45 protein-coding genes and 1 pseudogene (2 of these 46 cut by a window edge) are annotated in these 57,671 nt (G+C 69.5%); 22 read left to right on the top strand and 24 right to left on the bottom strand.

Going from position 1 to position 57,671, the window contains the following annotated elements; all coding sequences use genetic code 11:
* A protein-coding gene (locus tag WME76_RS39470) for a DUF1552 domain-containing protein (RefSeq protein ID WP_437957313.1) crosses the window boundary here: on the top strand, positions 1-641 show its 3' portion. The gene continues 742 nt to the left of window position 1, outside the view; 641 of the gene's 1,383 nt are visible here — the last part of the coding sequence; its start codon lies off the left edge, out of view; its stop codon occupies positions 639-641.
* A gap of 80 nt (positions 642-721) precedes the next feature.
* On the opposite strand, the gene WME76_RS39465 is transcribed toward WME76_RS39470, so the two are convergent.
* Positions 722-2,179 carry a B12-binding domain-containing radical SAM protein gene (locus WME76_RS39465; protein ID WP_437957312.1) on the bottom strand — a complete coding sequence of 486 codons (1,458 nt, stop codon included), beginning with the start codon at positions 2,177-2,179 and terminating at the stop codon, positions 722-724.
* A gap of 267 nt (positions 2,180-2,446) precedes the next feature.
* Here WME76_RS39465 and WME76_RS39460 point away from each other — a divergent pair, with 267 nt between their 5' ends.
* Both WME76_RS39460 and WME76_RS39455 read left to right on the top strand, forming a co-directional pair.
* Positions 2,447-2,854 (top strand): RidA family protein, encoded by a 408-nt coding sequence (locus tag WME76_RS39460; RefSeq protein ID WP_437962208.1) that lies wholly within the window; start codon positions 2,447-2,449, stop codon positions 2,852-2,854.
* A 252-nt stretch (positions 2,855-3,106) separates the two neighbouring features.
* Complete coding sequence (locus WME76_RS39455; protein WP_437957311.1) at positions 3,107-6,994, top strand: protein kinase domain-containing protein; 3,888 nt, start codon at positions 3,107-3,109, stop codon at positions 6,992-6,994.
* A 135-nt stretch (positions 6,995-7,129) separates the two neighbouring features.
* On the opposite strand, the gene WME76_RS39450 is transcribed toward WME76_RS39455, so the two are convergent.
* The gene (locus WME76_RS39450) at positions 7,130-7,999 is read right to left on the bottom strand and encodes an NmrA family NAD(P)-binding protein (RefSeq protein WP_437957310.1); all 870 of its coding nucleotides are present in this window, start codon (positions 7,997-7,999) and stop codon (positions 7,130-7,132) included.
* A 134-nt stretch (positions 8,000-8,133) separates the two neighbouring features.
* Here WME76_RS39450 and WME76_RS39445 point away from each other — a divergent pair, with 134 nt between their 5' ends.
* The gene (locus tag WME76_RS39445) at positions 8,134-8,862 is read left to right on the top strand and encodes a TetR/AcrR family transcriptional regulator (RefSeq protein ID WP_437957309.1); all 729 of its coding nucleotides are present in this window, start codon (positions 8,134-8,136) and stop codon (positions 8,860-8,862) included.
* A 142-nt stretch (positions 8,863-9,004) separates the two neighbouring features.
* On the opposite strand, the gene WME76_RS39440 is transcribed toward WME76_RS39445, so the two are convergent.
* Complete coding sequence (locus WME76_RS39440) at positions 9,005-9,478, bottom strand: cupin domain-containing protein (protein ID WP_437957308.1); 474 nt, start codon at positions 9,476-9,478, stop codon at positions 9,005-9,007.
* Positions 9,479-9,765: 287 nt separating this feature from the next.
* Here WME76_RS39440 and WME76_RS39435 point away from each other — a divergent pair, with 287 nt between their 5' ends.
* Positions 9,766-10,125 carry a VOC family protein gene (locus tag WME76_RS39435; protein ID WP_437962207.1) on the top strand — a complete coding sequence of 120 codons (360 nt, stop codon included), beginning with the start codon at positions 9,766-9,768 and terminating at the stop codon, positions 10,123-10,125.
* A gap of 85 nt (positions 10,126-10,210) precedes the next feature.
* Positions 10,211-10,429 (top strand): hypothetical protein, encoded by a 219-nt coding sequence (locus WME76_RS39430; protein WP_437957307.1) that lies wholly within the window; start codon positions 10,211-10,213, stop codon positions 10,427-10,429.
* Positions 10,430-10,476: 47 nt separating this feature from the next.
* Here WME76_RS39430 and WME76_RS39425 read toward each other — a convergent pair whose 3' ends face one another.
* From WME76_RS39425 to WME76_RS39395, 7 genes are all read right to left on the bottom strand, one after another.
* On the bottom strand, positions 10,477-10,734 hold the full coding sequence (locus WME76_RS39425) for an SRPBCC domain-containing protein (RefSeq protein ID WP_437957306.1): 258 nt from the start codon (positions 10,732-10,734) through the stop codon (positions 10,477-10,479).
* A gap of 22 nt (positions 10,735-10,756) precedes the next feature.
* The gene (locus WME76_RS39420; RefSeq protein ID WP_437957305.1) at positions 10,757-11,140 is read right to left on the bottom strand and encodes a PIN domain-containing protein; all 384 of its coding nucleotides are present in this window, start codon (positions 11,138-11,140) and stop codon (positions 10,757-10,759) included.
* Positions 11,141-11,151: 11 nt separating this feature from the next.
* Positions 11,152-11,388, bottom strand: a complete 237-nt coding sequence (locus WME76_RS39415) for an antitoxin (protein WP_437957304.1) — start codon at positions 11,386-11,388, stop codon at positions 11,152-11,154.
* A 208-nt stretch (positions 11,389-11,596) separates the two neighbouring features.
* Complete coding sequence (locus WME76_RS39410) at positions 11,597-12,151, bottom strand: GNAT family N-acetyltransferase (RefSeq protein ID WP_437957303.1); 555 nt, start codon at positions 12,149-12,151, stop codon at positions 11,597-11,599.
* Positions 12,152-12,427: 276 nt separating this feature from the next.
* Positions 12,428-12,835 carry a hypothetical protein gene (locus WME76_RS39405; protein WP_437957302.1) on the bottom strand — a complete coding sequence of 136 codons (408 nt, stop codon included), beginning with the start codon at positions 12,833-12,835 and terminating at the stop codon, positions 12,428-12,430.
* A gap of 109 nt (positions 12,836-12,944) precedes the next feature.
* Positions 12,945-13,325 carry a PIN domain-containing protein gene (locus WME76_RS39400; protein ID WP_437957301.1) on the bottom strand — a complete coding sequence of 127 codons (381 nt, stop codon included), beginning with the start codon at positions 13,323-13,325 and terminating at the stop codon, positions 12,945-12,947.
* Positions 13,312-13,572, bottom strand: a complete 261-nt coding sequence (locus WME76_RS39395; RefSeq protein WP_437957300.1) for an AbrB/MazE/SpoVT family DNA-binding domain-containing protein — start codon at positions 13,570-13,572, stop codon at positions 13,312-13,314. Before WME76_RS39395 ends, WME76_RS39400 begins: the two co-directional genes overlap by 14 nt.
* A 290-nt stretch (positions 13,573-13,862) precedes the next feature.
* Here WME76_RS39395 and WME76_RS39390 point away from each other — a divergent pair, with 290 nt between their 5' ends.
* Positions 13,863-16,952 carry a PEP/pyruvate-binding domain-containing protein gene (locus tag WME76_RS39390; RefSeq protein WP_437957299.1) on the top strand — a complete coding sequence of 1,030 codons (3,090 nt, stop codon included), beginning with the start codon at positions 13,863-13,865 and terminating at the stop codon, positions 16,950-16,952.
* 199 nt (positions 16,953-17,151) lie between these two features.
* Here the strand turns inward: WME76_RS39390 and WME76_RS39385 are convergent, their stop codons facing one another.
* The gene (locus WME76_RS39385) at positions 17,152-18,786 is read right to left on the bottom strand and encodes a glycoside hydrolase family 30 protein (protein ID WP_437957298.1); all 1,635 of its coding nucleotides are present in this window, start codon (positions 18,784-18,786) and stop codon (positions 17,152-17,154) included.
* Positions 18,787-18,988: 202 nt separating this feature from the next.
* Entirely contained in the window at positions 18,989-19,201 is a 213-nt protein-coding gene (locus WME76_RS39380; RefSeq protein ID WP_437957297.1) for a hypothetical protein, read from the bottom strand.
* 86 nt (positions 19,202-19,287) lie between these two features.
* Here WME76_RS39380 and WME76_RS39375 point away from each other — a divergent pair, with 86 nt between their 5' ends.
* The 3 genes from WME76_RS39375 (at position 19,288) to WME76_RS39365 (ending at position 28,899) form a co-directional block, all read left to right on the top strand.
* Positions 19,288-20,451: a pyridoxal phosphate-dependent aminotransferase gene (locus tag WME76_RS39375; protein WP_437957296.1), complete on the top strand. Its 1,164-nt coding sequence runs from the start codon at positions 19,288-19,290 to the stop codon at positions 20,449-20,451.
* 351 nt (positions 20,452-20,802) lie between these two features.
* On the top strand, positions 20,803-26,499 hold the full coding sequence (locus WME76_RS39370; RefSeq protein ID WP_437957295.1) for an AAA family ATPase: 5,697 nt from the start codon (positions 20,803-20,805) through the stop codon (positions 26,497-26,499).
* A 345-nt stretch (positions 26,500-26,844) separates the two neighbouring features.
* A complete protein-coding gene (locus tag WME76_RS39365) occupies positions 26,845-28,899 on the top strand; it encodes a sodium-translocating pyrophosphatase (protein WP_437957294.1) in 2,055 nt (684 codons plus the stop codon).
* Between the two features lie 122 nt (positions 28,900-29,021).
* On the opposite strand, the gene WME76_RS39360 is transcribed toward WME76_RS39365, so the two are convergent.
* Positions 29,022-30,251, bottom strand: a complete 1,230-nt coding sequence (locus tag WME76_RS39360) for a glycoside hydrolase family 5 protein (RefSeq protein ID WP_437957293.1) — start codon at positions 30,249-30,251, stop codon at positions 29,022-29,024.
* A 243-nt stretch (positions 30,252-30,494) separates the two neighbouring features.
* Here WME76_RS39360 and WME76_RS39355 point away from each other — a divergent pair, with 243 nt between their 5' ends.
* From WME76_RS39355 to WME76_RS39335, 5 genes are all read left to right on the top strand, one after another.
* Positions 30,495-31,379, top strand: a complete 885-nt coding sequence (locus tag WME76_RS39355) for an NAD(P)-dependent oxidoreductase (protein WP_437957292.1) — start codon at positions 30,495-30,497, stop codon at positions 31,377-31,379.
* A 713-nt stretch (positions 31,380-32,092) separates the two neighbouring features.
* Complete coding sequence (locus WME76_RS39350; RefSeq protein ID WP_437957291.1) at positions 32,093-33,028, top strand: trypsin-like serine peptidase; 936 nt, start codon at positions 32,093-32,095, stop codon at positions 33,026-33,028.
* Positions 33,029-33,217: 189 nt separating this feature from the next.
* A complete protein-coding gene (locus tag WME76_RS39345; protein ID WP_437957290.1) occupies positions 33,218-33,742 on the top strand; it encodes a hypothetical protein in 525 nt (174 codons plus the stop codon).
* Positions 33,739-34,605: a tetratricopeptide repeat protein gene (locus tag WME76_RS39340; protein WP_437957289.1), complete on the top strand. Its 867-nt coding sequence runs from the start codon at positions 33,739-33,741 to the stop codon at positions 34,603-34,605. The genes WME76_RS39345 and WME76_RS39340 overlap by 4 nt, the downstream gene beginning before the upstream one ends.
* Positions 34,602-35,876, top strand: coding sequence for an AAA family ATPase (locus WME76_RS39335; RefSeq protein ID WP_437957288.1), 1,275 nt, complete (start codon positions 34,602-34,604; stop codon positions 35,874-35,876). Before WME76_RS39340 ends, WME76_RS39335 begins: the two co-directional genes overlap by 4 nt.
* Before the next feature lie 76 nt (positions 35,877-35,952).
* Here the strand turns inward: WME76_RS39335 and WME76_RS39330 are convergent, their stop codons facing one another.
* Both WME76_RS39330 and WME76_RS39325 read right to left on the bottom strand, forming a co-directional pair.
* A complete protein-coding gene (locus tag WME76_RS39330; RefSeq protein ID WP_437957287.1) occupies positions 35,953-37,527 on the bottom strand; it encodes a hypothetical protein in 1,575 nt (524 codons plus the stop codon).
* An 11-nt stretch (positions 37,528-37,538) separates the two neighbouring features.
* A complete protein-coding gene (locus tag WME76_RS39325) occupies positions 37,539-39,224 on the bottom strand; it encodes a hypothetical protein (RefSeq protein WP_437957286.1) in 1,686 nt (561 codons plus the stop codon).
* A gap of 526 nt (positions 39,225-39,750) precedes the next feature.
* On the opposite strand from WME76_RS39325, the gene WME76_RS39320 reads away from it, so the two are divergent.
* The gene (locus tag WME76_RS39320) at positions 39,751-40,284 is read left to right on the top strand and encodes a hypothetical protein (RefSeq protein ID WP_437957285.1); all 534 of its coding nucleotides are present in this window, start codon (positions 39,751-39,753) and stop codon (positions 40,282-40,284) included.
* A 79-nt stretch (positions 40,285-40,363) separates the two neighbouring features.
* On the opposite strand, the gene WME76_RS39315 is transcribed toward WME76_RS39320, so the two are convergent.
* Entirely contained in the window at positions 40,364-41,329 is a 966-nt protein-coding gene (locus tag WME76_RS39315) for an NADP-dependent oxidoreductase (RefSeq protein ID WP_437957284.1), read from the bottom strand.
* 145 nt (positions 41,330-41,474) lie between these two features.
* Positions 41,475-41,792: a hypothetical protein gene (locus WME76_RS39310; protein ID WP_437957283.1), complete on the bottom strand. Its 318-nt coding sequence runs from the start codon at positions 41,790-41,792 to the stop codon at positions 41,475-41,477.
* A gap of 201 nt (positions 41,793-41,993) precedes the next feature.
* On the opposite strand from WME76_RS39310, the gene WME76_RS39305 reads away from it, so the two are divergent.
* Positions 41,994-43,154, top strand: a complete 1,161-nt coding sequence (locus WME76_RS39305; protein WP_437957282.1) for a Kelch repeat-containing protein — start codon at positions 41,994-41,996, stop codon at positions 43,152-43,154.
* A gap of 119 nt (positions 43,155-43,273) precedes the next feature.
* On the opposite strand, the gene WME76_RS39300 is transcribed toward WME76_RS39305, so the two are convergent.
* A complete protein-coding gene (locus WME76_RS39300; protein WP_437957281.1) occupies positions 43,274-44,419 on the bottom strand; it encodes a hypothetical protein in 1,146 nt (381 codons plus the stop codon).
* A 2,495-nt stretch (positions 44,420-46,914) separates the two neighbouring features.
* On the opposite strand from WME76_RS39300, the gene WME76_RS39295 reads away from it, so the two are divergent.
* Positions 46,915-47,859 (top strand): hypothetical protein, encoded by a 945-nt coding sequence (locus tag WME76_RS39295; protein WP_437957280.1) that lies wholly within the window; start codon positions 46,915-46,917, stop codon positions 47,857-47,859.
* Positions 47,860-47,874: 15 nt separating this feature from the next.
* On the opposite strand, the gene WME76_RS39290 is transcribed toward WME76_RS39295, so the two are convergent.
* Positions 47,875-48,888: a hypothetical protein gene (locus WME76_RS39290; protein ID WP_437957279.1), complete on the bottom strand. Its 1,014-nt coding sequence runs from the start codon at positions 48,886-48,888 to the stop codon at positions 47,875-47,877.
* 757 nt (positions 48,889-49,645) lie between these two features.
* Between WME76_RS39290 and WME76_RS39285 the strand changes: the two are divergent.
* Positions 49,646-49,876, top strand: a pseudogene (locus WME76_RS39285) (helix-turn-helix domain-containing protein); the annotation flags it as partial.
* 38 nt (positions 49,877-49,914) lie between these two features.
* Here the strand turns inward: WME76_RS39285 and WME76_RS39280 are convergent.
* The 3 genes from WME76_RS39280 to WME76_RS39270 form a co-directional block, all read right to left on the bottom strand.
* A complete protein-coding gene (locus WME76_RS39280) occupies positions 49,915-50,637 on the bottom strand; it encodes a hypothetical protein (RefSeq protein ID WP_437957278.1) in 723 nt (240 codons plus the stop codon).
* Positions 50,634-50,999, bottom strand: coding sequence for a hypothetical protein (locus tag WME76_RS39275; protein WP_437957277.1), 366 nt, complete (start codon positions 50,997-50,999; stop codon positions 50,634-50,636). The genes WME76_RS39280 and WME76_RS39275 overlap by 4 nt, the downstream gene beginning before the upstream one ends.
* Before the next feature lie 1,102 nt (positions 51,000-52,101).
* A complete protein-coding gene (locus tag WME76_RS39270; RefSeq protein ID WP_437957276.1) occupies positions 52,102-53,211 on the bottom strand; it encodes a heavy metal translocating P-type ATPase in 1,110 nt (369 codons plus the stop codon).
* A gap of 40 nt (positions 53,212-53,251) precedes the next feature.
* Here WME76_RS39270 and WME76_RS39265 point away from each other — a divergent pair, with 40 nt between their 5' ends.
* The 3 genes from WME76_RS39265 to WME76_RS39255 are packed head-to-tail and all read left to right on the top strand — an operon-like array spanning position 53,252 to position 55,118.
* Complete coding sequence (locus WME76_RS39265; protein ID WP_437957275.1) at positions 53,252-53,785, top strand: hypothetical protein; 534 nt, start codon at positions 53,252-53,254, stop codon at positions 53,783-53,785.
* A complete protein-coding gene (locus WME76_RS39260; protein ID WP_437957274.1) occupies positions 53,782-54,555 on the top strand; it encodes a hypothetical protein in 774 nt (257 codons plus the stop codon). The genes WME76_RS39265 and WME76_RS39260 overlap by 4 nt, the downstream gene beginning before the upstream one ends.
* The gene (locus WME76_RS39255) at positions 54,552-55,118 is read left to right on the top strand and encodes a hypothetical protein (RefSeq protein ID WP_437957273.1); all 567 of its coding nucleotides are present in this window, start codon (positions 54,552-54,554) and stop codon (positions 55,116-55,118) included. Before WME76_RS39260 ends, WME76_RS39255 begins: the two co-directional genes overlap by 4 nt.
* A gap of 1,029 nt (positions 55,119-56,147) precedes the next feature.
* Here the strand turns inward: WME76_RS39255 and WME76_RS39250 are convergent.
* A complete protein-coding gene (locus tag WME76_RS39250) occupies positions 56,148-57,038 on the bottom strand; it encodes a hypothetical protein (RefSeq protein WP_437957272.1) in 891 nt (296 codons plus the stop codon).
* Positions 57,039-57,086: 48 nt separating this feature from the next.
* Positions 57,087-57,671, bottom strand: partial view of a protein kinase gene (locus tag WME76_RS39245; protein ID WP_437957271.1) — the end only. The gene runs 999 nt beyond the window's last position; 585 of the gene's 1,584 nt are visible here — the last part of the coding sequence; its start codon lies beyond the right edge, outside the window; the stop codon is at positions 57,087-57,089.

Here is a 57,671-nt window from a genome sequence, read left to right as displayed (position 1 = left end):
AGGGCATGGGCGGTAGCACGTCGGCCCCTGTCGGCGGGGCGTGCGAGCGCGTGGACACCTCCGGCTATGGCAGCAGCACCAACAACGCGACCACGATCACGCGCTGGGCGCAGATCCAGGCCGACCTCATCGTCAACGCGTTCACGTGCGATCGCACGCGGGTCGCGGACTACCACTTCAGCTTCTCCGGCGGCCACCACGAAGGGCTGCTCGGCTTCGGCCAGAGCTGGCACGACGTCGTCGCGCACGTCAGCCGCACGAACGACAGCGTCACCGTCGGCGGTCAGTCGATGACCACGCGCGAGGCCTTCATGAAGTTCGATCACTTCTGGGCGAGCCACGTCGCGTACCTGGCGAAGAAGCTCGCGGGCATCCGCGAGGGCAGCGGCACGATGCTCGACAACACGATCCTGCTCTGGGGCGTGGAGAGCGGCACGAACCACAACCACAGCCCGCGGGACATGCAGTACCTGGTGATCGGCGGGAAGAACCTGGGCGTGAACGTGGGTCAGTACATCAACAACACCACCGCGCAGAGCTCGAACAAGCTGCTCACGTCGGTGATGAACGCGCTCGGCCACGCCGCGAGCGGGATCGGCATCGAGCCGAGCTGCGGGCCCCTGCCGGGCTTCCTGGCCTGAAAAGCCACTCTGGACTCACCTCACCGAACGGCGCGCACACGCCTGACCTCGAGGTTCGCATCACTTGAGCTCCGCCGCGCTCACCCCGGTGAGGTGGCGGGGTCTCGTGGCCCTTCCGGATGAACGACGGCGCCCTCGGCCCGCTTCAGGCCGAGGCGCGAGAGCCGGGCCGGCGCGTCCCCGGGCGCGGGGTGCCGGATCGTCCCTTGCCGATCGTGTGGATCGAGCGGCGGCGCGGCCGGCTCGTTGCCGGTGATCTGCTTCAGGCCGTAGAAGCCGTTCATCGTCGCGGACAGCATCATGGCGCCGCGGCTCAACGACCGCGCGCCGCGCGCGAGGCGCTCGAGCACCGCCGCGGGGCTGAAGGCGCGATTCCACATCTGCCGGTGGGCGACGAGGAGCTGCTCGGGGGACATGCGCGCCGGCCGGAAGGCGACCCCGTAGCCGCTGTAATGGGGCCAGTCGCGCTCCTCGAGGATCCGCCCATCCCGCCGGTGCTCGTCGTACAGCGGCGTGCCCCGGAACGGCGTGAGGATGCTCAGGAACGGGACGTCGACGCCGATCTCGTTCAGCCGATCGGCCGTGGAGGCGATGACCTCCGGCGTCTGATCGTCGAAGCCCGAGATGAAGCCTGCCATCACGCAGATCCCGCGATCGTGCAGCTTGCGGATGGCCTCGCGGTATTCGCGCACGCGGTTCTGGCGCTTGTCGACGCTCTTCAGATCGGCCTCGTCGAGGCTCTCGATGCCGAGGAAGATGCCGATACAGCCGGACCGCTCCATCGCGTCGAGGAGCTCCCGGTCCTTGACGATATCGATGGATGCCTGCGTGAGCCACCAGCGGTCGAGCCCGGCGAGCTCGCGCAGGAGCTCCTTGGCCCAGCGGCGCTGGACGAGCAGGTTGTCGTCCCAGAACCAGGCGACCTTCTCCTGCCAGAAGCGGGGGAAATGCGTGGTGGCGATGTCGCGGATCACCTCGTCGACGGGGCGCACGCGGAAGCCGGGGTTGAGGTCGGGCACCGTGCAGAAGCTGCAGGTGAACGGGCAGCCGCGCGTCGCCTGGAGCACGCGGGGGACGAGGAAGCGGTCTTCGAGCAGATCGTAGCGAGGGGTCGGCAGCCCGGCGAGCGAGGCCGGTTCGCCGTGATAGACGCGGCGCTGCGTGCCGCGCGCGAGATCGCGCAGGACCGCGGGCCAGACCGCCTCGGCCTCCCCGGTGACCACCACGTCCACGTGCTGGAGCGCCTCCTCGATCCAGTACGAGACGTGCGGCCCCCCGGCGACGACGCGCACGCCGAGGGCGCGGTAGCGATCGGCGAGCGCGTAGGCGCGGCGCGCGAAGCCGGAGAAGAACGAGAGCGCGACGACGTCCGGCGCGGCGTCGACGGGGACGGGGCGCACCTGCTCGTGAAAGAGCTCGACCTCGTGCTCCGGCGGGGTGATCGCCGCGAGGTGGATCCCGGTGACCGGCGGGACGAAATGGAAGCGGTGTCCCCTGCGGTAGCGGGGGACGTAACTCACGACGATCCTCACCTTCATGGGCGCCTCCTCGGGAGCATGCGCCTCATCGGACCGGACTTGCGGTGACGACGGGGATCCGCGGGCGGGCGGAGATCCGATGAGGCGTGCTCAGGGTAACGGAAGGCGGCGCGGGGCGATTCCAGAAGCGGGAGGAGCTATCGTGGAGGGACGGTGGGGGGCGCGTGCGGGAGTCGAGGAAGCGAGCGTAGCGGAGACCGGAGGCTCGCCACCGTGGTAGGTTCCTGGCGACACTCGAGCACAATGAGGATGGAGGGCGAGCTCTCGATGCGCGTGCGTAAGATGAATCCGTCCGGCGTCCATGAGACTCCCGGCTATCACCACGTCACGATCGTCGAGGCGGGCCGGCTGGCCTTCCTCGCCGGCCAGTGCCCGCTCGACCTCGAGGGCAACCTGGTCGGCGCGGGCGACCACCTCGCGCAGGCCGACCAGGTGGCGGCGAACGCCATGACCGTCCTGGCCGCGGTCGGGGCGCAGCCCGCCGACGTGGTGCGCTCGGTGATCTACGTGGTCAGCGACGACCACCAGGTGCTGGACGCGGTGTGGCGGCGACTGAACGCCTCGGCGCTCGGCCCGGCCTTCGGTTCGGCCAGCACCCTGCTCGGGGTCGCCTCGCTCGGCTTCGCCGGTCAGCTCGTCGAGCTGGACCTGACCGCCGCCCTGATGAGCTCGTGATGCACCGCGGTCGCCACGCGCTCGACGATTCAGGAGGGTATCGACGCCTTCCATGAGGGCAGGCGAGGAAGCCATGCCGAGCGCGGGGCACGTGGCGAGCACGTCGTCCGCCGGACCGCGCGTTTGGAGCGAGTACTCGGCCCGGGATCGCGCGGGGATCCAGCCGAAGAGCCTGCCGAGCGCGCCGCGAAGCCAGAACAGCGCGCGCACCGCGCTCCGCACAGGTGCTCTGTCGACTATATTGCGCGTGAAATGCGCGCTGGAGACATCATCGACGACCAGTACGAGCTGCTGCGTCGCGCCGGGGCGGGGGGCATGGGCGAGGTCTTCCAGGCGCGGGATCGCCGTAGCGGCGAGACCGTGGCGATCAAGGTGCTTCTCCGCGGACAGGCCTCGGAGGGGCGCCGCTTCGAGCGCGAGGCGCGCGTCCTCTCCGAGCTCCGGCACCCCGGGATCGTCCACTACATCGCGCATGGCGTGACGGGCGCGGGCAACCCCTACCTGGTCATGGAGTGGCTCGACGGCGAGGAGCTCACTCCCCGCCTCAAGCGCGGCGAGCTCACGGCCGGCGAGGCGGTGGTGCTCGTCCGGCGCGTGGCCGAGGCGCTCGCGGCGGCGCACGCGCGCGGCGTCATCCATCGCGACATCAAGCCCAGCAACCTGTTCTTGGTGGGCGGTCACGTCGAGCAAGTCAAGCTGCTCGATTTCGGGATCGCCCACATCGGCGGCGCCACCCGGCTGACCGGAGACGGGATGTTCATCGGCACGCCAGGGTACATGGCACCAGAGCAGGCACGGGGAGGGGCAGAGATCGACGCGCGGGCCGACGTCTTCTCGCTGGGCTGCGTGATGTTCGAGTGCTTGACCGGCAGGGGCGCGTTCCTGGGCGAGCATCTCATGGCCGTGCTGGTGAAGATCCTGCTCGAGGAGGTGCCTCGGCTGCGCGAGCTTCGTCCCGAGGTGAGCCCGCACCTCGACGCGCTGGTATCGAGGATGCTGGCCAAGGAGCCTTCCTGGCGCCCCCGCGACGGCGCGGCGGTCGCGGCGGAGCTCGCCGCCATCGACCGCGGGCTGGCGACGTCGCCAGCGCCGACGGCCGAGGTGCTGGCGGGCAGAGAGCCCTCGGCGCTCACCTGGGACGAGCGGCTTCTGCTCTGCGTGGTGCTGATCGGCCTGGAGCAGCCGTTCGATGCCGGCGCGAGGCCCACGGCAAGACCGACCGTGGCGATGGCCATCGACCCCGAGCTCAGCCGGGTGGTCGTCGCGCACGGGGGGACGCTGGAGAGGCTCACGGACGGCTCGCTGATCGTGACCCTCGTCGGCGCGATGGCCGCTGACCAGGCGGTGCGATCGGCGCGCTGCGCGCTCGCGCTCCGCGCGCTCTTGCCCGGCCGCCCGATGGCGCTCGCGACCGGACGCGCGACGGCCGTGACAAAGCGGCCCATCGGCGGCGCGATCGACCGCGCCGTCGGGCTGCTCGCCAGGCATCCACCGTCACCGCGCGAGCCGGCGATCGCGGTCGACGAGGTGACCGCCCGGGTCCTGGAGGCCCGCTTCAAGCTGGAGGGCGGCGTCGAGGGAATCGCCTGGCTGCGCGGCGAGCTGGAGATCACCACCGGGGCGCGCACGCTGCTCGGAGAGCGGACGGCGTGCGTTGGCCGTGACACCGAGTTCGCGATGCTCGAGACGCTCTGGGCCGGGTGCATCGACGAGCCACGGTCGCAGGCGGTGCTGGTGACGGCGCCGGCGGGGACAGGGAAATCACGCCTCGCGCACGAGATGGTGCTCCGGATCCAGCAGCGCGGCGTCCAGGTGGCGCTCTGGCTCGGCCGCGGCGATCCGATGCGGGCAGGCTCGCCCTTCGGCCTGCTCGGGCAGGCGCTGCGGAGCGCGCTCGGCGTCCGTGATGGGTCGCCGATCGGCGCGCGGCAGCACGCGCTCCGGCGGCGCGTGGCCGCGCATGTGCCGGAGGCGGAGCGGGGGCGTGTTACGGAGTTCCTCGGAGAGCTCCTGAGCACCCCATTCCCTGATGAGCAGAGCCCGGTGCTCCGGGCGGCGCGGCAGGACGCGCAGCTCATGGGCGATCAGATGCGCCGAGCCTGGATCGACCTGCTCCGCGCCGAGACGGCCGCGCATCCGGTGCTCATCGTGCTCGACGACCTGCACTGGGGCGATCTGCCGACGGTCCGGTTCGTCGATGCGGCGTTGCGAGAGCTCCAGGATCAGCCCTGGATGGTCGTGGCGCTGGCCCGTCCCGAGGTCCACGATCTGTTCCCCAGGCTCGGCGTTCATGAGATTTGCCTCCGGGCGCTGTCCCCCAGGGCGAGCGAGCGGCTGGTGCGGCTGTCGCTCGGCGACGCGGTACACCCCGGCACGGTGCAGCGCCTGGTGGCGCAGGCTCAAGGGAATGCGTTCTACCTCGAGGAGCTGATCCGCGCGGTCGCCGCTGGCCAGGGCGAGACGCTGCCGGAGACCGTGCTGGCGATGATCGAGGCGCGGCTCGCGGCGCTCGAGGCCGGCGCGCGGCGGGCGCTGCGGGCGGCGAGCGTGTTCGGCGAGGTGTGCTGGTCGGGCGCCCTGGAGGCGCTGCTCACGGGCACCTGGTCCACCGATGATTTACGCCGCGGGCTCTCGACCCTCGTCGAGCAAGAGCTCCTCGTGAACCGGATGGAGAGCCGGTTCCCCGGGCAGACCGAGCTCGCGTTCCGGCACGCGCTGCTGCGCGAGAGCGCTTATGCGACGCTGACGGATAACGACCGCAAGCTGGGGCATCGCCTGGCCGCGGAGTGGCTGGAGCAGCACGGGGAGAGCGATCCGCTGGTGCTGGCCGAGCACTTTCGTCGCGGCGGGGAGCTGGCCCGCGCCGGGGCTTACTACCTGCGCGCAGCGGAGCAAGCGAACCACGGCGGAGACACCGAGACGGCCATCGCGCTGTCGCGGCGCGGACTCGAGGGGGATATCCCGGCGTCGGCGCGCGTCGCGCTGCTGGGCTTGCTCTGCAACACGCACGGATTGCGGCGCGAGTGGGCGGCAGCCGGCGCCTGCAGCGAGGAGCTCCTGCGCGTCGCCGTCCCGGGGAGCTTCCCCGCGATGATCGGCGCGGCGTTGCGGTGCATCCTGTCCCGACACCCAGCGCGAATGGAGGAGTTCGCAAGCGCCATGCTCGCGGGGCGGGATACGGCGCCACCGCCGGATTCGATGACGCAGGTGGCCTTCGGTTACATGAATGCCTGCGCCATCCTCACGCTGGGCGGCCGAGGGGACCTGATGGAAAGCGTCGCGCGGTGCGGTCACGCGCGGCTCGCGACCGCCGTCGCGCAGGATGTCGTCGCGCGCGCGTGGCTGCTCTTGAGCGATGGCGTCGGCGCGTGGAGCGGTGCGGGCGTCCTCTGGCGCTCTGCCCAGGCTGCCCGGGCGTCGGTGGGGCTCTTCGCCCAGGCCGAACACCGGCAGGGCGTCTCGATCGCCCGGTGCATCGCCGGCATCGGATGGTGGGTGCTCGGCGCCTTCGCGGAGGCGAGGCGCGAGCTCGAGGCGGGCCAGGCCGGGCTCCTGGGCCTCGGCACCGCGCAGGCCGCTGTGTGCTCGATCCTTGCGCTGGCCGACGCCGGCGCGCTGGAGCAGGCCCAGCGAGAGGCGTCCGAGTTCATCGCGCGGAGCCTCGAGCTGGGGCTCGGGGTCGAGGAGGCCGCGGGGCGCCTCGCGAACGCCGCTGTCTTGCGCCGCCGGGGGGAGCTCCAGAGGGCCGAGCGCGAGGCGGTTGCCGTGCTGGAATCGGAGCTGGCCCTGCCGATCGACCAGCTGGCCGCCGGGGTCGAGCTCGCGGCGACCCTGCACGCCTGGGGGCGCACCGCAGAGGCCCTCGCCGCCGCCGAAGCGGCGATGGCGCGGTACGCCTGCCAGGAGACCGCATTCGGCTTCCGGGGCGGGTTCGCGCGTCTGGTCCACGCCGAGGTCCTCCACGCCGCCGGGGAGCACGAGCGGTCTCGCGCGACACTCCGCGGCGCGAGGGATCACCTGCTCGCCCAGGCGGCCGCGATCCCCGACGGCTCGCTCCGCCGGAAATACCTGGAGGGAGTCCCCGAGAACGCCCGGGTCCTCGAGCTATCGCGGCGGTGGTTGGACGACGGCGATACCTAGCAGACCAGCTCGGAGGGCGGTGCGCTTCGGCATCTGCGCGCTCGAACGCGCTTTGTCGCGACGCCCGCCGGGCGCCGCTCAGAGGCGTCCGATGAAGAGACGTCGTGACGCTCGCGCACCGGGGTGGGACGAGGGTCAGCGCGAGAGCGCGCGGGCGAGGAGCTCGCGCACCCGGCGCGGAGGGCGCCCCAGGAGCTGCTCCAGCGCAGGATCGACGCGCGCGAACTCCCCCTGACGGCTGGCGACGAACATGCCGAGGGTCAGGTCCTGGATGGGCTCCGGCACGCCCCGCGCGGCGAGGCTCGCGCGGTACGCGTCGTCGGGCACGGTGACGCGCTTCATCGCGCGGCCCGTGAGGTCGGACGCGATCGCCGCCAGGTCGGCGAGATCGAGCGCCTCCGGGCCGGTGAGGGCCGGCGTCGGCCCCTCGAAGCGGGTCGCCTCCGAGGCGAGGACGATCGCGTCCGCCTCGGCGAGATCCTCGCGCGCCGTCCACGAGACCTTGCCGTCCTCGGGCGCGACGAGCTCTCCGCTCGCGAGCGCGCGGCGCACGAGCTCGACCGCGGTCGCGGCGTAGAAGCCGTGGCGGAGCGACGTGAACGGCAGCCCCGCGGCCTCGAGCAAGGGCTCGGTCGCCGCGTGGTCGTGCATCGGCGGGAACGCCGACGTCGCGCTCGCGCCCATGTGGCTCGTGTAGAGGACCCGCCGGGCGCCGGCCTCGCGCGCGGCCGCGAGCGCCGCGCGGTGCTGGGCGATGGGGTCGCCGCCGGACGCGCGGGCGTTCGACGACACGATCAGCACCCGCGACGCGCCCTCGAACGCGTCGCGGAGGCTCGCGGCGTCGTCGAAGTCCCCGCGCCGCACGCGCACCCCGCGCGAGGCGAGGTCCTCGGCCTTCCTCGGATCGCGCACGCTGACCCCGATCTGGCCCGCGCCGACGCGCTCGAGCAGGCGCTCCACGATGCCTTGGCCAAGCTGGCCCGTCGCTCCGGTGACGATGATCATGGGACCTCTTCCCTGGTCGCGGGCCGCCCGCATCGCGGCCCTGTTATCGTTGATACGAGAACGACGTTAGCACCGTTTCATACCGCTAACAAGAATCTGCTATCGCCGCTAACAACATCGCGGTAGGCAGGGACATGGGTCGGCCGATGCCCCCCGTCGCCGACGAGGTCGGCGGCCACGACGTCGTGCGCGCGCGGATCATCGCGGCGGGCGCCGAGCTCCTCGCCGAGGGCGGCCGCGACGCGCTGACGACGCGCGCCGTCGCCGCCGCCGCGGGCGTGCAGGCGCCCACGATCTACCGGCTCTTCGGCGACAAGCGCGGCCTGCTCGACGCCGTGGCCGAGCACGGCCTCGCGAGGTACATCGCGCAGAAGCAGGCGCACGTGCCGCTCGCCGATCCGCTCGAGGATCTGCGCGCGGGCTGGGACTTCAACGTCGCGTTCAGCCTCGCGCACCCCGCGATCTTCGCGCTCATGAACGGCGATCCGCGCCCGGGTCACCGCTCGCCGGTCGTCGCCTCGGGCCTCGCGATCCTGGAGCGGCGGATCCAGCGGCTGGCCCAGGCCGGGCGCTTGCGGGTCCCCGAGGAGCGCGCCGTGAACCTGGTGCGCGCCTCGGGGGTCGGGACGGTCCTTGTCCTGCTCGGCATGCCCGAGGACCGCCGCGATCTCGGCCTCTCGGTCGCCGCGCGCGAGAGCGTGATCGCGGCGATCACGTCCGCCGAGCCGATCACGGGTCGTCCCGGCGCCGCGGAGGCGGCGATCGCGCTGCGGGCCTCGCTCGACGACGCCGCGGTCCTCACCCCGGGCGAGCGACACCTCCTCACCGAGCTCCTCGATCGACTCGCGCGCTCGGGCGCGTGAGCTACGGGACCCAGCCAGGCACCGCGGCGGCCTGCTTCACCCACTTCGCCATCTGCGCCTCGTGATGCCCAACGACCGCGGGAGATCCGCGAGCCCCGGCAGGCGCTCGTCAGCCCCAGCCGCCTGTCAGGCGCGCTGACCGCTAGTACTGCGACCCATCCTTGCGCTGGAACTGCCACTTGCCGTCAGCCCCCATGACCGCCTTCAGATCATCGTCCGGGTACGACCCGGAATCACCCGGCAGACGATCTCCGACCTCGAGGTACACGACATCCTCCGTCGACCGGTTCACCAGATGATGCCCGTCGGGCTCTCCCCCCTTGAACCCCATGCACATGCCGGGGTGGAGCGTCGTCTCTCCTGCATCGGTGATGAGCATGGGATGGCCCGAGAGAATGTAGATGAACTCATCCTGGACCGAGTGCCAGTGACGCAGGGCTGACGCTGCGCCGGGCTTCAAGGTCGTGCGATTCACGCCAAAGTTCTTGAGCCCGAAGACATCACCCAGGACCTGCTTCTGCCGGCCGGCGACGCGTGAGGCGAACGGCTCCGGGTAGTTCGACGGCTTGGCGCGGGGCGGAACATCCGAAGCGATCACTGGACCTGGCTTGGTCACCTGTCTTCTCCTTCGTTCTCGAGAGCCTCGGCGGTCTCGTTGGCGGCTGCGCGCAGGAGCGACGGTCGACTGGCTCCGACGTCGTGCTCGCCAGGCCTGGAGACGGCGTGCACCTTCGTGCTTGCTCTCCGTCCCGCTCCTGTGGGAAGCCCTGTCATTGGCCGCGCCATTGTGCCACGTCGAGGGTGGGATCGGAACCTGGTCTGCTGCGGCGGCCGTTCACGCCCGCCTCCGCGCTCCGCGCTCCGCCCGCCCACCGGAAGACGTCGGGAAGCCCACGGTGCTGGCTGCGCTGCTGCCACGCCGCGTCCCAGGTCGGATTCCGCGTCCACACCGACGCGCGGGCCGGCGACTACCGCTGGCTCACCGTGCAGCACCCGGACCAGCCGTCCTTCCAGCTCGGGCTCTTCGCGCCGGGGCCGCCGACGCTCGACGCGGGGACCGCGCAGACGCTGCGCGAGATCGTGGCGAAGGGCGCGATGCCGCCGCTCGTGCTGATGGTCGACGACTGCCGCGCCGCCTACGACCGGATGCGCGCCCGTGGCGTGGAGTTCACGCAGGAGCCCGTGGAGCGCTTCGGCACCGTGGACGCCGGCTTCCGGGATCCTTCGGGCAACGGGTGGAAGATGATCCAGTCGCGCCGCTGAGGCAGGTGCGGGTTACGCGCGCAGATCGCGTCCGCAGCAGGTCACGTCCTCGGTCGCTTCGGGCTCGTCTTCAGAGGAGATCCCCTTGAACTGGGACCAATGGGTTCGGCAGATCCATCGCTGGTTGTCCATCGTCTTCACGGCGGCCGTCATCGTCAACATCGTCGCCATGGGACAGGAGAAGACGCCCGTCTGGGTGGGCTTCCTGGCGCTTTTCCCGCTCGTCATACTCCTGTTCAGCGGTCTGTACCTGTTCGTGCTGCCGTATGCCACGAACCGCCGCAGCGGGCGACACACCGATTGAACGGGCGGCCGGGCGCACAGCCATCCGCTGCATCGCCTGGTTCGGCCTCAGGAACTTCCACTCGCGAGCAGCGCTTCCAGCCGGTCGAGGACCTGCTCGTTGGCAGTTCCGCTGAGGGGGCGCATCCGCGCGGCGACCTCGGGGCTCTCGAACTCCTGGACCCAGGCCAGGTGTGTCTGGTCTCCGCGAGGGGTCAGCGTCACTGTGAGCCTGTACCATGGCTTCACCACGTGCTCGATCACGATCCTGGTATCGGGCTGGATCTCCCGGAAGACACTCTCGTTGGGGTGCGCCGCCGGCAGCACTGGTTTGCCGGGCGGCCACGTCTCAGGCCCAGTTGTCGATCCGCAATCCGTCAACCCGGCTGAAGTGCTTGGTGTTGTTCGTCACGAAGGTCAGGTCGAGCGCGAGCGCATGCGCCGCGATCAGCGCATCGAATTTGCCGATCGGCGTGCCCTGGCGGACGAGAGCTGCGGCAACTGTACCGAACCGCGCCGCCGCTGCCTCGTCGAACGAGACAACCGTCACACCTGCGGCGAAAGCGTCGATGATGGCGTGCAACTTACGAGAGCCGCGACGATCAGCACCATATCGCAGCTCCGCGAGCGTGATCACGCTCATGCAAATTTCCGAAGGCTTGTGCTCGAGCAGCCGCGTAGAAACATCGCCGAGACCGCGGAGGGCGTAGCTGACGGTGTCGGTGTCGAGCATGTACCGGAGCATCACGCGAACGGATCCTCGATGTCGTCGACGGAACCCTGCTCGGGTCGGTCGATCTCATCCGGCCACGCCCCCAGGCAGGCGCGGAAGCTCGCAGGCCATTCGTCCAGCGGCTCCAGGATCACGCGGCGCCCTTCGCGTCGTATGAGCACCTCACCCTCGGGGAACCGATACTCCTTGGGAAGCCTGACCGCCTGACTTCCTCCGTTCTGAAAAATCTTTGCCCGGATCGCTCCCATAGCCTGAAAGTATATATATACGTATATACATCTGTCAAGCGGGTCTGGTGAGGATGCCCCGCACCCGGCGGATGTCGCGGCCACCTGCCCGCGCCTGCCTCGCGCCCGGTATTGAGCTCGCTCGCTCGTCGGTCCGTCCAACGACGGAGTGACCCGCGACGCGAAGCGCCGTCGGGTTCATTCGAGAGGTACGGCAGCCCAGCGCACGTCAACGCTCTGCCACGAACCGCCAGGTCACATCGCCACTCTCGTGCCGTGTTTCAAGCTCTCTCACCCCAAGGAGCGGCAGTGTCTTGGTCCAGAACCGGATCGCCCGAGCGTTGTCATGAATGGCACTGAGGTGCCACCGCCCTGGATACCGATGGAGCAGCAACTGGAGCGCATGACGGCCCGCGCCGGTGCCACGGCTCCCGTGGATCAAGAAGAACTCCGCGATGCAGAAATCGACGTCGTCCGGCATGTATCTGAACGGTCGCAGGCCGATACACACGAACCCGACCGGTCGGGTGTCGCTCGTGATGACGTGCGTTCGCTGGAACGGCTGCATCGGGTCCTGCTCCGACCGCGGAGTTCGCAGGTTGTCGGGCGGCGTCACGCTGGAGACCCAATCGTCGACGATGTCCGGTTGCCATCGACCGGCCTCGTCCAGAACGTAGAAGTTCGAATCGAAGCCGGAGAGCTCGTGGACATACATCGGCCAGACGTTCCGGAAGAACTCACGCGCTTCCCGCGTGCGCCATGCGTCAATGATGGAGATGTTCATCTCTTCCTCGTTATGTGGCGACGACGCCAGCCTGCCGGGCGGTCTGCGGGTCTCACCGTTCCTCACCGAGACGGCCCCGGAGGTACGCGGAGCGCGAGCCGTCCCATCCGCAGCGTGAGCAGCGGCGCTCGACGAACGCGTGAACGCACTCCGGGTACCCGTACAGGTGGTGAGCACACTCGGCGCAAAGGCCGGCCATCTGCGACGAATCGGTGAAGTAGGCGCTGCCGCATTCGTCGCATGGCGCGCAGGCGCGCAGGCGTGACGGCGTCTCGATCACGTCTCGTCCTCCGTGCAGAGGTACATCGTGAGCTCGAGCCCGATCCCGGCGCGGCCGGCCGTACGAACGAGCGCGGGAGGAAAGCACTCGGACTGCGCCAGGACATCGCGCTTCTCGATCGGAAAGTCGAGCCTCACGTCCTCGACTTCGGGCAAGGAGCTCAGCGTCGCGAGCTCCGCCTCGTGTACAGCCAGGAAAGAGCATGCGTCGTGCGCCTGGTCCCGCAGCGTCCACTCCGCGTCGCTCACCGTCACGGTGAAGCCGGAGCGCGTGTGCTTGACCCCGTCCGGCTTCGTCACGAGGCGAGGCGTGCCCGCCAGGAACACGCTCGAAGGCCGGAGCTTCGACGTCCGGAGGTAGCCCTGGGGATCGAACCTCGACCCGCTTACACGGAGAACGCACATCGATGACTGGCTGCCCGCCCGACGATCTGCCGGTCTGCCGCGGCGCGCAGCGCCGTCGGCAGCAGCTGCTTGTTGGGCTCACCCCCGTTCTCGCGGATGGGCGATGTGGTCATAGCTTTTGAGCACCCTGCAGTTTTGCGAGTCCGCGATCGAAGGTTCCAAGTGGGACGTGGCCCGCTGCGCGTGCGACCTCGAGGATCAAACAATCGGAGAAGCCCAGGCCGGGGTGCTCGCGGAACTGCGCGACAGCCGCCCTTACCACGTCGGCGTCCTGGACGACCATGCAGTTGTGGTCCAGCAGCATCTCTACTCCGTTCCCGATCTGCTCCGGTTCGACGCGGTACACGGAGTCCAGGACACGAACGGCTTCCATGAGCACGAGATGGGAGATCCATGCACCTGTTTGCCCGAAGGCCTCGGCAGCGGCGAGTTGCTTTGCGTCGTCGCGTGCCAGCAAGCGAACGAGGACATTCGTGTCAACGGCGCGCATGGCGGGCCCTCGTGCGCTGCCTGATGCCTTCCTTGAGATCCTCGAGGCTTCGCGGCTGGGGTTCCTGCGAGAACAGTGCCCGGTGAAGGTCCTCGAAGCTGTGCCGACCAACGCGCCGCACGGTGATTCGATCACCTTCGGCATCCCATTCCAAGATGGATCCCGGCACCAGCTCGAGGCGCTTGCGCACCTCGGCGGGAACCGAGATCTGCCCCTGAGCCGTGACCCTGGACTGCGCGAGCTTCATCCTGGCACAGTACCACGGTAATGAGCCCCGAGCAAGGGCGGTCGTTCGACCCGTCGATGAGCCCGACCCCCCGCGATTCCCAGCCTCTCCGAGCCGAGGAAGCGGCCCCGCTGGGCGCTTCTCCTCCGTACTCCACCGCTGAGACCGGTCCTGCCGCCGGATCTCCGCGCTGCCAGCCAACCGGCGGCTGTGCCTGCGTGAGCCAAGCTCATGACATGAACGTCCCGCCGCGCCGCGCGCAGGCGCCCTCGATGTAACGGTGGCACGTTCGTTGTACCGAGGAGTCGACCATGAGGTTTCAACGAATCGGTCGATGGACCTGTCTGGCGCTCGCGCTGCTGAGCGCAGGGCCCCTCGCCGCTTGCAGCGACGACCCCGGAGGAGGCTCCGGAGGCGCAGGAGCCGCGGGCGGCGGCAGCGCCACCAGCGGCGCCACCGGCGGAGCTGGCGGTACGGGCGGCGAAGGCGGGGGGAACGGCGGCGCAGGAGGAGACGTCGGCTTCACGTGGCCCGTCGACACCTATCCGATCGAGATCACCCCGTCCAAGGACTGGAAGAACCAGATCAGCTTCTCCGACGATCCCTTCGTGTCCACCGCGAACGAAGACGCGCCGCGCTGGGTGAAGTTCACCGTCCTGATGCACGACCCCACCAGGGTCTATTACCAGGATAGCAGCAAGTACCAGTTCCACGGCGAGTTCGCCACGGCGCGCCTCGACCCGTTCTTCGGGATGACCCAGGCCGAGTACGACCAGGTCTCGCTCCACGAGGAGGGACAGCAGGCGATCCTCGGCGCGGTGCTCTTCCCGCCGTGGACGGTGAGCGCGGCGGAGTACGGCATCCAGCTCGTCCGGCAGGACGCCTACCACCCCGAGATGGCGCGCATCGTCCTCGAGCTCGTGAAGGCCAGCGTCGTCGAGGCGGACGGCGCGCAGCCCTTCTATTTCCCGACGCACGAGCAGGCCGCGTCGGCCGCGGAGAACAGCGAGCTCTTCGCGGAGAGCGGCTTCCCCGTGAGCTCGGTCGAGCGGTGGCTGAAGGGCGACGCGTGCTATGCGGCGGGCTGGGCCGTGGGCCGGCTCCGCTACGTGTCCCCGGACGCGATCGACGCCGCCTACGCGAGCGGCGAGCTCCGGGCCGAGGACATCCTCCTCACGGACTCGGTGCCCGCAGAGGTGCCTCATGTGGCGGGCATCGTCTCGCTGTCTCCCTCCACCCCGAACGCGCACACAGCGATCCTGGCCACCTCGTTCGGCATCCCGTTCGTGTACATCGGCGATCCGGAGCGGGCCGCGCAGGCAAAGGCCCTCGACGGCAAGGAGATCGCGATGCGCGCCTCGCCGAACTGGGGCGGATGCCAGGTCGTGCTCCTCGACGCCGAGGGGAAGATCGCGCCGGCGGACAGGGAGCAGCTCCTCTCGCTGAAGCGGCCCGGCGACCTCGCGCTGAGGCCCAAGGAGCCCCTCGGCGCGTATTCCGGGTCGACCGAGGATCTCGGCCCCGCGGACATCGTCCACTTCGGGGGCAAGGCCGCGAACTTCGGGCTCTTGCGGGACGCGATCCCGGAGGCCTCCGACACGGCGATCGCGCTGTCGTTCGACCTCTGGGACGACTTCCTCGATCAGGCCATGCCCGGGGGCAGCACCCTGCGCGCCGAGATCGCGGCGCGGCTCGACGGCTACGCCTATCCGCCCGACATGGGGGCGCTCAAGTCCGATCTCGCGGCGATCCGGGCGCGGATCACCAGGGATGCGACGTTCTCCGCCGGGCAGCGGCAGGCGGTCGAGGCGGCGCTCGCCGATTTCTCGCCCACGCGGAAGATCCGCTTCCGGAGCTCGACGAACGTGGAGGACAGCGCCGTCTTCACCGGCGCGGGCCTGTACGACAGCTACAGCGGCTGCCTGGCGGACGACCAGGACGCCGACGAGGTGGGGCCGAGCCGCTGCGACCCGGACGAGGACGAGGAGCGGGGCGTCTTTCGCGCGATCCGCAAGGTGTACGCGAGCTTCTACAACGACAACGCCTTCCTCGCCCGGCTCCTCTACGGCGTGAACGAGGACGAGGTCGGGATGGGGGTCCTGGTCCACCACGCCTATCCTGACGAGGACGAGATGGCGAACGGCGTCGCGACGCTCTCGCGAGGCGCCGAGGACTGGCTGAAGGTCATGCTGGTGACGCAGCTCGGGGCGACGTCGGTCACCAACCCGGAGGGGGGCGCGCTGCCGGAGGTCGTGACCATGAGCGACTATGGTGCAGGGTTCAACATCCATCTCACGTCCGGCTCGACGCTCGTCCCGCTCGGCGGCCACGTCATGCAATGGGAGGACGACTACAGCGCGCTCGGCGCCCTGCTCGGCCGGGTCGACGAGAGGTTCCGCGAGGTGTACCCGGACAGGGCGTCGTACCTGCTCGATGTCGAGTTCAAGAAGATGAAGCCCGGTGAGCTCGTCGTGAAGCAGGTGCGCGAGGTCGCGCTGCCGGCGACGACCCCGACGCTCACGCCGTTCCTGCTCGACGAGCCGCAGGAGGTCTGCACGTTCCAGGGCGAGTACGGCGACGTGTTCGCGAACCACCGGCTCAAGGTGCGCGCGAGCCTCTCGACGAAGAATGCGTTCCTCACGCCGGAGGCCCTCGCGAGCACGCTCTTCGAGGACGCGTCCCTCGCCTACCCGTCCGGGGGGTCGGTAGCGACGCTCTCGGGCAGCCCGGCGGCGTGGCCGGCCGCGTCGCACACGTACGCCGACGAGGTGGCCACGGACTCGTTCGTGGTCGGCGACGGGCCGTCGGAGATCACCTACAGGCTCTCCGCCTCGCCCTTACCCGCGCTGCTGCCGCCGTCCGTGGGCCCGCTGCTCACGCTCCGCGACCTCCCGCTGACGTTCTCCGCGGACCACGCGACGCCCGTGCCGGCGCTCGACTTCGACGGCACCCCGACCACCGTGTCGTCGGAGACGGTGTCGCTCACGCCCTGCCCTGCGGACGGCCCGCCCAGGGAGGGCGCGCTGCTCCAGGAGCGCTCGTTCTCGTCGGACTCCGGGGTCGCGGTGGCGACGTCCTTCTACTGGCCGCCACGCCCCCGGGACGGCCTCGTGGTCATCTACACAGCGCCGCTCGAGACATGGGTGGAGACGCGCATCGAGGGGCTGACGAGCAGCCCGATCGTGCTCAAGGGCTACCACGCGCAGACGTACCGCCCGCAGCACCACAACGCCGAGGAGGACTTCGTCTTCGAGCCCCGCCTCGAGCCCGGCCTCGATCCCGCGCTCGTCGCCGAGCTGGAGGCGAAGGACATCCGGTTGATCTACGTCCGGATGTCCCCCGACACCTCGTCATCGATGTGGACCCTCGACGCGGCCGGCGTGTTCCACCCGGTGGATTGAGCCCGGTCCAGGTGCCCCCCGCGCTGCGCACGGTGTCGAAGCGCACGGCGCGGGCGGGCGCCATCAAGGTTGACCGCTGGCCCGCCCCACGTGCTGGGCGGCATCCTTCTCCCGCGCCCATCAGCCCACTGTCAGGGCAGATCCTCGGCCGGCGGGATCACGTCGAAGCGCCGGGTCGGGGGTCGCTCCAGAGGGATGATCAGGGCATCGGGATGACGAACGTGGTGATGGAAAAGGCCGGGACCGTGACCACCAGGCGATAGTCCTCGATCGCGATGTCGGGGAGCCGCTCGAGGTCCTCGGTGCGCGAGGTGCGGTGCGCTTGCGCCGCGGGACCGACCGTGGGGAGCCGGGTGAGATCGAGCGTGTAGCCGCGGCTCGCGTCGCGATCGCCGTTGCGGACCACGAGCGTGAGAGAGCCCCCGTCGGCGCTCACCGCCGCCACCATGTCCTCGCTGTCGACCTCGACGAAGGTGGCGCCGGGCCGGATGTAGCGGCTGAAGCCGGCGTGCATGTAAAAGCGCTTGATGGGCGTGTAGGACTGATCCCTGTCGTTCAGCGTGAAGCTCGCCCAGCTGCGCGACGGATCGCCCGACTGCCAGTCCACCCACGCCTCCGGCTTCAGGTCACGCAGGTCCCGGATGATGCGCTCCGCCATGAACAGCGCCGCGTCCGTGTCGTCGCTCAGGCTCTGCCCGAGCGGCCCCGACTCCGATTGCCACAGCCGCTTGCCGAGCGCGGTCGCGAGCTGCCGCAGCTCCTTGCGCTGGCTGCCCGCGTACGAGTGGACGTTGATCTGCTGGAAGGCGGCGAGCGTCTCCGCGCCGAACGCGCCGAGGTTCCGGACGGCATCATCCATGCTGTTCTCGTCCGACGCGCTGACCACCGTGTCGACGAGGCCCTTGCTGGTGAGCTGCTCGGCCACCTCCTGGATGATCTTCTCCTGGCTCGCCCGGTCGAAGTGGCAACCTTCCTGCGAGCCGTTCGATTTCCACCAGTTCGCCTGGGGTTCGTTCAGCGGCTCCAGCGAGCGGAAGGTGATCGCGTGCTCGTCCCTGTAATGACGCACGACCTCCGTGAGGTAGTGGGCGAAGTCGTCGTAGCGGTCGGCCTTCAGGTTGTCTCCGCCGTTCCCGCTGCCCGAGGCGCAGCCGCTGTTCGTCATCCAGTACGGGGGAGAGTTGGAGAACGCCTCGAAGATCAGGTCCTTCCCGCGCGCCGCGATGCGCAGGAGGATGGCGCGCTGGCTCGCGTCGTTCTCCCACGTGAAGGTCCCGTCGGCGCCCTGGAACCCCGGCATCTCGCGATGCTTCTCCATGTGCTCGTGCGACGGGTTCTCCCCTCCACCGATGTTGTAGCGGAAGATGTTGTAGCCGAGGCCGCTCACCGGATCGACGACCGCGTCGACAACGGCATTGCGCCTGGCTTCGTCCCATCCGCCCACGTGATGGGCCCACCAGCACAGGCTCGTGCCCCAGCCCTCGAACGACTGGTGGAGCACGTCCGTGTCAATCCTGACGAGCTCCGTGCCCGGAGCAGCGGTCACCACGGGGCGCGGCTCGCTCGGCGAGCCCCCGCTCCCGCCCGACGCGCCGCCGCTCGCGCCCGACGCGCCGCCGCTCGATGATCCGCCGCCGGAGCCCGCGGTCGCGCTGCCTCCCGCGCTGCCTCCGCTTCCCCCCTGGCCGCCGCTCCCCGCTGCCGCGGGGTCCACCGAAGGGCCCGGATCGCTCGGGGAGCACGACACGGCCACGGCGAGCGCGGCGAGCGGCGCGACGAGGGCTCGAATCTTCAGCGACGTGCGTGCGGCTTCGGGGGGTGCTGTCTGGCGCATGGCGACGTCATGCTACCTCAGGGACGCACGCGCGGGATCCCTCGAATTCCTCGGAAAATTTACAGGGAGGCGGGGAGACGGGGAGGAAAATCTTCAATATACTCCCCGCCTCCCCGCCTCCCTGTTCAATTTCCCCCGATGAAAGAGCTGCACAACGAGGGAACTCCTCGGCTCCTGACGACGACGGCGCCGCAGGGCCCGCTCAGCGCGCCGGCGACCGGGACCTGTCTTTTTTTATCCTCTCGATGATCCGATCCGCGTTATTCTTGTCCTGCCTCAGCAATCGAATCTCCTCTTCCGACAGCGAGACTTCGGTGATGTACATGGCCGATGAGCCGTTCAGGATGATGGCTTTCACCTCATCGCCCCGAGATTCGATGCTATATTCCCAGGGCTTCTCCGCAATCGCGCTCATGTGTTCCACCTGATGAAGACCAGCTTCCGTATAGCTCCCCCCTGCAGCTCGCTCCACCACGGCTTCACGCGATCCAGGGCGGCCCGGTGAGGATCAGCCGCCGATCGCAGGTGCCGCCGTTCGCGGTCATGGAGGTGCTCGCCGCCGCCAACGCGCGGCGCGCGGCGGGGGAGCCGGTCATCAGCCTGTGCGCGGGCCAGCCCGGTTCAGGGGCGCCCGCCGTCGTGCGCGAGCGGGCGGCCGCGCTCCTGGCGAGCGGCGACCTCGGGTACACCGAGGCGCTCGGCATCCCGGCGCTGCGCCTCGCGCTCGCGGAGCACTACGGCCGCTGGTACGGCGTGGACCTCGACCCGTCGCGCATCGCGCTCACCACCGGGTCGTCGGGCGGGTTCCTGCTCGCGTTCCTCACGGCGTTCGAGCCGGGCGACCGCGTGGCGCTCGCTCGCCCGGGCTACCCGGCGTACCGGAACATCCTCCGCTCCCTCGGGGTGGAGGCGGTCGAGCTGCCGTGCGGCCCGGAGAGCCGCTTCCAGCCGACCACGTCGCAGCTCATGGCCGCGCACGACAGCGGAGAGCTCGACGGCCTCATCCTGGCGAGCCCGGCGAACCCGACGGGCACGATGATCGACGCCGCGGAGCTCGACACGATCGCGCGCTGGTGCGCCGAGCACGGCGTCCGGCTGGTGAGCGACGAGATCTACCACGGCCTCACGTACGGCGCGTGGGCCGGGCGCCAGGCGACGGCGGCGCGCCACGTCGACGCGGGCGCCATCGTCGTCTCGAGCTTCTCGAAGTACTGGGCCATGACGGGCTGGCGCCTGGGGTGGCTCGTGCTGCCGCCGGAGCTCGTCCCGCCTGTCGACGCGCTGGCAGGGAACCTCGCGCTGTGCCCGCCCGCCCTGGCGCAGCACGCGGCGCTCGCGGCCCTGACGCCCGAGGCGTACGCCGAGGCGGACCGGCTGGTGGAGGGCTACGCGGCCGCGCGCGACCTGCTGCTGCGCCGGCTCCCCGAGCTCGGCTGGGAGGTCGCCCCGCCCGACGGCGCCTTCTACCTCTATGCCGACGTCGGTACCGACGACTCGGTCGCGTGGTGCGAGCGGCTGCTCGCCGACACGGGCGTGGCGCTCACGCCGGGCACGGACTTCGACGGCACCGGCGGCGCGCGGTACGTCCGGCTGTCCTTCGCGGCCCCGGTCGAGCAGGTCGACGAGGCGGTGACGCGGATCGTCGCCTGGCAGCGCGCGCGGTGACGAGGCCGAGCGACTGAGGCGAGCGCAGCGCGCGCCCGCAGACGGACGTGCCCGTGAGCCCGGGGATCCGAGCTCGTCGGGGCCTGCGAGGTGCGCCGCGGAACTGCCGCCCCTGACCCTCGATACTGTATAAATGGAGGGGGTCGGTGGAAGGGGGCCTCGGATGGCACGACCGTCGGAGCCTGTGACAGGGAATGCGGTGCCCGGCGGGAGCCATGCGCTCACGCCGGTGGTCTGGCTGCATCGCCTCGGGAAAGCGCGCGGACTCGGCCGCTCCGGCGACGGCCCCCATGTCCGGGCAAGCCGCCCGACGCAAGCGCTTCATGGCGTGTCTTCCCCGTCGCCCTGCAGATGAGCACGGCCTCCCCTTACACGATCACCGAGGCGCTCCACGAGGGCCAGAGGGTCAGCCTGCTTCGCGCGGTCCGGAGCGCCGATGGATGCCCGGTGCTCTTGAAGGTCCTCGACCCGAGGCGCAGCCGCCCGCAGGACATCGAGCGGCTGAAGCACGAGTACGCGATCGGCAAGCCGCTGGACCACGAGGCCATCGTGAGGCTGCTGGCCCTCGAGACGGTTGATGGGCTGCCGGCGCTCGTCATGGAGGATTTCGGCGGCGAGTCGCTCGACCACTTCATCCATGGGCCCATGAAGGCCGAGCGGTTCCTCGACCTCGCGGTCCAGCTCGTGGCCGGGGTGGCGGAGCTCCACCAGCGGGACATCCTCCACAAGGATCTCAAGCCGCAGAACATCCTCGTCAACAAGGCCACCGGCCAGGTGAAGCTCGCCGACTTCAGCCTCGCGTCCCGCCTCTCCGGCGAGCAGCCGCCGGCAGGCCCTCCGCGGCTCATCGAGGGCTCCTTGCCGTACCTGTCTCCGGAGCAGACGGGGCGAATGGACCGGGCGATCGACAGCCGCGCCGACCTCTACGCGCTCGGCGTCACGTTCCATGAGATGCTCACCGGGCGACTGCCGTTCGAGGCGCACGATCCGCCGGAGTGGGTCCATTGCCACGTCGCCCGCCTCCCGCCGTCGCCCTCGGCGCTCGTGCCGGAGCTGCCCGAGGTGCTCTCGGCGCTCGTCCTGAAGCTCCTGGCCAAGATGCCCGAGGATCGCTACCAGACCGCCCGCGGCCTCAAGCACGACCTCGAGCGGTGCCTCTCGCAGCTGCGAGCCAGCGGCAGGATCGAGCCGTTCCCCCTGGCCGAGCGCGACGCCTCCGGCCGCTTCCAGATCCCCCGGAGGCTCCACGGCCGCGAGGCCGAGGTCACCGCGCTGCTGTGCGCGTTCGAGCGCGTCATCGGCACGGGCTCCCCCGAGCTCGTGCTGATCTCGGGCTATTCCGGCGTCGGCAAGTCGTCGCTGGTCCATGAGCTCTACAGGCCGATCGTCCGAGAGCGAGCGATCTTCCTCTCGGGGAAGTTCGATCAATACAAGCGCGATATCCCTTACGCCACGCTCGTCGAGGCGTTCCGCGAGCTCGTGCTCGAGATCCTCGCCGAGAGCGAGGACAGGATCGAGGCCTGCCGCCAGCGGCTGCTCCGCGCCCTCGGGAGCAACGGGCAGCTCATCGTGGACGTGATTCCGCAGGTCGAGCTCATCATGGGTCGGCAGCCGCCGGTCCCCGAGCTTCCGCCGATCGAGGCGCAGGGCCGGCTCCGGGTCGTGTTCCGGAGCTTCATCGGGGTGTTCGCCCGGAAGGAGCACCCCCTCGCGCTCTTCGTCGACGATCTCCAGTGGGCCGATCCGGCGAGCCTGGGGCTCCTTCGTGAGCTGGTGACGCACCCCGAGACGCGCCATCTCCTCGTGATCGGCGCGTACCGCGACAACGAGGTGACGCCCTCGCACCCGCTCATGCAGGCGCTCGACCAGGCGCGGAAGGAGGGCGCGCGCACCTCGGACATCGCGCTCGGCTCGCTCTCCCGAGAGCACCTCGCCGCGCTCGTCAGCGGCGCGCTCCACTGCAGCCGCGAGGCCGCCGCGCCGCTCTCCGACCTCGTCCACGAGAAGACGGCCGGCAACCCCTTCTTCGCCATCCAGTTCCTCGCCGAGCTGCACGACAAGCGGCTGATCGCGTTCGACGAGCGCGCCGAGGCCTTCCGGTGGGATGTCGCGAAGATCCGCGAGAAGGGCTTCACCGACAACGTGGTCGACCTGATGCTCGGAAAGCTCGCGCGGCTCCCGCCGAGCACCCAGAGAGCGCTGAAGCTGCTCGCCTGCCTGGGGAACAGCGCGGACGTCGCCCTCCTGTCGATGGTTCAGGGCGGCTCGGAGGCGGACGTGCACGCGGATCTCCGGGACGCAGCGCACGAGGGGCTCGTCTTCCGCCTGAACGGCGCGTACAAGTTCCTCCACGACCGGGTCCAGGAGGCGGCCTATTCGCTCATCCCCGAGGGCGAGCGCGCGGCAGCGCACCTCGAGATAGGCAGGTCGCTCGCGTCGCGTACGGCGCCGGAGCAGCTCGAGGAGAAGATCTTCGAGATCGTCAATCAGCTCGATCGGGGGGCCGCGCTGATCACCGGGCGCGAGGAGCGCGAGCGGGCCGCAGAGCTCAACCTCATCGCGGGCAAGCGCGCCAAGGCGTCGACGGCCTACGCGTCGGCGCTCAAGTACCTCGCCGCCGGCGCGGCGTTCCTGGAACCGGAACAGGACAGGTGGGAGCGGCGGTACGATCTCGCCTTCGCGCTCGCGTTCCACCGGGCCGGGTGCGAGTACGTGACCGGCGAGCTGGGGGCGGCGGAGGAGCGGCTCTCGGAGCTCGCGGGCCGCGCCAGCAGCTTCGCCGACATCGCCGCCGTCACGTGCGCGCGCGTGGAGCTCTACACGATGCTGGATCGAAGCGAGCTCGCCGTCGCGATCTGCCTCGAGTGCTTGCGGCGCGCCGGCATCGCGTGGTCGCCGCACCCGACGGACGAGGAGGTCCGGCAGGAATACGAGCGGATGTGGCGAACGCTAGGGGAGCGCCCGATCGAGGCGCTCGCCGACTTGCCGCCGATGATGGATCCGGATCGCCGCACGCTCATCGACGTCCTCATGTCGGGCGAGCCGCCGGCGTCGCTCACCGACGAGAACCTGTTCTGCCTCATGATCGGTCGCATCGCGAACCTCAGCCTCGCGCATGGCAACAGCGACGGAGCATGCCTCGCCTACGTCTGGGTCGGGTGGGCTCTGGGTGCGTATTTCGGCGACCACCGCGCCGGGTTCCGCTTCGGCGTGCTCGGCCTGGATCTGGCCGAGAAGCGCGGGCCGCTCCGCTTCAAGGCCCGCGTCGACCTGGGCTTCTGGTTCGCGATCAACCCCTGGAGCAGGCACATGCGCACCAGCGTGGATCCGCTGCGGCGGGCCTTCGTCGCGGCGCAGGAGACCGGCGATCTCGCCTATGCGTCCTATGCCCTCAACGGCTTGATCTCGCTCCTGCTCACCGGGGGAGCTCCGCTCGGCGAGGTGGATCGAGAGGCCGAGAGCTCGCTCGAGTTCGCGCGGAAGGCGAAGTTCGGTCTCATCGTCGATCTCATCACCGCACAGCTGCTGCTCATCCGGACGCTCCGGGGCTCGACGCCGGCTCTCCCCTCCGACGATGACCCCCTCGACGAGGGGCGGTTCGAGCGGCACCTCGACGGCGATCGACCCTTCTCGGCGGCCACGTGCTGGTACTGGATCGGCAAGCTGGAAGCGCGCGTCTTCGCGGGCGACTACGCTCCTGCCGTCGATGCCGCGGCGAGAGCGCAGCGGCTCCTCTGGACGTCGCGGTCGTTCCTCGTGGTCGCCGAGTACCATTTCTACGGTGCGCTCGCGCGGGCGGGCTGCCATGACGCGGCGCCCGCCGAGGAGCGGCCCCGGCACCTCATGGAGCTCGTCGCCCACCGCGAGCAACTCGAGGCCTGGGCCGAGGACTGCCGCGAGAACTTCGGCGCCCGCGCCGCGCTCGTCGGCGCCGAGATCGCGCGCATCGGCGGGGAATGGGACAGGGCGGCGCAGCTCTACGAGCAGGCGATCCGCGCCGCGCGCGAGAGCGGCTTCGTCCAGATCGAGGCGCTGGCCTACGAGATCGCGTCGAGGTTCCACCGGACGCGAGGGTTCGAGCTGTTCGCGGACACGTACCTCCGCGAGGCCCGCGCCTGCTACGCTCGCTGGGGGGCGGACGGCAAGGTCAGGCAGATCGACCAGCAGAATCCCCACCTCTCGGATCGGAGGCCGCTCGCCCCGAACGCCTCCTTCGCGGCGCGCTCCGAGGAGCTCGACCTGCTCTCCGTGATCAAGGCGTCGCAGACCATCTCGAGCGAGATCGTCGTCGACCAGCTCCTGCGCACGCTGCTCGCGGTCGTCCTCGAGCAGGGCGGCGCCCAGAGGGCTTGCCTCTTCCTGTGCCAGGGCGAGCGCATGACCATGGAGGCGGAGGCGACCCTCGAAGGGAGAGGCGCGGCGACGATCCTGCTCGCGCCTTCGCTGGACGACTCCTCGTGGCAGCGAGTCCCCGGCTCGCTCGTCCATTATGTGCAGCGGACGAAGGAGCGCGTCATCCTGCACGACGCGGCCGCGGATGCGGCCAAGTTCTCCGGCGACGACTACTTCACGCGAGCTCGGTGCAGATCGGTCCTGTGCGTGCCCATCCTGAGGCAGGCCCGGGTCGCGGGCCTGCTCTACCTCGAGAACAACCTCCTCGCCGGCGCCTTCACGTCGGACCGGCTCAACGCGCTCTCGCTCCTCGCCTCCCAGGCGGCGATCTCCCTGGAGAACGCGCGGCTCCTCTCCAAGGAGCAGGCCGCGCGGACCGCGGCCGAGTCGGCGGAGCGGCGCGCCGCCTTCCTGGCCGAGGCAGGGGGGATCCTCTCTGCATCTCTCGATTACGGAGAGACGCTGTCGCGCGTCGCTCGGCTGTCGGTGCTGGCCCTCTGCGACTGGTGCGCCGTCGACCTCGTGGAAGGTGGAGAGATCCGGCGGCTGTCATGGGCGCACAGGGACCCGGCGAAGGAGCCGTTGTTCGAGGAGCTGGAGCGGCGGTATCCCTGTGGCTGGGAATCGCGTCGCCCGGCGCTCAGGGTCCTCCGGACCGGCGAGCCGCTCCTGCTCCCCGAGATCTCCGAGGAGGTCCTCCGGGAGCACTGCGAGGACGCCGGTCACGAGAGGCTCCTGCGCGAGATCGGGACGCGCAGCGCCGTCGTCGTGCCGCTCGTGGCGCGCGGACAGGCGATCGGGGTGCTGACGGTCGCCTCGTCGGCGCCGGGGCGCCAGTACGGGGACGCCGACCTCGATCTCGTCCAGGAACTGGCGCGCCGGGCCGCGATAGCGATCGACAATTCGCGGCTTTACCGCGCTGCGTACGAGGCGGTGCGCGCGCGGGACGAGTTCCTGACGGTCGCGACGCACGAGCTCAACACGCCGATGACGTCGCTCCTGCTCACGCTCGAGGCCATGGATCGGGGCGTCCGGTCGGGGCAGCCCTGGGACCCGCGGGCGGCGGGCCGGCAGGTCGACCGCGCGCTGCGGCAGGCGACGCGCGTGATCCGCCTGAACAGCGAGCTGCTCGACGTCTCGCGGATCAACGCGGCTCGGCTGAGGCTCGATGTCGCCGAGGTCGACCTCGGGGAGGTCGTCCGCGACGTGCTGGCGCGATTCAAGCTGGATCTGGAGCGCGCCGGGTGCCCGGTGTCGCTGCGCGAGGGCGGCCGGATCGTGGGCCTGTGGGACGGCTCCCGCGTGGACCAGATCGTCTCGAACCTCCTCGCCAACGCGATCAAGTTCGGCGCGGGCAAGCCCCTGGATATCTCCGTCGCCGAGGGGGACGGGACGGCGCGGCTCTCGGTCCGGGATCACGGTATCGGGATCGATCCGGCGCGCCAGGAGCGGATCTTCGAGCGCTTCGAGCGCGCGGTGTCCGACAGGCACTACGGCGGGCTGGGGCTCGGCCTGTACATCAGCCGCAGCATCGCGGAGGCGCACGGCGGCTCGATCCGGGTGCAGAGCGCCCCCGGCGCCGGCGCCACGTTCATCGTCGAGCTCCCGCGCGCCGGGCCGCCGCGCCCGGCCGAGCCGAGCTCCCTGCCGGGCTGAACGGCGCTGCCAGGGGCGGGCGGGACGCGCTCACCGGGCCGGCGGCGGGCGCATCGTCGGGCTGCCCAGCGGGTACCACGCCCCCGTGCGCAGCGCGTCGGCGAGCTGGTACGCGTCGCTCACCCATCCTTGCCTGCAATATTCCGATGCCACGGTCACCGCCGGCAGGCGCGGGACCCGCAGGACCGACGTTGCGGGCGCCGCGTTCCCCTGACGCGAGCTCGCGTTTCGCCCAGGGCGGCCTCGGAAACCGCGGCGCCGCGATTTCCACTTGATCCGCCGTCGTGGACGGAAGAGGGAGCCGGCGCTCGCTCCGGCCGGGGGCGGGCGAGAGGACCATCACCCGTGGATGCATTGTCGTACCAGTCGCTCCTGACGGGCGCCGTCGCGCTCGTGGTCGCACGTACCTTCTACGTGCGTGTCAAGAAGGCCCCGGAAGGCAACGAGACGATGGCGCGCATCGCGCGCTACGTCCGCGAGGGGGCGATGGCCTTCCTCGCGCGCGAGTACAAGGTGCTCGCCGTCTACGCCGCCGTCGTCTTCGCGCTCCTCGCCGCGACGCTCGGCCTCCTCGCCGCGGGCGCCTTCGCCGCCGGCGCGTTCCTGTCGCTCATCGCCGGCTTCTTCGGCATGAAGGCCGCGACCTACGCCAACGTCCGCACGGCCGAGGCGGCGCGCGCGCACGGCAAGGCCACCGCGCTCGTCACCGCGCTCGACGGCGGCGCCGTCATGGGCCTCTGCGTCGCGGGGCTCGGCCTCATCGGCCTGGGCGGCATCTACGCCCTGTTCCGCAACCACGAGCACCTCGCGACGATCGTCCACTCGTTCGCCGTCGGGGCGAGCTCGATCGCGCTCTTCGCCCGCATCGGCGGCGGCATCTACACGAAGGCCGCCGACGTCGGCGCCGACATCGTCGGCAAGGTCGAGGCGAACATCCCCGAGGACGACCCGCGCAACCCGGGCGTCATCGCCGACAACGTCGGCGACAACGTCGGCGACATCGCGGGCATGGGCGCCGACATCTACGAGAGCTACGTGGCCGCGGTCGTCGCCGCGATCGCGCTCGGCCTCACGCTGCCGATCGCCAAGCTCCAGCAGCTCGCTCCGTCGGCGGGCGAGCAGGAGCTCCGCGCGATGGCCGTGTCGCTGCCGCTGCTCCTCGCGACGATCGGCCTCGCGGTCTCGGTCGTCGGCATCTTCATCACGCGCGCGCTCAAGAACCTGCCGCCGGCCCGGGTCCTGCGCCTCGCGCTCATCGTCCCGCCGTTCCTCGTCGTGTTCGCGGCGGCCGGCGTCCTCCCGGGGCTCGGCTTCAGCGGCGGCGCCGTGATCACCCTCGCGGCCGGCGCGGCGGGCGGCGCCATCGTCGGCCTCGTGACCGACTACTACACGTCGATGGGCCCCATCCACAAGGTGGCCCAGAGCTCGCTCACCGGCCCCGGCACCAACGTCATCCGCGGCATCGCTGTCGGCCTCGAGAGCGTCGCGATCCCCCTCATGACCCTCTGCGCCGTGGGCTGGATCTCGAACCACTACCTCGGCCTCTACGGCATCGCGCTCGCCGCGGTCGGCATGCTCGCGGGCACCGCGATCGTCATGACCGTCGACGCGTACGGCCCGATCGCCGACAACGGCGGCGGCATCTCCGAGATGGCCGGCCTCGGCAAGGAGGTCCGCGACATCACCGACGAGCTCGACGCGGTCGGCAACACCACCGCGGCCGTCGGCAAGGGCTTCGCGATCGGCTCGGCGGTGCTCACCGTCGTGGCGCTGTTCGCCGCCTTCAACATGGAGGTCGACGCGGTCCGCCGCGCGAAGGGCCTGCCGGAGCTCGTGCTCTACCTGACCGACGCGAAGGTCCTCATGGGGCTCCTCTTCGGCGCCATGCTCCCCTGCCTCGTCGGCTCGCTCACGATGACCGCGGTCGGCCGCGCGGCCGGCGCGATCGTCGAGGAGATCCGCCGTCAGTTCCGCGAGATCCCCGGCCTGCTCGAGGGCAAGCCGGGCGTCGACCCGCAGCCGAAGGTCATCGTCGACATCGCCACGTCGGCCGCCATCCGCGAGATGATCGCGCCCGGCGCCATCGCGGTGCTCGCGCCTGTCGTCGTCGGCTTCGCGGCCGGCCCCGAGGTGCTCGCGGGCACGCTGGCCGGCGCGCTCGTCGTCGGCGCGGTGCTCTCGCTGATGATGGCGAACGGCGGCGGCGCCTGGGACAACGCCAAGAAGCACATCGAGAAGGGCGGCCTCGACGGCCACGCGAAGGGCTCCGACGCCCACAAGGCCGCCGTCGTCGGCGACACCGTCGGCGACCCCTTCAAGGACACGTCGGGCCCCGGCATCTCGATCCTCATCAAGGTGATGGGCGTCGTGTCGCTCCTCATCGCCCCGCTCATCGCCTGAGCGAACGCGTCGTCGCGACGACCGAGAACGCGGCCCTCACCGGCCGCGTTCTTGTTTTGTGGGCTTCGCGTGCGGCGACGGCGGGGTGGCGCCGGCTGCCGCTCGGTCTTCGCTGGCGCCGATCAGGGGTCGACGGCATCCATGACGGCCTGCCACTCTGCCGAGAACGAGCCGTCCGCGCGCTTGATCTCGGACCCGGTGTCCCACAGCACGGGGACGATGCCGCGCGACCGGGCCGCCTCCACCACCGACCGCATCCACAGCGTCCGCGACGCCGGCTCACGGGGGTAGTTCTCGCCCAGCGTGACGGCGAACTCGCCGAGGATGACCGGGATGCTCCGCTCGGCGCTGAACGCGCCGAGCTTGTCGAAGAGGCTCTTCAGCTCCGCCTTCTCGGGCTCCGTGCCCCACGTCGTCCTGGGAGAGCCCCAGCTCTCGACGGTGTCGAGGCCGCAGAAGGTGTAGGGCGTGTAGTAGTGGATCGAGAGGAAGAGGCTCTTCGTGCCGGCCGGATCGGTCGGCACCTCGAACTCGCTCACACAGGTCCTGTCGATGTCCGTCACGAAGCCGGAGATGAGCAGGGCGCGGCTCGCGTTGTAGCCGCCCTGCTCGCGCACGGTGGTGACGAAGAGCTGGTTCATCTCGTTGAGGGCGGCGTAGTCCGGCGTCCCCCCGTCGCGAACGCCGTTGACCCAGTAGTTCCCCTCCTCGTTCATCCCCTCGAGGATCAGCGTGTGACCGACGCCGCTGAAGGCGGTGGCGATCTGGGTCCAGTACGACGCGAACCTGGCTTTGACGGCGTCGGTGGCCTTGTACTCGTCGGCGTTGCCCTCGTTGTAGATCCAGCCCCCGTCCCAGTGGATGTTCACGATCGAGTACATGCCGGCGGCCTCGATCCAGCCCACCACCTCCTTGACCCGGGCCATCTTGGCAGCGTCGATCGTGCCGTTGGCGGCGTAGGTGTCCCAGGCGACGGGCACGCGCACCGTCTTGATGCCATGGCTCGCCATGCCGTTGATGAACGCCTGCGTGATCAGCGGCTGGCCCCAGCCCGTCTCCCACGCGGTGGTGTTCTCCAGCGTGTTGCCGATGTTGGCTCCGATGCCCATGTCGGCGACCATGGCCGCGGCGTCCGCCGGCGTCGCGGACCCGCCGGTCCCGCCGGAGCCCCCGGCTCCCCCCGCGCCGGCGCCGCCCGTCCCGGCGTCACCCGCGCCGGCGCCGCCGGAGCCCCCGGCGTCACCCGCGCCGGCGCCGCCCGTCCCGGCGTCACCGGAGGTCGCGCCTCCGCCGCTGCCTCCGGCGTTCCCGCTCGGGTTGCTCTCCGAGGAGCACCCCAGTGCGACGAGCACCAACAAGGGTGCCGTGAGGTTGAGCCATGATGTGGACGCAGCGCGGCAGGCTCGAAGAGAAGGCATGAAGGCCACGGTATCCCACCCCGCCGCGCGCTCCAAGCTCGATCGATCTCTGCCGTGAGCGGCCCCCGCCGCTTCGCTTCGAGCCTGGCGCGGTCAGGGCGGTATCCGCAGCGCGCCGGGATTCATCCTTGACAGTCCACGCAGCCCGAGGCGATCACAGGAGAGAGGAGATAGATCATGTCGCACAAAGAGGCCGTATCCATCCTTGGTCTGGGTCAGATGGGCGCCGCGCTGGCGCGCGCCTACATCAACGCCGGTCATCGGGTGACCGTGTGGAACCGGACCCACAGCAAGGCAGAGGCGTTTCAGGGCCAGGCGAAGGTGGCGGCGACGCCCGAGCAGGCATGCAGCGAGAGCGATCTGACGATCATCTCGCTGCTCGACTACCAGGCGAGCGACCAGGTCCTCCGCGCTCCCCTCGTGGCCGAGGCCGCGAAGGGCCGGACGCTGGTACAGCTGACCAGCGGCACGCCCAACGATGCTCGCAGCGGGGCGGCATGGGCGTCGGACGCCGGGATCAACTACCTGGATGGATGCATCCTGGCTTACCCGAGCTACATCGGTGGTGAGCATACGCCGGTGTTCTACTCGGGTCCCAGGGAGCTCTACGACCGCCACGAGCCCACGCTGCGCGTCATCGGCGGGGCCACCTCCCACGTCGGCGAGCCGATCGGGGCGGCGGCGACGCTCGACTGCGCGCTCCTGGAGAGCTTCTACGGCGCCACGCTGTCGTTCCTGCACGGGGCGGCGATCTGCGCGTCGGAGAAGTTCCCCCTCGACGCGTACTTCGCCAGGTTTCAGGCGATCATGCCGCTCATCTCGGTCACCGCCGACATGTGCAAGAAGATGCTGGCTACGGGCGATTTCAAGGGGACCGACTGCACGCTGGACATCCACGCCGGCGCCCTCGCGCACATCGTTCGTCTCAGCCACGAGAACAACGTCGACCCGCGCATCCCGGAGCTCATCCAGTCCTACTTCAAGCGGGCATTGCAGCTCGGCCACGGCGCCGACGAGATGGCCGCCGTGTTCAACGCCATCCAGGATCAGGCCCGCCGCTGACGAGCGGTGGAGGGTCCGCTCCTCCGCCTCGGGAGGCGCGGGCCCGACCCGGGCCCCCAACCGACGAGCCTTGAGCCAGGGGAGCTCGCGGCGACCGACCCGCCGCCTCGCGACGTCTCGGGGCGCCAGCGGCGCCGCCGCCGCTCCCCTCCGGCGCAGCCTTGCCGCCCGGCGAGCGGCGCTCCTCACCGGCTCCGCTGCTCGTCACGCCGGTCGACCGCACGGCAACCTCGAGCAGCGTGGGAGGCGTGCCACCGTGCCAGCGTGCCACCGTGCCGGCGTGCCAGCGTCTCGCACGGCACGAGAGCGAACATCTCTGCTCTGAAGATCGATAGATCCCCTGTTTCGCCGCCTCGCGCGGCGAGCCGGCTCCGTTTGCGGCGCTGGCACGTCATCTGCTAGAGGCATCGTCGTCCAGACACGTTTCTCGGTGAAGCCATCGGACACCGAGTCGGCGCGACGCCCCGAGGCAGGGTGCATCCTGGTTCGTGCTCCAGTGGAGCACGAACGCCGAGTTCGAGCGTGTCTCATGACGTTCCCGAGGCCGCAGCCGGAGACTACCTCCGCTCGAGCATGTCGGGGGCAGCGCTGTGATCGCGACAGATCGTTGGGTATCAGGCTCACGGGCTTCGGCAACGAACCCCGCGCGTCGCTCTGCGTGCCACGAACACCAGAGCGGAACATGAAAACATAGACCGAAAGCGAGCTCTTCAATGACAAGCAACAAGACGTCGAATCACTCCCGCAATCCGCGAGGGGTTGGCTTTGCCTGGAATCGCACGGGCGCTGTCAGCGCGCTGCTCGCTCTCGCGACCGCGGCGTGCGGCGCCGCAGAGCCGGGCGATGACTTCTCCGATGAACCGCTCGAGACCGACGCGCAAGAAATCCGCTTCGGCACGCCGGGCGGCGGAGTCGGCGCCGTGATGTTTGGAGATGGAGGGTGCACGGGAACGCTGATTGGCACGCACATGATCGTGACCGCGGCTCACTGCTGGGATTACGCGCTCGGCTCGGCGCTGGTGGGGATCGTGAGCGCCAAGGTGTCCTACGCGCACACTGGTACCACCTTCAGCTGCATGACAGGCACCCCTGCGAATGGCAAATGCACCACGAACCGAGACATCCACGTGGAACGCTTGCAGGATGGAGCGGACGCGAAATACGACCTGGCCGTCGTCACCACCGCGACTCCGGGCGGCGCGTTCGTCAACGTGACTGCCTCCGACGCCGCCGACGGAATCTATTCAGGGCCTCTGAGCCAGACGCAAACGTTCAGGCTGTTCGGCGCGGGCTTCGATGACCCGAGCGGCACAGGCGAGGGAATCATGCGGTTCATGGACAAGTCGTTGGACTGGGTAGGTGAGAGGCACTTCGTCGTGGACGCGGATTGGACCCGGGTCTGCCATGGCGACTCGGGCGGCCCGTATTTCCTCACGGATTCGTCCGGCCCCTCGCGGTGGATGTTCGGTGTTCATTCCAATTCGGAGAAGATATCCGGGGAGAAGTGCGCCGATCCGGACGGGATCACGCGGGGCATGCGGTTCAACGAAACCCGAGTCGGCCATGTCAATGAGTACCGCGCCAACCGAGGGCTTCCGGCATGCACGCGGCACTCGAGCACATCCCCCAATTACTGGGTTTGCAGCTGAGCGGTCGCTACGTCCAGGGTGACCCCGCGTCTTCTGCCACCTGGGCCATCGGGGTCCCCTGTTCCGGCGCGAGCCCCCACGCCGTCCGTTGGCCGCCGTCGAGCAGGCGCGCCTCTGGATCGAGCGTTTCGTCGCCTGGTACAACGACAAGGGCAGCGGACGCCCGGCCGCGTGGGGTAGACTGCATCCGTGGATCGACCCGGCAAGCGCCCCACGGATGATTTGCTGACACCGACGCTGCAGGACGCCGGCGAGGCTCAGGCAGCGCCCGGGAAGCGGCCGTTCCGGCTCCAGTCCCAGCTCTGGATCGGGGCGCTCGGCGGCGTGGTGCCCATGTTCCTCCTCGGCATGATCAACGCCGGGCGCCTGCGGCTGCCGGCCGAGCAGCGGCGGCGAATGCTGCTCCTCGGCCTCGCGGCCCTGGCCGCCATCCTGGCCATCTGGAGCTGGGCGCAGTTCTCCGCGTACGGCCAGGCGTCGGCCGACGCGCCGGGCTTCTTCCGCGGGATCCGGCTCGCCAACCAGGTCCTCGGCGGGCTGCTCTACCTCGCCTACAGGCGCCTTCAGCAGGTCGCCGACAGGCGCTTCCAGTTCGCGGGCGGAGCGCACGCCTCCCTCTGGATCCCGGGCATCGCCGTCATGCTCGCCGGCTTCGCGATCCAGTTCGCCGTGCTCGCGGGGCTCGCCGCGCTCGCCGCCGGAGCGCAGCCGTGAGCGACGCCGAGCAGGCCGTCGCGCTGGCGCGCCACTACCTCCACGTCGACCAGCCGCGGCGCGCGCTCGAGACGCTCGAGCGGATCGCGGATCCCGACCTCGAGGACCCCGAGCTCTGGACGCTGCGCGCCGCCGCGCTCCACGCGCTCGACCGGCCCGCCGACGCCGCGCGCGCCGCGCGCGAGGGCCTCGCGCGCGCGCCGGAGTCGCCCCACCTGCTCTACCTGCTCTGCGACTGCGAGGCGCAGCGCGGCGACGCCGCGGCGGCGGAGCGGGCCATTCTGAGCTGCCTGCGCGTCGCGCCGGAGAGCGCCCCCGCGCTCTGCCGCTATGCCTTGCTCGTCGCCAAGGAGGGCCAGGTGGACAAGGCGGCGCGGCTCGTCGAGGAGGCGGCGCGCATCGATCCCGAGGCGGGCGGCGTCGCGCGCACCCGGATGATCGTGGCTTACCTGCAGGGCAAGGACGAGGAGCTCGCCCGGCATGGCAAGGCGCGCCTCGCCGCCGATCCCGACGACGCGCTCACGTACCACTTGCTCGGCCAGGCCATGCTCGAGGGCGGCCGGGTCGAGGAGGCCGGCCGCCACCTCCGGACCGCGGCGCGCCTCGACCCGGGCGACCACGACCTCGCCGACGCCGCGCGCGAGGCCCGCTTCGCCTCGCACCGGCTGATGAGGCCCCTCTGGCCGATGCAGCGCTTCGGGGCCATCCCGGTGTACATCGCGGCGATCGTGGTCTTCTACGGTCTACGGGCGACGGGGAACCGGGCCGCCGCGGGCCTCTTCGGCTTCGCCTACCTCGCTTACTGCCTCTACAGCTGGATCATGCCGCCGCTCCTGCGGCGCTGGATGGGTCTACCGCGATGAGCTCGGACCGGATCACCGCGCTGGAGAAGGCGCTCGAGGTCGCCCCCGACAACCACCCGCTCCGGCTCCTGCTCGCCGAGATGCTCCAGGGCGCGGGCCGCCCCGCGGACGCGGCGCGGCAGTACGAGGCGCTGCTCGACGCGGGCGAGCTGCCGCGCGAGGCGCTGCTCGACGCCGCGCGGCTCTCGATCGAGGCCGGCAGCCTGCAGGCCGCGGCGCGCTGCCTCGACGCCGCGCGCAAGGCCGGGCTCGTGGAGGGGATCGCCGAGGCGCAGGCGCGGCTCGACGCGAAGCTCGACCAGAAGGGCGTGCTCCGGCTGGTGCACTCGAGCGGCCGCGCCGGCGCCGCGGCGGGCGCCGAGGGGCGCGAGCAGGACCGACGAAAGCTCGGCGAGGAGGCGCGGGCCACCTTCGCGGAGATCGGCGGCCTGGAGGAGGTGAAGAAGGCGGTGCACCGCGCCATCATCCTCCCGCTGCAGCGCCCCGATCTCTACGCGAAATACGGGCGCAAGTCGGGAGGGGGCATTCTCCTCTATGGCCCGCCCGGCTGCGGCAAGACGCTGCTGGCGCGCGCGACCGCGGGCGAGTGCAATCTGCCCTTCTTCAACGTGCGCATCGAGGACATCCTCGACCCTTACGTCGGCGTGAGCGAGCGCAACCTCCACGACGCCTTCGAGGAGGCGCGCGCCCACGCGCCCGGCGTGCTGTTCCTCGACGAGCTCGACGCCCTCGCCTTTGCCCGCCGCAAGCACCACGGCAGCGCGGGGCGCCCCCTGGTGGATCAGCTCCTCCAGGAGCTCGACTCCATCGGATCGGAGAACAAGGGCCTGCTCGTGCTCGGCGCCACCAACGCGCCCTGGGACGTCGACGACGCGCTCAAGCGGCCCGGGCGCTTCGATCGCCTGGTGTTCGTTCCGCCCCCCGACGAGGAGGCGCGCCGCAGCGTCCTGGAGATCGCCCTCGCGGGCCGGCCTGCGGAGCGGCTCGATCTGAAGAAGCTCGCGCGGCTGACGCCGCTCTTCAGCGGGGCCGACCTGCGCGCGCTGGTGGAGCAGGCGTTCGACCGGGTGATCGAGGAGGCGCTCGACACCGGCACGGAGCCGCCGCTCACGATGAAGCACGTGGAGGCGGCGCTCGCGGCGCAGCGCCCCACCACGCTGGAGTGGCTGGCGCGCGCCCGGAATTACGTGGAGTTCGCCAACCAGAGCGAGCACTACAAGGACGTGGCCCTGTTCCTGAAGTCCCGCGAGGCCAGGGCCTGGAAGGACTGATCGCCCGCCCGCCGCTGACGAGCGGTGGAGGGTCCGCTCCTCCGCCTCGGTGAGCCCGGCGACTGAAGGGTGGCGGTCACAGCCAACCGCAGCCGCCGTCGAAGTCGAAGGGGGGCGTGGGCTCCGTGGACGACTGCGATTCACGACAGGCATTCTCGATGTTCTGTCGCAACGTCAACATCAGGTTGTTGTCGTCCTGGATGTCGGTGTCCGAGTACCTCCCGAGCCACGCCCCGACCGACGGCCGCATCATCTCGATGACCCCGAGCGAGCGCTGGCAGTCGCCCGCCTGGTAGAAGTCGAGCGCGCCGCGCAGCGCCAGGTACATGTTCAGCATCATGTACGGCTTGCCCGAGCCGCCGTCGGAGATGTTCCACCACATCGAGTCGGGGTTCTGCCCGGGAGGCAGCGCGTTGAGCAGCGTGGTGTCGACCTTCTGCGCGGCGCCGTCCTTCGCCGAGGTCCAGCCCGCCTTCACCTGGAAGGCCGCCTCGTCCGGCCCGATGTCGTCGGCGAGGGACGGGTCGGCGAGGAGCTCCACGAACAGACCCCCACCGCCGCCGCGGCGGCTGCCGCCCACGTCGGTCGCGCCGTCGCGCTGGCCGATGAACAGCGCCGGCATCTCCAGGTCCGCCCCCGTTGTGTCGGCGGTCGCCCGCTTCGTCCCGTAGATGCGCCCCACCTTGTAGCCGGCGGAGGGGGTCACCTCCAGGCTGAACTCCGTTGCCAGCGGGAAGAGCGTCGTCTTCCCCTCCTCCGAGAGCAGACCGCCGAGGTCGCCCGCGCTCAGCGCGTAGGCGTACGTGCCCGCGCCCATCGAGCCGAGCGCCGACGGGATCCTCACGAGGAAGCGCTGGCCCACGCCGATCACCCCGAACGCCGTGCCGTTCTCCACCAGCCCCTCGCCGAGACCGAGGATGTGGTCGGGGTCCGTGATACCGCTGGTCGCGTGCCCGCTCGTGAGCAGGAGGACGCGGTGCGCGCCCTCGAAGCCGGCCGCGTCGCCCTCCTCGAACGCCCTCTCGGCGGCGGCGATGCCCTCGTAGAGGGCGACGAGCTCGCCGGCGCCGCCGCCGAGGCGCTCGTCGGCGATGAGGCTCGTGAGCTCCGCCGACCCCGGCGCTGCGAGGAAGGCGCGGCGCTCGGCCTTGTCGCCATAGCGGATGACGCTGACGCGGTCCTCGGGACGGAGGCTGGCGAGCAGCCCTCGCATTCCCGCGTCCAGCGCGGCCTCGTCGATGGCGGCGAAGCTGCTGCTCTCGACGGCGATCGCCAGGTGGACCGGCGGCCGCACCAGGGTCGAGGGGTCGACCCCGGTGTTCATCGCGACGAAGGCCATGGTCCAGTTACCCCCGTTGAAGCGCGGCGCCACCGCGAGGAACGGGTGGATGCAGACGTCCTTGCCGCAGTCGGCGTCGGGCAGGTCGATCGCGTGCTCGGCGAAGAACCCGACCGGATCCAGGGTGTCGAGCGAGGGAACCTCCCCAGCGTTCACGATCGCGCGGAACTGGGAGATGTCCTGCGCCCCGCCCTGGGCCACGTTGACCGAGCCTGTGGGGACGAAGCTGCCGTCGCCGCCGCTGCTCTGGGTGGAGCAACCGGCGGCGGCGGCGCAGAGACCGAGTGAGACCAGCTTCCTCTTCGACGACATGTGACCTCTCCTCATTCGTAAGCAATCAACAGGTCCGCGGACGCGTTGGGCGTCTGGTAGCCCGCGTCGCACTCGTCACGTCCGGCGAGCACGCGCTCGGCGCGGCCCACCCGCACGCGGAGATTCGGCCCTTCGAGGGCGTCTCCAGGGCCCAGCAGGGTCCTCTCGCCGCCGATCTGCACAGCGACCGCCGCGTCGGTGACGTAGGCGCCGCAGCCCAGCCGGTCGCCCTCGCACCCGGACGGCTCGATCGAGGCGGTGAGGCCCGCGAGCTGGAGATCGACGACGTTGCGATAGACGTCGAGCCGCTTCTCCGAGTCGAAGGCGGAGATCTCGACGTGGTCGCCGCGGCTGTCGATCCCCTGGCGCCATTCCACCTTTTCGCCCACCGAGAACGGGAAGTCTTCGATCGGGATGCACAGATAGTGGGTCTGAGCGGGGTAGGCCGGGCCCGGATCGCCGCCGCCCGCGCCGCCGGTGCCCGTTCCACCTTCGCCGCCGGTGCCGCCGGTGCCGCCGGTGCCGCCGGTGCCGCCGGCAGGCTCGCCGCCTGCCCCGCCGACGTCGGCCACGCCAGCATCTGCGCCGCCTGCGCCCATGCCGCCTGCGCCCGTGCCGCCTGCGCCCGTGCCGCCTGCGCCCGTGCCGCCTGGGCCGCCTGGGCCGCCCGGGCCACCGCCGTCGTCGATCGGCGGATAGTTCATGATCAATTCGATGCAGCCGTCCGACAGAGCATCGATGTTCGTGATCTCGCCGATCGCCAGCAGATTCGGCCAGGGGGCGGCCCACTGGAAGGACGATTGCGGCACGCCAGCGCACACCGAGGGCCCGACGTTCGTCTGCAGATCGCCCTTCTTCACCTGTCCGGGCACCACCACGGCGTCCGGCTCCAGCGCGACGCGCCCCGCCGCCGTCTCCGTGTCGCCCCAGAAGTCGCGGTTGTCTTTCACGTTCTGCGGGATCTCGAGGCTTGGCAGGTTCGACCACCATACCACCACAGGCCGCATTCCATCCGTCTCGAGCAGCGCCACGTCGCAAGGCCCGTCCGCGGTCGGCCCCATCTCCTCGAAGTTGCCCGCGGCGCTGCGGGCCACGGCGCGGTTGAGCGGGAGCGTGTCCTGCGGGTCCAGCCGGTACGTGATCCCGAGGTTGAACGCGCTCGGCCCGAACATGCGTGTCGGATCGCCGGAGGTGACGGCAGAGCAGTCGAGCGACGCGTCCACCCAGCGCACGCGGACGTCCACGATCCCGGGCGTAGCATTGACGAGATAGGCGTCCGTGAAATAGCCGTCGGGTCGTGGGGTGCCGGTCGCGACGCAGGCGACCGCGGACGCCCCCAGGAGCGCGCGCTCGAGCGCCCAGGCTGCGCGCGAGCCTTCCTCGGCGCGCCGGGCCGAGGGCTCCCGGCTGGAAGCAGCGCGCGCCGAGAGACGCCATGCGGGGACCAGGACCACGAGCGCGGCCAGGTCCGTCGGATCTTGCCAGAGTTGCCACTCGATCCCCGCGAGGCCCACGAGCCCCACGAGGAGCTGCGCGGCAGCGGCCGAGAGCTTGATCGCCGCGAACGGCGCGACGACCGCCGCGAACGCGAGCGCTCGCCCGCGCGTCGAGCGCGCGTTCACGAGCGCCGCTGCGAGGACGGGGGCGACCACGAGGCCGGCGAGGTCGCTGAGCTTGCCAGTGAGGGCGCCTGGCAAGAGCCCAGCGCCTTTCAGGAGGTGGTCGTTGACCACCAGGAGCGCCAGGGCGCCAAGGAAGAGGGGGTGGCGGAGGACGGCGATTCGCGATGGCCCAGATCGCTGCGACCGTGACACCGACGTCAGAGCATCCGCGGGGCCTCCGGCGTTTCGCCGCGATGAGTTCAGCATCGCGGCGAGCCTAAAGCAGCGCGCGTGCCACTCGCCGCAGGCGCCGGAGCGGCGCGCCATCGCATCGCGGTCGGCCCCTGCCCTCGCCCCTGCTGCCCTGGCACGCCTGTCGCTGAGGCGGCGAGCGATGCTGCACGAAGGTTGCTCGGAGAACCGGTGTCGCGAGCCGGCGGACACGCGTTGCTCGCCGGAGGCCCGTTGCTCGACGGAGACGTCTTGCCCGGCGGCTACGCATGGTTCGCCGAAGTTGCTCGGGACCCGGCGTGCTACAGCCTCCCCTCGCCCTCGCGCCTCTGCGAGCCGGCGTCTCTCCTACCCGGCTCGTCCCGGCCTTTTTCGGAGCTCTGCGCGCGCGATGCGATCCTGCCTGGTACTGACCGCCTTCTCTTTCGTCGCTTCCCTCTCCGGGTGTGGCCCTGTCGACAGTGACCCGTCGATCCCGGCGGAAGCCAGCGGCTGTCCCACGCAGTTCGGAGAGGACTTCACCGAGACCCGCGCCGTCCAGATCGGCGACGCGTCGTCCGGGACGTTCGTGCCCTACGCGGACGGCGCCAGCGCGCACCTGATCCTCGGCAATCAGGGATCGATGATGATCACGCCCTGGATCCAGGTGGAGGCCCTGCCCGGCGACGCGGAGGAGACGTGCCATGTGGTGCGCCTCGCGAACGAGTTCGAGGGCCCGCTCGCCGACGATCCCGACGGGCTCGCGTCCGCGCAGTTCAACGTCCGGTTCATCAAGGCCGGTTCTTTCCTGGTCTCGGACGGCGCGCTCTACCAGCCTTTCGCATGGGACCGCGAGACCCTCGAAGGTCAGAAGGTGGAGCTCACGGTGACCGTGCGCGGCGACGGATACGAGGGCACGAAGAGCGTGAGCGTCGTGCTGGAGTAGCGCCCGAGCGCCGTGGTGCCCAGGCCAGAGCGGACTCTCGGTCCGACGCGCGCACGCCGTGCAGCCCGTCGCCGCGCTCTCAGCGAGCAGGCGCCATGGCCAGGACGATCTTGCCGCGCGGGCGGGGGCGGGTGCCGTCGAGCATCTCATGCGCGCCGCGGACCTCGGCGAGCGGCAGCACGGCGCCGATGTCGACCGAGAGCCCGCCCGCGTCGAGCAGGGCGGCGATGCGGTCGGGGTGGGTTGTCGTGACGTCCACGAGAAAGAAGCTTGCCCGCACGCCGCGACGGGCGGCCTCCTCCTGGTCAGGGGTCGACACCGCCGAGACCAGGATGCCACGTGGCTTGAGCACGGCGAAGGACCGCGCCTGGGTGTCGCCACCGACGAGGTCGATGACGGCATCGACGTCCTTCGCGGCGTCCTCGAAGCGCTCGCTCCGGTAGTCCACGACGACGTCCGCGCCGAGATTGCGGACAAAGTCGCGATCCTTGGCCGAGGCCGTCGCGATCACCCGGGCGCGGGCCCGGCGCGCGAGCTGCACCGCGTACGCGCCGACGCTGCCCGCCGCGCCGTGCACCAGCACGGTCTGTCCGGCTTCGAGCTGGGCGTGATCGAACAGCGCCTGCCACGCCGTGACGGCGATGACCGGCACGGAGGCGGCCTGCACGTCGTCGAGCCCGAGAGGCTTGCGCGTCACCCTGCACGCCTGCGCCACGGCATGGTCCGCGTGGGCGCCGGTGAAGCGCCTGTTGGTGACGCCAAAGACCGCTGCGCCCGGCGCGAGGCCAGTCACCTCGGGGCCGACCGCCGCCACGGTACCAGCGAGATCCGAGCCGAGCGTCAGCGGCAACGGCTGGGGTAGCACGCTCTTGCCGGCACGAATCCAGGCGTCCCACGGTCCGACCCCGGCCGCCGCGACGCGGACAAGCACCTCGCCCGGGCCGGGCAGCGAGACCGGCACCTTGTCGATGGTGATGACCTCGGGGCCGCCGAACCGGTGGACTCGGGCGGCGTCGGTCGAGCTGGGGAGCATCGCCGTGAACATGGTGTGGCCCCTGGGACCGTCGAGGGAGCGCGCCGGCGGAAGGACCTCGACGACCGTCGCGGCACAGGCCGCTGCCCCGGCGACGAGCGCAGCCGTGCCGAAGCCGTGGAACAGGCTCGCTCGTGGGAGTGTGGCGGGCGCGCGTTCAGAAGACGATCGTGCCCAGCTCGATCGGGTCCGAGAGGGTGATGCCCTTCAGCTGGCACCCCTGCACGCTGGTCTTGATGATGGTGTAGGGGTGGCTCGCCGAGCCGGTATAGTGGCAGATCTGGGTCTTGCCGTTGGCCTCGAAGAACGCGCACTGCGCGTCGATGAGGTGCAGTTCCGCCGCGCCGAGGTGCTCGGCGTCCGACCCCTCGGGCGTGTGCGTGCTGGAGCACGCGCCGCCGAGGACCGCGAAGCTGCTCAGGCCGAGCAGCGCGACCGCCGCGCCGAGCCTACGAGGGGAGGTGAAACGCGTCATGACTCTTCTCCTTTGGACGGGACGTGTGGTGGAGTTCCGCGGGCCGCCCGCCGCGCGCTGCACCTTGCGTTGGCACGTCCGAGGTCGCGACCTGGATCGTGATCCAGCTTTCGGAGGTCCAGGCTCTCGTGGTATCATAAAGGTCCGCCGGCGACCTGCTCCAGCGAGCCCGCCGTTGCCTGGAACAGGGAGGTTGTTCGGATGACACGCAGGGTTCACCTTCGGATCGTTTTCATCGCTTCTTTCTCTCTCTTGCTCTCGTTCGCCGGGATCCGCCCGGGCGCCGCCCAGTCGAGCTTGCCCTACTGGACCGAGATTCCGCAGGGCGGCGCCGTCCCCGACGCCATCTGGGACGGCGCGAGCGCCTATCACGAGGGCCTCTTCTATATCTTCGGCGGGTTGAACGGGACCTACCCGGATGACGAGCCCGTGGCCGCTTTCAGCGCCTTCGACGTCGACACGCTGACCTGGTACGACCTCGGCCAGTACCCGGGCGGGCCGTCCGCCAGGGCCGAGTCGATGATGTGGTGCGTCGCCGAGGAGGACGCGCTGATCGTCTCCGGCGGGAGAGGTCCTTTCCGGCGCGGGCTCGACCTCACGCACCAGGACACGTTCCGGTTCGATCCCGCGCACGGGTGGACGCAGATCGCGCAGAGCGCGGCCGAGATCGGGCGCGCCAACCGCTCCACGGAGGCGGTCGCCGTGCGCAAGAAGGGGAAGCACAAGACCGTCGCGTACGCCTTCTCGGGCTCTTCGTCGACGCTGCCGGCCTTCATCAACCGCCCTGACGGCCTCCAGCACGACCTGGTCCGCTACAAGAACGGCTGGAAGCAGGTCGCGACCGGCTCGCCCGCCCCGCGCGCTCGAGCCCATCATCCGCTCGTGTACGCCGAGGGCTGGAACGCCCTGCTCGTCTACGGCGGATACACGAACGACGCCGTGAACGGGACTGGCCTGTTCACGCCGGAGAACTACCTCGGCGACCTCTGGATGTTCGACGTCGACACGGAGACCTGGGATCAGCTCGTCTTCGACGAGGCAGGCGGACCGGGCCACCGCGACAACGCGAAGCTGATCGCCGATGAGCACAACGACCGCATCTGGCTCTTCGGGGGCAGCCAGTTCGACGGTGCCACCCTGTCCGATCTCTGGTACTTCGATCTCCACACAGGGACCTGGACGCGCGTGGACACCGCGATGACGGGGCCGGCGCCGGCGCCGAGGTTCGGCCAGTTCTACTTCACTCGCAGGACCGCCACGGCCTACGAGCTCTACATCTTCGGCGGAGCGACCGCGGAGTTCGCGCCGGTGCTGCTCAACGACATGTGGAGATTGACGATCCCCCTCGGCTGCGGCGGCTGATCGCGAGCGATCCAGGTGGGCTCACGCCTGGACGATCCGCGCTGAAACGTGGATTCCGCCGGGATCTCCGGGGGATGTGACGACGGATCGCACCCCTTCGGAACGCATGAATGCCTGGTCTAGCCCCCCTGGAGGACCGGGCGCATGGCCTCGCGCGCCCGGGTCCGCGCCGCGTCGAGGTGCGCTCGCTCCTTCTCGATCTGCTGGATCTGGTGATTCCAGTCGAGGCTCAGCGCTTCGAGCGTCATCTTGCCCACGGGGTTGTACGTCCACCAGAAGAGGCCGCTGCGTGGGGCCTCGCTCGCGAACGGCAGCAGGCTCGGGTCGGCGGCGCCGGCGGCGAGCTTCGAGAAGCGCTGGTTGATGGCCTCGATCGTCGCGGCCTCATCGAATATCGGCCGGCTCCAGAAGTCTTGCGCGAGCATCTTCTGGGTGGCCGCCTGCCCGATGTGCTCGATGGCCCTGCGCGTCGTGATGTATTCGGCGATCACGGCGCGGCGGGCCGAGAGCTCGCCGAGATCGAGCTTGCCGAGCGCCGCGTCGGCCGCGCGCAGCGCCTCGAGCGTGCCCGGGTCGAGCGGCGCCGCGTCCCGCGCTCGCGCCTGCTGGTAACCATCGAGCAGCGCTGTCGAGAGCTCCAGGTCGAGGCGCAGATCGGCGATCGCGACCACGTGCGAGAACATCGACCGCGAGGACGTCGCCTCGTCGACCGCGGCGCGCGTGAGGCGGGCCGAGAGGGAGAGCGCGCCCGGCCAGTCGCCGCCTGTGCCGCGCCGCAGCGCCTCCAGCGCCGCGGTCATCTGCGCGGTACGCAGCGGCAATATCGGGCAGAAAGGCTCGAGTTGCAGCGGGCAGCCGTCAGCGAAGCGAGGCATCGCCGTCGCCTGTTCGAGGGCGCGCAGCGCGCCCTCTGCCTCGCGCGTCTGCAGGAACGCGGAGATCGCCTCGCGGCGCGCGCGCGCCCGCTCGAGCAGCGGCTGTCCCTGGTCAGGGAGCAGGAGGTCCTTGAGGTCGGGCGGGATCGAGAGGACGGCCCTGCGGGCGGTGGGCCCCGCGACGAGCAGCCACCCATTGTCGGAAGGCGGCGGCAGCGGGGGCAGGTCGGCCTCGGTGAAGAGCCGCGGAGGCGGCGCCTGCCCCACGTGGTGCGCCGCGACCCAGAGCCCGAAGGCGGCGACCGTCACGCCCAGGCCCACGAGGAGCCGCCGCGCCCACCAGCGACCGCCCCGCTCGCCCTTCTTCTGCTCCCTCGCGCTCGTTTCCATGCGCACCCCGGCCTCTCCACGCCGGGCTCTCGCGATCGGCTGCGCGCGCAACCCGGGCATGTCCCAGCTTATCCCCGCCCGCGGCCGGCAGGCACGGTCGCGACGTATCGCGCCGCAGCCACGGATGTGCGCGCAGTCTTCGCGAGCCTTCAGGCGCGGGGCATGGCCCTCCCCCTCTCCTCTTGGCCACCTCGGCGGCTTTTCTGCTGTTGGAAGCGATGTCCAGCAGTCGTGCTACGACGACGCTACGGGCTCCGAGTTCACGGGCCAACTCGCCAGGAAGCTCGAGGCCCAGGCGACCCAGCAGCAACGGATGCACTGGCAAAGGCCTTCGCATCGTCACAGGCGCCATCCGATACGCCCTTATTCCAGCCTGTCGCCCGACGATGCGGTGTCAAGTCGGCTTAGGTAAGGTGTGCCTCGTACATCAAATTGGCATACCCATGCGCGGTCAGGATCATACGCGGTAGCACCTCCAATAGATACAGGCGGGGCCGCTTGCACACTCGGCAGCGCCTCGAGGATCTCCTCGCTCCCCGCACGCCAGCGAAAGGACCATCTCGTCATCTCGGAAGGTCTCGGATGATGCGCGTTTCGACGTTCGATGATACGGCCTCGAGTATGGCGATACCACTCATTGAGCCGTTTGGCCACGTACAGATCTCCCGTGTGTGAAAACCATGCATCGAGCTCAGATTTGGCGTCGATTGCGTTGGCAAATACCCTAACCGGCGAGAGCCACTCTTGCGATAGCTGTCGCAGGAGGAGCTCGTCAAAGCGCGATAGTAAGAGCCCATGGCCTGCCCGTCGGGGAAACAGTCCGGCGTGATAGCGCCCAAGGTTGGCCAACTGCGGGTGGAACATGCTCCCAGATGCACAGAACCTGGAAAAGGCAACGGGTGAGCGGCGGCACCACAACTTCCAGAGCGTAGCCGCGAGAGTTGTCTCGAGCTTCGACCATTGGACCACGGGCGGCTTGCGTAGCAGAGCATCCGGGACATTGAGGGATATGGCCCTGCCTGGGCCGGGCCCCTGCGGAAATGCTCCGGCGGCCTCTGGGCTGAGATCAACGACGAACACCGTGCGCCCGCCCTCGACTACGGAAGCGCAGATCCGACAGAGGCTGATCAGTCCGCCTGGTGTCGGCGGAAGCGCCACACAGACCGGCGGCCCATCAGAACGCGCAAGCTCTTCATTGAGATCGGCAGACGGCTCTCCACCCAAGTATTTAACGCGCGCAGTACGATGACGTTTCGGATCGATTCTTGATGGCCCCAGCAGGAGCTCGTCATCGTCGACCACGACGGGGGATGCCACCTTGGCTAGAGCCGCTCCGGCAACCCTGCCCATGGCAACGTAGACTGCGCCCTGTATCGGATCATTCATCATCTGAATCCGCATGATCTGCATTTGCACGCTGGCGGGTATGGTGTGCCCGATTGGCAGGCTTCAAAGCAGCTCCTGCACGATGTATGGCGCCATTTGTCGCAGCCTGGATATCCCGTGATGCACTTGCCGCCGATGTCTTGGCAATCGACGAACATGTCTGTGCATGTCTTGTCGGGCGTGCACCCCGCCATCTGCTCAGCTCAGTGGCGCCGCTTCCCACGTCATAACCGTTTCCGTACCCGTCCCCCGTAGCTGCTGATCCCGGTGGGTAGGGTCCTCCAGCCCCTGCGCCTTCCGTCCCCCTAAGATAGCACTCGCCCACGTCGTAGTTGCACGCCCAGACTGTGAGGCCGAGAGGAATAAGAACAGGGATCGCCTTCAATTTCAGCCTGTGGCGCATGCTCCTCCTCCAAGTTTTTCCAGATGCGTGTGCGGAGGCGCGGCGTCAACCGTGATTCAGGGCATGGATTGCGTCCCTGCGGCCACGGCTTGCCAATCTCGCCCCGGTCCGAAGCCGAGCTCGAGCTGAGCGCAGCGGGTGCACATCGTCGCGGCCGAGCTCGGCGCGGACCATCGGAGGTCGAGGCGCACGTCGAGCCCTGAGCCTGCTCGGCGCGTTGTGACCCCCAGGACGGGAGCCCCCCCTGGGTGTCAGGCCAGTTGTCGCTCTCCTGGATCTAGCAAGGGTAGAGGGACCTGGATAGGGCGGATATGCAGCCCGCATGCGACAACCGTATTCAGCAGCGTTTCGGGCCACGATGATCCGGCGAATGACCGGTCCCAACAGGTGACGGCAACGGAGCTCGCTCGTCCAGCGTTCCTCGCACGTGAGAGCTCTGTTAGAATCGAGCGACCATGCGAGGGAAAGCGGGGAAAGGGACATGCTGGGGCGCGCGCTGAGCGGTGCGGCGGGGTTGCTGCTTCTCGGTGCTGCGGCCTGTGGCACCACCCCCGACGGCCCGAGCGGCGCTTCGAGCGCCGGCGCGGGTGGCGGAGGAGGCGCGACCGTTGGCAGCGGCGGTTCCGGGGGCGCCGAGCCGTCCGGCGGCGGGCAAGCGGGTGCTCCCGAGGGTCGTGACTGCGGGACGGCGGGGGAGGTGATCGCGGTGGGCACGAACCTCCTTCAAGACGCGGCCGGACCCGCGCCCGAGCTGGAGCGCTTGCGCGGCTGTACGCGCTTCCTCGGCACGCTTCATCTGCTGAATTTGGCCGGACCCGAGGCGATCGACGCGCTCACGGATCTCAGGGAAATCGCGGGGTCCTTGCTGCTCCTTTCGCCTCCTGGGGATCTCGGGCCTCTGTCCAACCTGACGCGGATCGAAGGTCGGTTGCTGGTCGTGGGAGCGCCGGAATCCTTGCGCGGCCTGGAGTCGATCCAGTACGTCTCCGGGCTGTGGCTCTACGAGAGCGGCCTTGCCGACTTTTCGTGGCTCCCTCCTCTCGCGGAGATCGGCGCCTCCATGGTCGCTCGGCGCAACGCGAATCTGACCGCTGAAGTGTTGGAGTCTTTCGCGACGTCGCGCGTGCGCAGCGGCGCGCTGGTGTCCCTCACGAACGCCGTTCCCAAAGAGCCGCCGGACCCCGATGCCGAGGCGGTCGTGTGTGGCCAGCCGAGCGATCTGGTGATCGGGCCCTACACGAGCGTGGCCGGATGCACCCGCTTCCGAGGCTCGATCCACCTGAGCGACACGACGGCAGGCGCCTTGGAGCCGCTCTCCTCCCTCGTCCACATCGACGGCTCGCTGACCCTCTTCCGCAACCACACGGACGACTTCACCGCGCTGCGCAACCTGCGCCGCGTCGGCGCGAATTTTCAGATGCACCTGCTGCAGGGCCCGGGCCTCGACGGGTTCGACGCCCTCGCGGAGGTGGGTGAGCTCAGACTCCTGAGCGCGGGCGAGCTCACGAGCCTCGACTGGCTCCCAGCCCTCACCAGGGTTCGTGAATCCGCGCTGGCCATGACGGAGCCCCCCCTGTCCATGGAGGACATCGAATCTTTTCTTTCGCGCCTGGACATCGGGGGCGAGACCGCGGTGATGACCAGGGAGTGAGCGTCCTCGTTGCGTTCAAATCCGAGGGCCTCGACCATATCGGGGTCGTCGAGCTGCTGAGCCGCGCCTACGCCGATCACCTCGCGCATGCGTTGCAGATCGCCCGGGAGCGCCATCTCCTCGATCACCGCGTGCGGTACTCCGGCGAGCGGAACGGGAGAGCGAACGGATCAAGCGCTCGACCACGCCGCTGACCAGCCGCGCGTCTTCGATCGACGTCACCCGCGCGGTGAGGGCCGCGCCGCACGGATCACGACCTTGCCGTGCGACTACCGCGAGCGGCTTGCACCCTTGCGATCGCAACGGGCGACGGCCGGGCCCGACGCACTCGAATCGGGAGCCCTGCATTCGGGCGTCGCAGCGGTGCGCGACGGAAGCTCCCGGCGTCCGGCTCGGCGCCGCCGTGGCTCCTGCCCCATGCGCAGCGCGCTCCGAAACCGCACCCCCGATGGTCCACGGGTTGCGCGCCCGCGCTGGAGCGCCGGCGGCCTTCGGGGCGACGAAGGCGAGGGCGACGCGCCGCGACTGCCCCGCCGTCACCTGGACGAGCGCCCGGGCTACCTGCCCCTGCTTGCCCGTCGCCGTGACGTCGTGCTGTCCAGGGGCGACGAAGACGGGGCCGCCCGCGCTCACCTCGCGACCGTCCACCAGCAGCCGCGCCGTGCCCGGCGGGGCGCTCACGTGGAGCTCGGCCACGCGTTGCCGGACGGGCGCGAGGTCGGCGCGGCGGACCTCGTGGCGGCGGCGCTCGATGTCGTTGGTCGGGGCGGGCATCTGCGCGACGCACGTGGAGAGCTCGGCCGCGGCCTCCTCGAGCCGGCCGAGGCGCAGGTCGAACACGCCGAGCTGACACACGGCCATCGTCGAGGGCTCGAGCTCGTTGATCCGCGCCCAGAGCTCGCGGGCGCGAGCGAGGTCGAGCCGCTTGGCGGCCTTCTCCGCCTCCTCGATGCGCTCCTGGACCTCGCGGGAGCGGGGAGGAGGGTCCGCGGCCGCGGCCTGTAAAAAAATCGAGCGGCTTGGCGTCAATCCGACAGCAAGTGGCCGTGGCGTGGCCGTGGCGTGGCCGTGGCGTGGCCGTGGCCATAAATGGCCGCAATCATTAGTATTGTCGCCCACCTAGAGCTGCCCGTGTCAACATGTCGATAAAGATTGCAAGTGTAAGCTGTCGAAATCGCATATATATTCCCCCCTTCTGGATGGTGTGTATATGGCCGGGCGCCATGTACGCGATCATACATTTGCTTGCGCTGGCTCACCGAGCGCTGCTAAGGCTCCAACACGATCTCGCGAGCTGGTTGCCGTCTGGCGCCTTTCGCGTGAGCTGAAGGAGTAATTCCGTGAGACACGTTCAGCGTAAATGTTCCTGCTCTTCGGTTGGGCGCACCAGTCCACGTGCCAAGCGAATGAGTCGACCCACGAACATTCAGCGCAATGGGGATTCTGCCACAGCATCTCCGCTGCGCTGTCTGCTCCAGATGCGGGTGGACTTTACCGTTTTGCGAGCCGTCGTGTTCTCTCTGGCCGCTCGCCTCAGCAGGACGCCGTACTCTGCGAGCCGCTAAATACGTCTAAGTTGCTGCCCTGTCCCGTCGTAACATGCTGATAGAACTCGACGTCGCGGTGCGGCAGCTACCCGACCGCCACCACATTGCGCTGTCGACTCGACGTCAGCCGGCCTGCAGCCAGCCGACAACACTCAATCCGACGATCGGCGCTATTCACATTAGAAGCCGACTATGGCTCGCGCCCCAAGCGGTTTACCGGGGCTTCCGGGGAGCGGTTCCTGGGTCGTTCCGTTGTGACTGTGCATGGCATCGGCCCCCTCATGCACCGCGTGCTCACCCATGGCCAGCTCGCCGCCGAGCTGCGCGCCCTGAGCGAGCAGCGGTTTCGACCGCCGGGCGCGCACAGCACGCGCAGCTATTCAGTGCCCACGCTCGAGCGCTGGCTGTATGCGTATCGCTCCGCTGGCCTCGACGGTCTGCGTCCCCAGCCCCGGGGCGCGAGATGGTTTGGGGTGTCGTGAGCGCCGAGATCGAGAGCATCACCGGCTTATCGTGCGTCTGAAAACAGGCAATCGTATAGTCTGGCCTCTCCCAGACGTCGCAGATTGGTCGCCACGTCCGGCACGACCACGGCGCCGATCTCCGGCGTCATGCGCTCGTATCCCCATGTCGCTTCGATCTCTTCGGCGATCCCCGCAGCGTACGGCTGCTCATCGGGCGATAGATCGAAGCAGATGACCTGCCGCGTGGGCTCGTCCTCCACGGAAGGTGGCTCAACAAGCTCGGGCTTGATCAGCCTGATCAGCTTGCCAATCCAGGCGGGTAGGACGTAGGCCGTATCATGTACGAAGATCATGACGGCGCGAGGTGGCGTCGCGCGGAGCGTTTTCTCCCTCTCGATCTCCTCGCGATCTTCAACGAGGCGCGAGCTGTAGACGATGTAATAAGGAACCAAAAAGCTCACTCTCAATTCAATTGTATGCCGGTATTCGCCGGTGGCCTTCGGAAGATAGAGCGAGCCGGAGTAACAGGCGTCGTGACTTCCCGTCACGAGATGGACCGAGAGATTGTCGATCTTGTTCTCGGGGAACTGTTCACGTAGGCGCCGCAACATGCCAAGCCATCGTTCGCAATCGGCGCCGGCTCGGCGACGGGCGTCCACCAGCCGTCGATCCTCTTCTGTCTGCACGCGGCCAAGATCCTCGTACGGAACCCGCCGAGGGTAGTAGCGATAAACGACGTTGAACAATTCCTCGATCGCGTGCTTCATGGCTGTGTGACTCTGGATCCAGCTACGCGCTTGCGGAGGCTGATGTCCATCTCATCCTTCAACCTGGCGCAGTAGATCCCTTGCGGAATAGTGAGGTTTGCCCTCATCACTTTACGCGAAGCTTTACTCGCTACGTCGGCGCTGATGTGCGCGGCCTCAATTGCTGGAATATGCCCCTGGGCCGCGTTCCTCAGTGGCATTCCAAACGTCATCTGCGGACATTCCCAGAACTCCGGGTACACCTCGACCCACCGCTTGATCTTCAGACGAACGGACGCTTGTTGCCAGCCTCCCGATTCGCCCGTTCCGTCGTCGGGGATCGTCGTGACAAATTTGAATATAATTGGCGAGAAGCCGTTCACTCCGACCGGCGGGCACTTCGAACTGCAGGCATCGCTACAGATCACATGAGTCTGGCCGTCTCCGGTGGTGTCACCGGGCCCTGAACATGTGCTGTTTGTCGTACTCTCCGAGCTGTCTCTCGGGCGCTCTTCTTCATCCTCTTCTTCTTCTGAGCTATCCGTTTTGTTGCACTGGATCTCCTGCTCACTGTCGCCTCGCCGTTCTCCCGATGGCGCATCTCCGAAGTCACCGGATGCGCTGGAGCTGAATACCGGGGCTGGCTCCGAACCTGGACCTGCACCTGCTCCCGAGGTCCATGCGGGCCCACCGCGAGGCGCGGGGCGGTGCCAGCCTGGATCCAGCCGAGGCTTACACCGGCGCTCACCTCCGACGCCTCCGCCTGCGTCGAAGCGACGCCGAGCACGAGAGCGAACATCGCCGCCGATGCGACTCGTCGGCATTCCGTTCTCATCGGCCCCTTCCCCCTTGGCCACCGCCGGGAGAACGTGGCGATGCAACCAATTCTTCTGATGGCAGGATTGGGCGTCAAACGCAACCTAGAGGAGAGCGTCACAATGGACAGGAGTCGTATCGTCCAGAGCGTGGGCACTGCGCAGATGTCCGCGGGGCCAGTGTTCGTCAAGCTGCTGGCACCAGCGGTCTGTCCACGTAGCCGTGAGAGCGCACGCACGGCCGTGCGCCCTGGGCTGCACGACGTCGCCCGTGTACCAACCGGATTTTACTCGCCCGTCCGGGGCTGGCGGCAGCCCGAGCAGGCGACCGATCGCCTCGTGAACGATCCGGGCCGCCTCCTCGTCCCCAAGCACGAAGGGCCGGGTGAGCGTGTCCGTGAGCGAGGCGACCAGGGCTGTCCGAGGCGACGGATCGGCCAGCGTGAGCGCCCCGAGCCCGGCTGCTCTGTCCGAGGCGACGGTTCGGCAAGCGTGAGCACCCCGAGCCCGGCTTCCGCCGGTTGAGCCCGGGCTGGGTCCATGCCTTCCGAAGGGGTGCTATCAGTGGCCTGGTGCCCCCAAGATTGCGGCAGAAGCGCCTGTTCGCGACGGTTCGCCACCGCAAATTCGCCCAAGCTCGTCCCTGGTTCCGCGCCCACCCGCCCAGCCCTCATCCCGCCTGCCGGAACCGCCGCAGCCGCAGCGAGCTGACCAGCACCGACACGCTCGACAGGCTCATCGCCGCGCTCGCGAGGACCGGCGACAGCAGCCAGCCGGTCACCGGATAGAGCGCCCCCGCGGCGATCGGGATGCCGATCACGTTGTAGATGAACGCCCAGAACAGGTTCTGCCGGATGGTCCGCAGCGTCGCGCGCGCGAGCCCGAGCGCCGCCGGCAGCGCCCCGACGCCGCCGCGCAGCAGCGCCACGTCGGCAGCGGCGACCGCGATGTCGGTGCCGCTCGCGATCGCGATCCCCACGTGGGCGCCGGCGAGGGCGGGCGCGTCGTTGATGCCGTCGCCGACCATCGCGACCACGCGGCCGCGCTCCCGCTCCTCGCGCACGATCCGCGCCTTGTCCTCGGGGCGCACCTCGGCGAACACCTCGTCGATCCCGAGCTGCTGCGCCACGGCTCGCGCGGTCGCCTCGCGGTCCCCCGTCACCATCGCGACGCGCACTCCCAGCCGGTGCAGCGCGGCGACGGCCTCCCGGGCCTCCGGGGTCGGCAGGTCCGCCACCGCGACCAGGCCGGCGAGCTGGCCGTCGACGGCGACGAACGACGGCGTGTTCCCCTGCCCGGCGAGCCCCTGGGCGAGCTCCTCGAGCGGCGCGGCGTCGATCCCGCGCTCGGCGAGGTACCGGGCCGTGCCGATGCGCACCTCGCGCCCCTCGACGCGGGCGACAACGCCGCGGCCGGCGTCGGCGCGGAAGTCCTCAGGCGCGGCGAGCGGGACGCCGCCGGCACGCGCGCGCGCGCCCTCGACCAGCGCCTTCGCGACGGGGTGCTCGCTGCCGAGCTCCGCCGACCCGACCAGGCGCAAGAGCTCGTCCTCCGAGGCCTCCCCGAGCGCCTTCACCGCCGCGAGCTGCGGGCGGCCCGCCGTGAGCGTGCCCGTCTTGTCGACGAGGACCGTATCGACGCGGCTCGCGGCCTCGAGCGCCGCGCCGCCCTTCACCAGCACGCCGAGCTCGGCGCCGCGGCCGGTGCCCACGGCCGTCGTGCTGTTCTGCCATAGATTCCGGTTGACGCATAATCCTACCATCAGGAGGATGGGCCGCATCGCTACGTTGTCCGGGGGTTGCGGAGGGGGCAATGAGACGGTGAGAACAGTGGCCCGGCGGATCCCATCGGCGGCGCTGGCCGCTCTCGTGCTTGTTCCGACGCAGATAGAAGCGTACGAGCTGAGCGCGGGTGTGGGCCTCGGGTGGCTCCAGGCCGGTACCGTTCCGCGCCTCGCGGTGGGGCCGCACGCGGGCATTTCGTGGCCCGTCCAGCGAGACATCCTGTTCACGGTTCACGACCTGTGCACGATCCTACCTCCGACCCAGGAGGGTGGGCTCGGGGTCTACAACCAGACCTCGGTTGACATCGGGTATGCGTGGGAGGACGGCAACGTCAGCGCGGGGCCATCGGTCGCGCTCTACGTCTTACCGGCGTGCGGCATCACCTTGTGCGGCCGCGTCGGTGGCTTGGCCGTGGGCGGCCACGCGCAGACCAACGCGTACGTTGCTGGACCGCTGGGGGTGTCGGTGAGCGTCAACGTGGATTGGGTCGGTCGGGGCAGCCTCGTGCTTCCGGGTTACGTGTCCGTCGTCGTTGTTGCTGGTCCAGTGCTTCGATGGAGTGCCAAATGAACGCAAAAAGACCTCTGTTATTGATCGTGGCCATCTCGGTTTGGACGACGGCGGCGTGCAACTGGACGATAGGAGACTGCTATCCTGTCGGGGAAAGAACTTCCGGTGCGGGTGCCGGTCCAGGATCAGAGCCCGGCCCCATCTATACCTCCGCCGCATCCGGTGACTTCGGGGCTGAGCCGCCGGAAGGTCCGCACGACAGCAGCGAGCGCAAGATCGCGTGCAACGAGTCGGATCTCGAGGACGAAGAGGAGGAGTATGCGCCGCCGGCGAACAGCCCGGAGAGCCCGCAAGACAAGTGTTTTGGAGTCAGCGACTTGGCCGGAGATGGGGCGACCTCCTGGAGCTGTAGCGACTCGTGCAGCTCGAAGTGCCCGCCGCCTGGAATGGCCTCATTCCTATACGTGAATTTTGAACCGTCGGACTTCCCGTTTGTCACCACCGTCCAGGATGACGGGCGGGGCAAGGCCGGCGGGTATCAAGTTGCCAATGCCAACCTGAAGTTTACGCATGCCGTTGTTCAGCGCGGCGCCCGCAGCACCACCGAGTGGTACTGCCCTCTCACGATCCAAATGCCGCTCCGGACCGAGTTCATGGGAAAAATCGATCCAATCCATGCGGCTAGCCTTAGCGAGGAGATCACGGAGGAAGTAGCAAACCGCATGGACTACGGTCTCCCACCGGGGATCTTCTGCCACAGGTTTCGCCTCGATGTGGGCGCTACCTTCAAGTTTAGATACCCGCTACTCGGTGCCTCGGTGAAGAAATGATGATGGTGTCACGTTCCGAGCTGCTCGATGTCGTCTACTGCTTTTACCCGCGGGGCGTACATTGCTTCGATCGCATCCACGTACCTCCCAACGAGCCCTTCTACGACGACACCGAGGAGCACCGCCGCCTGGTGGAAGCCGCAAACCGCGGGCGAGCGGGCTACCCGAAGTGGGAAGCGATGATCCACCGCCTGGGGGACCGATACAGCCTTCAGAACGAGTCGCTCAGCCTGGTGTCGGGAGGGATCGAACCGGGCTACTCGGCCCGCATCTATCGCCCCAAGGACTTGGAGCCCGCTCCCTCGCTCAGCAGCAGGGCTTCGCTCAGCTTCCACGTAAGCCTCCTCGGGCCCTACTATGGAGTCCACAACAAGGGCGAGCCCGACGAAATATCGACGGCGGTTGCCGAAGAGATCGAGGCCACGTACCCCGGCTACCAGACGATCCCCCCGGAACTTGGTAATGAGATCGTGCCAGACGTGTCGATGGATTGGGCATTTATGGGCGAGGCGACGATCTACGCGTGCCTGTTCTCGCGCGTCTGGACTTGGGTGGATCCATAGCTATTCCACTGGGCCCCGCCGTCCACTTGGCCGAGCTCGGGCGCTTCGCCGTCGTCCCCTGGCCGAGCTCGGGGCGCGACCGCATCCCCGTCGCGGTGAAGGTCCGGGTCCAGGAGGATGGGGCGATGCTCGTCTCAACGGTTGCAGCAGAGCACATGTGTGTCACCGGGCTCGATCTTCCCGCTTGCCACCTTGGACTCTGTCGAGGGCGCGCAGGTAGGCTCGTCCTTCGTCAAGATGGACCGCACCGCACCGATCCGCCCCTGGATCGTGTCTGTGCAGAGCGGCTCGTCCAGCCCGGAGATGAGAACGGATCCGAGCTCGCCGGAGCATCCTACCTGCCGGTACAACGTGGTCTGCATGCGGCAATCGCCGCCGCTCGGCTCCCCACAGGAGCACGGGCTGCACGCGCGCGTGTCGTTGTAGAGGGGGAACTCCCGCCGTGTCTCGTGGGAGGCCCAGCACTCTCCGTTCGGCTGCGGCTGGTAACATTGAAGAAAGTCCGGCCAAGCGAAGTCGACATCTGGACCACAAGCCCGGACGAAGCGCATGCCCGTTCGGCGCAGCGCAGGAACCTCGGGGATAGGTTGGCAGTCCGTCACGAGGGGCGGGTGGATGGTCACAAAGGCATACGAGTCGCCCGGAATGGGCTCGGGAAGAGGAAAACAGGTCCCATTCCAGGAACTGCCCGGATCGATCCTGCTTACGAGGTCACTGAGGGCGCAAACGGACGAGGAGTGCACATCCACCGTGTGCGAGAGCACACATCGCGACGGTCCACACGTGCAGGGCTCGCATTCCTCCTGCCCAGGTGTCCCTACCCACCCTTCCCACAAGAGATTGCTGTCGCCGTGCGGACCGCATCGCGGAGCGTTCTCGGGCCGGCCAACGAAGAGCAGGATAAGCTGGCTCGGATCTGGCTCCGGCAGGTTGTCGGGGGGCACCGGCGAGGAGCAGCCGATGGGCCCCTGGGTGGCCAGTATGGAGAGCACAACCGAGCGCAGCGCGGCTGTTATCCCACGGCCTGGGTCAATCGTCAGCATTGGCATGAATCACCTCCATCAGGTCCGCGCTGGAGCAGCAGAAAGTTCGGGCTTCGCCGCTCTCGATCGTGCCATCCACCAAGGAGACATCGGTTGTTGGCGGGCACGTGCCCGGCTCATCCTGCGCGAACACCACACGCACTCCTGCCAGAGGTGAATCTTCGTATGTTACATAGCAGGCCTGCTCGCTTGCACCGATTCCATTGCCGGAGTACAGCATATGAGAGCAGCTCGTGTCGCTGAAGAGCAGCACGTCCGCCACGCAGCTTCCACCGACGGGTGCGCCGCACGCACAGGGCGTGCAGGTACGCGCGTCTCGGATCTTCTCCTGAAACTCGAAGCGCGCGGAGAAGCCCGGCCGGCACGAGCCGTCGTCCTCGGGTGCGATGCACACCAGCCCGTTGAAGGCTGACTCATACTCACCGGTCCACGGGCAAGCTCGTGCGAAGGTCCCGCTGAGGGGCGGCAGAGCAAGCTGCGCCGAGGACTTGCACTCGGTAGCCATCGTGGGCGACTTCAGGGTGACCGCGGCGAACGCGTCGCCCGGGACAGGGGACGAGAGCTTGACGCAGTGCCCCGACGGGTTGGCTGCACCAGAGAGGTCGATCTCTATTCCTTCGCCCGCGCAGAGAGGCGCCTCGTGCACCAGCATCCTGTCCGGTAGAGCGCACGCGGCGAGGCCGCACGTGCACGTACCGCATTCGTTCTGGTACTGAGGATCCGTGCGCACGTCGGCCCAGCCATCCCAGTAATCGAGCCGACCATCCGGACAGATGGGATAATCTAGCGTTTTGCCCACCCACAGCAGGATCGGGTTGTCATCGGTCCGGGGCCTCGGGATATCGAGCTCATCTCCGCAACCGAGCAGCGCAGCCATGCTGAAGGCAAAACAAGGTATAGACCGCATGAGAACCCCTCGCGCTGCTCAGTAAAAGACCCTTTGACTCTGGCAAGGGAGGAGACCGTCACAAGGATCAGGCTGCTGGGCCGGCGTCTTCATGGCTTGCCGCATGGGAGCGGCGGACGGGGTCGTGCGCGGCCGCGCCGCGACGGGCGGCGGGGAGGCCTCTGGGACCAGCTCAGGGCATCGCTCGAGCGGTCGAGCTGAGGGCGGCGGGATGGCTCGAACCGCGGCGGCTTGGGCGACTGGCCCCAGGCGCGGCACGGCTCGACGAGGGGGCTCCCACCACAGGACCGCGGCCGCGCTGCCCAGCACGAACGCCAGCGCGAGCACCGCGCCGAACCACCGCGCGGGGGAGCGTCGCCCTGGGGGGCCGCTGGGACGCGTGGGGGGCTGGGGCGAGGGCGCCGGCGCCACGGGCAGCATCGGGGAATGCAGAGGGGTCGAGGGCACCGGCGCTACCGGCAGCATCGACTCGAGGTCCGGCAGATTGGGCACTGGAGGCGACGGCGGCGCGACCGGAGGCGCTTTGAGCGCGTGGTCCCGTGCGTCCCGCGGCGGTTCCGCGCTCTTGAGCGTGTCGGGCGTCTCGGGAGGGCGCGTCCCGGC

The organism is Sorangium sp. So ce119, assembly GCF_051524405.1.
Lineage (GTDB): Bacteria > Myxococcota_A > Polyangia > Polyangiales > Polyangiaceae > Sorangium > Sorangium cellulosum_G.
This window is presented reverse-complemented; position numbering and strand designations above follow the sequence as displayed.

What these genes read in the sequence shown, in the direction of transcription:
- WME76_RS39465 (WP_437957312.1), bottom strand. Translation starts at nt 2,179, where the DNA reads ATGAAGGTGAGGATCGTCGTGAGTTACGTCCCCCGCTACCGCAGGGGA.
- WME76_RS39460 (WP_437962208.1), top strand. Translation starts at nt 2,447, where the DNA reads ATGCGCGTGCGTAAGATGAATCCGTCCGGCGTCCATGAGACTCCCGGC.
- WME76_RS39455 (WP_437957311.1), top strand. Translation starts at nt 3,107, where the DNA reads ATGCGCGCTGGAGACATCATCGACGACCAGTACGAGCTGCTGCGTCGC.
- WME76_RS39450 (WP_437957310.1), bottom strand. Translation starts at nt 7,999, where the DNA reads ATGATCATCGTCACCGGAGCGACGGGCCAGCTTGGCCAAGGCATCGTG.
- WME76_RS39445 (WP_437957309.1), top strand. Translation starts at nt 8,134, where the DNA reads ATGGGTCGGCCGATGCCCCCCGTCGCCGACGAGGTCGGCGGCCACGAC.
- WME76_RS39420 (WP_437957305.1), bottom strand. Translation starts at nt 11,140, where the DNA reads ATGCTCGACACCGACACCGTCAGCTACGCCCTCCGCGGTCTCGGCGAT.
- WME76_RS39415 (WP_437957304.1), bottom strand. Translation starts at nt 11,388, where the DNA reads ATGGGAGCGATCCGGGCAAAGATTTTTCAGAACGGAGGAAGTCAGGCG.
- WME76_RS39410 (WP_437957303.1), bottom strand. Translation starts at nt 12,151, where the DNA reads ATGAACATCTCCATCATTGACGCATGGCGCACGCGGGAAGCGCGTGAG.
- WME76_RS39405 (WP_437957302.1), bottom strand. Translation starts at nt 12,835, where the DNA reads ATGTGCGTTCTCCGTGTAAGCGGGTCGAGGTTCGATCCCCAGGGCTAC.
- WME76_RS39400 (WP_437957301.1), bottom strand. Translation starts at nt 13,325, where the DNA reads ATGCGCGCCGTTGACACGAATGTCCTCGTTCGCTTGCTGGCACGCGAC.
- WME76_RS39395 (WP_437957300.1), bottom strand. Translation starts at nt 13,572, where the DNA reads ATGAAGCTCGCGCAGTCCAGGGTCACGGCTCAGGGGCAGATCTCGGTT.
- WME76_RS39390 (WP_437957299.1), top strand. Translation starts at nt 13,863, where the DNA reads ATGAGGTTTCAACGAATCGGTCGATGGACCTGTCTGGCGCTCGCGCTG.
- WME76_RS39385 (WP_437957298.1), bottom strand. Translation starts at nt 18,786, where the DNA reads ATGCGCCAGACAGCACCCCCCGAAGCCGCACGCACGTCGCTGAAGATT.
- WME76_RS39380 (WP_437957297.1), bottom strand. Translation starts at nt 19,201, where the DNA reads ATGAGCGCGATTGCGGAGAAGCCCTGGGAATATAGCATCGAATCTCGG.
- WME76_RS39370 (WP_437957295.1), top strand. Translation starts at nt 20,803, where the DNA reads ATGAGCACGGCCTCCCCTTACACGATCACCGAGGCGCTCCACGAGGGC.
- WME76_RS39355 (WP_437957292.1), top strand. Translation starts at nt 30,495, where the DNA reads ATGTCGCACAAAGAGGCCGTATCCATCCTTGGTCTGGGTCAGATGGGC.
- WME76_RS39350 (WP_437957291.1), top strand. Translation starts at nt 32,093, where the DNA reads ATGACAAGCAACAAGACGTCGAATCACTCCCGCAATCCGCGAGGGGTT.
- WME76_RS39335 (WP_437957288.1), top strand. Translation starts at nt 34,602, where the DNA reads ATGAGCTCGGACCGGATCACCGCGCTGGAGAAGGCGCTCGAGGTCGCC.
- WME76_RS39330 (WP_437957287.1), bottom strand. Translation starts at nt 37,527, where the DNA reads ATGTCGTCGAAGAGGAAGCTGGTCTCACTCGGTCTCTGCGCCGCCGCC.
- WME76_RS39320 (WP_437957285.1), top strand. Translation starts at nt 39,751, where the DNA reads ATGCGATCCTGCCTGGTACTGACCGCCTTCTCTTTCGTCGCTTCCCTC.
- WME76_RS39315 (WP_437957284.1), bottom strand. Translation starts at nt 41,329, where the DNA reads ATGTTCACGGCGATGCTCCCCAGCTCGACCGACGCCGCCCGAGTCCAC.
- WME76_RS39310 (WP_437957283.1), bottom strand. Translation starts at nt 41,792, where the DNA reads ATGACGCGTTTCACCTCCCCTCGTAGGCTCGGCGCGGCGGTCGCGCTG.
- WME76_RS39305 (WP_437957282.1), top strand. Translation starts at nt 41,994, where the DNA reads ATGACACGCAGGGTTCACCTTCGGATCGTTTTCATCGCTTCTTTCTCT.
- WME76_RS39300 (WP_437957281.1), bottom strand. Translation starts at nt 44,419, where the DNA reads ATGGAAACGAGCGCGAGGGAGCAGAAGAAGGGCGAGCGGGGCGGTCGC.
- WME76_RS39280 (WP_437957278.1), bottom strand. Translation starts at nt 50,637, where the DNA reads ATGAAGCACGCGATCGAGGAATTGTTCAACGTCGTTTATCGCTACTAC.
- WME76_RS39270 (WP_437957276.1), bottom strand. Translation starts at nt 53,211, where the DNA reads ATGCGGCCCATCCTCCTGATGGTAGGATTATGCGTCAACCGGAATCTA.
- WME76_RS39260 (WP_437957274.1), top strand. Translation starts at nt 53,782, where the DNA reads ATGAACGCAAAAAGACCTCTGTTATTGATCGTGGCCATCTCGGTTTGG.
- WME76_RS39255 (WP_437957273.1), top strand. Translation starts at nt 54,552, where the DNA reads ATGATGATGGTGTCACGTTCCGAGCTGCTCGATGTCGTCTACTGCTTT.
- WME76_RS39250 (WP_437957272.1), bottom strand. Translation starts at nt 57,038, where the DNA reads ATGGCTGCGCTGCTCGGTTGCGGAGATGAGCTCGATATCCCGAGGCCC.